Genomic DNA, 57,671 nt, shown 5'->3' with positions numbered 1-57,671 from the left:
CAGGGCCTTGCTCCAGGATACGTACCAGTTCTTTTTGCGTATTTTTATCTACATCAAAGAAATAAGACAGGACAATATCTGCTTTGATTTTATCCTGTCGCTTAACATTATATTGAAGTTCATCAATTAAATGTTTGGGATTTATTTCTGTCATTAATCAAGTCCCCTTTTTGTCGTTTGACTATCAGTTGGAGTTTATTCTTGGAATAAGATCTAAAAGGAGCGTGCTTAAAATGCTGTTTGCCTTCTTTGCCTGAGACAGGATTTCCTCATGTGAAGTTTCAGCCATACAGTCGGGCAGGTTTTTATTGGTCAGGCAGGAAAGGCCCAGGATGCGCATGCCCATATGCTTGGCTACAATGGCTTCCATAACCGTGGACATACCAATGGCATCTGCTCCTAAAAATCTAAAGGCCCTGGTTTCAGCGGGGGTTTCCAGGCTTGGACCGGGAATACAGAGATAGACACCCTTTTCCAGGCGGATTTGCAATTTCTTGGCAGTGTCCAGGGCAAGTTGCTGGAGTTCAGGAGAATAAACTTGACTCATGTCGGGAAAGCGAGGTCCCCACTCATCCACATTTGGACCTGTCAAGGGGTTGTTGCCGGTCATATTGATGTGGTCGGTAATGAGCATCAGTGAGCCGACGTCAAATTGGGGGTTTAATGCCCCGGCAGCATTGGTTAAAATGATGTTTTTCACCCCCAGAACTCCAAGAACGCGTGTGGCAAAGGCTACTTCAAAAGGAGAGTAACCTTCATAGAGATGTACCCGACCGGATAAGATAGCGAGGTTGACCTGCTCTAGTTGACAAAGATAGAAGACACCCTGGTGACCTTTTATGGTTGACTGGGGAAAATGGGGGATTTGGCTGTAAGGAAGCTCCAGCATCGGGTTTAGGGACTGGATAAAGTCGCCCAGACCACTGCCTAGCACCAGGGCTACGCCAACGTGTTCAACCGGAAGATTTTCTTTAAAAAATTTACAGGTTTGATAGACGTTATTTTCTTTTTGCATAATTTTAAGATAATCGTTATTAGGGTTTTGTTTGGCTAAACTGGCAATGTATCTGTAAAAATAAGGTTTTAGTTGAAAGAAAAGGCGAAGTCAGAAGATTGGTTTTGTGTAAAATTATTCGAAGCATTATCTTGGACTTTTTGTTGTGTAGTGGCGTAAAATTGATAAATCGATCGTACCCTTAAATCTCTATTTAAAGCGGAATTATGGATATTGCAACTTTTTTTGGGATCATTGTAGGGTTTTCCCTGGTTATCGGGGCCATATTTTGGGGTGGTGCCGTTGATGTGTTTGTTAATATACCGGGAATGATGATTGTCCTGGGCGGGACTTTTGCAGCAACCTGTATTAATTTTCCCGTGGAGGATATTTTCAAGGCTTTTCGGGCGGCCTTTTATATTTTTGGAAGTAAAAAAGTGACTTCCAACGAAGTGGTAAACACTATGGTCAGGGTGGCGGAGATAAGTCGGAGGGATGGTCTTGTGGCCTTAGAGAATGTCAAGACCGATAATATGGTGTTGAAAAAGGCCTGTCAGTTAATTGCTGATAATGCTGAACCGCAAATGATTACCGAGACGTTGCGTATAGAAATTTCATCCATGCGTAAGCGCCATGCCATAGTTCAGGATGTCTTTAAAAAAATGGCGGCTTTTGCCCCTGGCTTTGGTATGATCGGGACTCTAATCGGTTTGGTTCAGATGTTGACAAGGTTAGAAGATCCTAAGGTTATCGGACCGGCTATGGCTGTGGCCATTTTGACGACTTTTTATGGGGCCCTGTTGTCCACTCTTGTATTTCTGCCTATTGCCGGAAAGCTTAAAAGCCGTAGTCTGCAGGAAATCATGCATTTGGAAATTATTTTTCATGGGGCGAAATCTATTTTGGAAAACAATAACCCCGTGTTTGTCTACGAAAAGCTTTCTTCCTTTGTCGCTCCAGGAGATCGAAAATATGAACGAAGATAATTGGGATATAGAAGAACTAGAAGAAGACGAAAGTACGGCTTGGATAACCACTTTTGCGGATATATCCATGTTGTTGCTGGTTTTTTTTATTCTTCTCTTTTCCATGTCTTCCTTAAACGATGAGAAATTTTTGAAGTCTATCCATTCTGTGCGTCAGGCACTTGGTGGCAAGAGTGTTATTCCAAGCAGTGTAAAGATAGAGACAGGCAACGAAGGCGTGTTAGTAAATGAAGTAACAAAATTTCGGCAACTGATTAAAGCACAACAAAAAGTTTTTGCTGATCTCCAATATTACTATACCCAAAAGGGACTAGAAGGAATTGTAGGTGCCTATTTGGAATCGGGCAAAATTACTCTACGTCTTCCTGCCTCGGTCCTTTTTGATTCTGGAAAGGTGGAACTTAAGCCAGAGGGGAAAAAGGTGTTGCAGGAGATGAAAGATTTTTTTATCCGTCATCCGGACCAGAAGATCAATATCCGTGGTTATACAGATAATCTCCCACCAAGAGCGGGGTCCAGGTTTAAGGATAACTGGGAGATATCAGCTTTGCGGGCTATTAATGTGCTGCGCTATTTAATTTCCATTGGTATTGAACCTGAAAGACTAACTGCTACTGGCTTTGCTGATCTTAACCCTCTTTACCCTAACAATAGTGATGAAAATAGAGCTAGGAATAGGCGTGTGGAATTTGTCCTGGAAAAGATGATAGGAGGCTAACGGGCAATGCCTGATGATTTTTTAACCGATTATTCTTTGGAGTACCCTGGAGGACAAAATCAAAGGCGCCAAGCATATAGAGTTAGAGTGCCCGGGCTGAAGGTCTCTATTGGGGAAAAAGATGAAGAACTTTTTTTCCCCGTTCTTGATCTTAGTGTAAAAGGAGTCGCTTTTGACCCTGTTGAATATGTGAGAGAGTTTGTTGAAGGCACGGAAATTGAGCTTAGCTTATGGTTGAGGAACAAATTATATTTGTCCTTGCTTAAGGCTAAGGTAGTCCGAGTGGGAAATGGAATTGTAGCTTGTCGGTTTCAAAATTTGGATTACCGGCAAGAGTTGTGTTTGGATAAACTTGTTTTAGAAGTTCAGAAAAAAAATATCAGCCTTATAAAAAAGAGGAGAAATGCAAAAAATAAGTAATTTGCGAAGAAGGCATAAGGTTCTGATTGCTAATAGAGGCGAAATAGCTATCCGTATTCTCCAGGCCTGTAGAAGTTTAGGCCTGGATTTTGTTTGTGTGTACACAAAAGAGGATAGGGAATCGGAACATTGTACCCTGGCCTTGAAATATGGCGGAAAAAAGGCTTTGTACCGGATTAGCTCCTATCTTGATGCCAATGAGATTTTTGCAGTGGCTGATGATGCTGGAGCAACGGCTATTCATCCCGGCTATGGTTTTTTTGCAGAAGACTTTCGCTTTGCCCGCCGCGTGGTGCAAAGAAGTCGTAAGTTGATTTTTATTGGCCCTTCCTGGCGGGTAATCAAGGAGCTGGGAGATAAGATTAACACTAAAAGATTGGCCAGGAGACTGGATGTTCCAACTGTACCTGGATCGGATAAACCTATTTTTAATGATTTAGAAGCAGAAGAACTGGCTCGTTCCCTATTCGAGTTTCAGGAAAAGCAGGGTATTGAAAATCCTGTTATTTTGGTCAAGGCCTCTGCCGGAGGCGGGGGAATGGGCATTGAAGAGGTAAATGATCTGGACAGATTCCGTACGGTCTTGCGTCGGATAAAAAGCTACGCCAAGCGACAGTTCCGTGACGAAGGCGTACTCATTGAGCAGAGAATTTTTGATTTTAATCATCTGGAAGTGCAGATTGTAGCTGATCGTAATGGGAACGTCGTTCATTTCGGAACCCGGAATTGCACGATCCAAAGTATAGGTCGCCAAAAGCGCATAGAGGTCGCACCGGGATTTTATCCGGAGAAAATTCGCTATGCTTTTGACGCCAAGAAGGTTCTTGATGATATTGTTAAATATTCTCTGCGTATGGCGAAAGAAGTGGGGTATGACAATGTAGGCACGTGGGAGTGGATTATCAGCCCCACTGGCCATCCTTTTTTAATGGAAGTAAATACCCGGATTCAGGTGGAAAATGGGGTATCGGCCATTATCTCTAAAGTCAGAGATAAGGAAGTGGATTTGATCCGGGAGCAGATTCGTTTAGCCTTGGGAGAGCCTTTGCGATATACTCAAAAAGATATTAATTTTGATGGAGTGGGGATAGAATACAGGATTCTAGCCGAAGACCCTGAAGACAGGTTTACTCCCTGGGTGGGACGCATTGAAAAATTTTCATGGACAGAGGCTCCATGGGTCAAGGTGTATACTCAAGTCCCAACCAACAGACCTTATGAGATACCCACAGAATTTGACCCCAACCTGGCTCTAGCCATTATCTGGGGTAAAGATCTGGATCAGGCCATTGAGCGAGGAAAAAGGTTTTTAAACGACTTGATTTTAGAAGGAAAAGATAAGAATGGACAGCCATTGAAGTCAAATATAAAATTTTTGCTGTCCAAAACAGATGATTTGCTCAAGTTTTAGTGTTTGAGGATATAGGGGTTAGAGTCTGTGATGTAGGCACAGGTTAACTCGACAAACCTAATAGACTCGACCCCGCCTATGGCGGGGCAGGTAACTTAATAATAAACCCAATAAACGCAGACTACTATGATCGATATTGAAAAACAAATTCAGGAATTACAAGAAAGATTAAAATATATTGAAGATATATTTGGTTCAAAAGAAAATGCCAATATTGCCCTTTTGCGTTCAAAATTAAGTGATTTTATAAAACGTTATCCTAAATTAGAACTCAAAGATTGTAAGCGTCAAATTGCTTCGCTGTTGGATTTGTTCTCTTTTTTGGAAAAGAAGCTGGAAAAACAGCTTACGCCTATGGACAAGGTGCGTATTGTCCGGCATCCTCAGCGTATCTGTCTTAAAGATATTTTGGAGAATGTTTACGATAATTATACTGAGATTGGCGGCCAGGACGAATATAGCATAGACCCGGCTATGATTATTGCCCGTGCCTACATAACCCGTAAAGTAGGCAATAAAGTCTATAATCAGCCGGTTATGGTCATTGGTCAGGAAAAGGGGCATGGGCAGGAATTTAGAAATGGTGGGTCAGTAAAACCTTGGGGTAATGCCAAGGCTTTGCAATATATGAAAGTTGCGGAGACAGAAAATATCCCTATTCATACCTATATTTTTACACCTGGTTCCTATCCGATTGAAGATTATCCGGGGGCTGCCCAGCAAATAGCCCGTAATCTATATGAAATGGCCGGAATTACTGTTCCTATTATTACGGTTATTTCTGAAGGAGGATCAGGCGGGGCCGAGGCTATTGGCCTGGCGGACATGCGATTGATGCTTTCTCATGGTTATTATTCAGTCATTTCTCCTGAAGGAGCAGCGGCCATAGAGGGACGCATTAAGCCCGGGATGAGCACTACGCCGGAACTGGTGGAAAAGTGTGCTGCCCAGCTAAAGATTACTGCGGAAGATAATCTGCGAATGGGCTATATTGACCGCATTATCAAAGAGCCACCTTTAGGCGCTAGACCTGAAGATTATGATTTTTTTAAGCGGTTGCGTCAGGAAGTGATTCGTGCCACGGACGAGGTGGTGTTGAATGTGCGGGGAATAAAGTTTTTCCGTACTTTTGCTTTAAGAAAGTTAAAGAATCCAAATATTTATGTACGTTGGACTCTGGGTGCAAAATCTAAAGAACGACTCATCTGGAGACGGTATCGAAAATTTCGGGGGTTGAGCCAGCATGCATATATAGATAATCGACCTGCGTGGAAAAAGGTTCTCTCCAAGGGCATGGATTTAGCCTGGGCTATTTATTCATTCTTTCGTTATGATATCCTGGGACGTCATCAGCGCAAAATTTCTCAAGTTGTCGAAGATGTCCAGGGAGAGCTCCATGCTGCGTTGGGGAAAACTATACAGCAGGTTTCAAGGATATTACGTGAACTGCCTTTCTTTAAAAAGGAAAAGGGTGAAACCAGCGAGTTAACCAGTTTGTCAACCTGGGAGAAGGGCAGTGCCTCTCACACGGATTGGACATACATCAGTCCTCAGGCCAGGCAAGATCGGGCCATTAGCTGCCCCAACTCTGAGAAGTACGGTTGTTTGGACCTTTGGGCTCCGGATCTATTTGGTGACTTTGCAGGTGTGTGCAGTTATTGCGGCCATCACTTTCCCATGGAGTATGAATGGTACTTATACAATGTCTTTGATCCCCGTTCTATTCACGAGTTTAATGAGGAAATAGAAGCTACGAATCCTTTAGATTATGAAGGATTTGAGCACAAGCTGGAGCAGGCCAAAAAAATGACCGGGCATAAAAGCGGATGCATGACTTTCGAGGCATCTATAAAAGGCCTCAAGGTGGTTGTGGCCCTGCTTATGGCTAAGTTCCGTGGGGGTAGTGTGGGAGCTGCTGAAGGAGAGAAATTTATCCGGGCTGTGGAACGGGCGAGGCTAAAACACATGCCTTTCCTGGCTTATGTACATGGAACAGCGGGAATTAGAATCCAGGAGGGAACAAACGGAGTAATCCAGATGCCCAGATGTACCATGGCTGTGCGTAGATATCTGGAGGCCGGTGGACTGTATGTGGTCCTTTATGATACCAACTCTTATGCCGGACCGGTAGCCAGCTTCTTAGGTTGTTCACCTTATCAATTTGCAGTACGTTCGGCCAATATAGGGTTTGCCGGTCCGGGTGTAATTAAAGAGACAACAGGATTAGATATCCCCCCGGACTATCACCGGGCCTATCGGGCCTTATCCCGTGGACACATTCAAGGCATCTGGGATCGCCGCGAGGTAAGGAATAACTTATTTCAGGCCCTGGTAACTATGGGTGGAAGAAATCTTTATTATCGGCTAGGCTAAGTTCCTGCTATGATTTGGCGACGTGGAAGTAATGGTTCGTGGATGCCATTAAATTATGTCTTACAAGTTAACAGCTTGAATTAGAAGGAGCAAGATTCATTGCTTAATATAAAGACACTATTAGAAGATATTAAAAAGGCCCCTTATAGAGAAATTACTATATATTCTCCTCATTCGGGGAACATCGAGTTTGTGCTCAAAGATGTGGGGACAAAGGTAAAAGGGGTTTCAGGAACATGGAACGAAAAGCCAGGGACCTTACTGGCTTATTTAGTACGTGAAGGAAATAAAAAGCCCCTTTATGCGCCGGAAAAAGGCGAGGTGGTTGAATTTTGCGGCTTAAGAGATGGGCAATTTGTACAGGCAGGTACCCCGCTTTTAAAGATCAGACATTTTCTAACCAAGCAAGAAGTCATAGACATTATTTTACAAAAAGCCTTATCCTTGTTTTTGGCCCCGGAAAAAGGAAAGTATTATTTTGTGTCTGAAGTTGATAGAAAGATAAAGTCGAAGGGGTGCCAGGCGGTCAATGTTAAAGAAGGAGATGAGATCCTGATTTTGTCCAGAATGAAAAGAGAAACAATTATCCCATATCAGGGCCCGGAAGGTATTATCTATGCTCTTTATTTTAAGCCGGGTGAAAGTGTGGATGCGGGCAAGCCTCTGATTGGTGTCTGTCCCAGAGAGCAATTGGGACAGATTAAGGATGTTGTCGCTCGTATCCAAAGTGAATGGGAAGAAAGAGAGTAAATATGGGTCGAGTATTGCAAATTCGGGTTATGGCTTATACCTTTAGCGAAAAAGAAGTGGAAGAGGCCTGGCCAGGACTTTATAAGATAGCCTTTGGACAAGAAAAACTGTCAGGAATCGCGAGAGTTAGAGGAGTATTAGAACTAGTTGATACTTTGCATGATAGGGTTCGTTTTGAAGACCTGGATAAAAAAATGATAGATACTTTGAGCCCGCGTCTGAACAAGATTTTATCCATCAAAAAACAATTAGAGGAGGCTCTAGCTGACTGGCAACCTCAGATAGCCAATAAACTGTCGTATTCTTTGGAAGATGAACTGGATCAATTGGAAAAAGAAATCAGACAGTTGTAATAAAAATAGAGTTTAGAGTTTGAATTCAGCTTTGGTTCAGGACAAGAAAAGGAATTTGGTTCAAAGTTTTCCAGTTTAGAATAACCTAAAAATTAACTCTAAACTCTACTCTTCAAACTTATAACCTTTAAATGGGGGGATAAATGGCTGCGAGCTTGAATAAAGTGTTTTTGATTGGCCGACTTGGCCAGGATCCTCGACTTGCTTATACAGCTAGTGGAATGCCGGTGGTTAACTTTTCCATGGCAACGGATGAGGGGTATACGGACAGGGAAGGAAATAGAGTAGAGCGTACTGAATGGCACAGGATTGTTGTTTTTAATAAGCAAGCTGAATTTTGTGCCAACTATTTGACTAAAGGCAGGTTGGTTTTTGTGGAGGGTCGTTTGCAGACCAGAAAATGGCAGGATCAGCAAGGACAGGACAAATATACCACAGAAATTGTGGCTTCCAGAGTACAGGCTTTAGATCCAAAAGGACAGCAGGGCGAAACATATGCTACTGCCCCTGATCCAGTTCAAGAGAAAGCTAAAGAAAATAATGTAGAAGAAGAACTAGGCCCGGCATTTCCTTCTGAAGCCGGGGGCATGGATGACGCTCCGTTTTAATCTGGTTAAAGGGGCTAATGGGTGAATGTGCTTATTGGGTTAATGACCACCCATTTACTCATCCACCCATTCCTCCCAACTTCACATCTACCATTTATACTTCAAAAAGCATTTCTAAATCGTCTCTGGTTAGTGACTTCCAGGCACTCTGGCCGGGAATTATTGCTTCGGCTACACCTCTTTTTTGTTCTTGCAGTTTGAGGATCTTTTCTTCCACTGTATTTTCACAGATCATCTTGTAGGCAAATACTTGCTTAGTCTGGCCAATGCGGTGTGTGCGGTCTGTGGCCTGGTTTTCTACAGCAGGGTTCCACCATGGATCGTAGTGGATAACATAATCGGCTGAAGTCAGGTTAAGCCCGGTACCACCAGCTTTTAGTGAAATGAGGAAAATAGGTATATTTGGGTTATTATTGAACCTATCTACTTGTTCGAAGCGATCCTTGCTCGAGCCGTCCAGATAAGCAAAGGGGATTTTATTCATATTCAGCCATGAGCGGATTATGTGCAGCATCTGAACGAATTGGGAAAAGACCAGAACTTTATGTCCGTCTTCAATGATATTGGTGACCAGATCTTTAAAGGCCTCGAATTTACCTGATGGAATATTGGTGTTCACTCCTGGCATATCCAATTTGAGCAATCTTGGATGACAGCAGATCTGTCTAAGTTTAAGTAAGGCATCGAGAATAGACATTTGACTGCCAGCAATGCCTTTTTCGTCCACTCTTTGCATGACCTGTTCTTTGAGTTTTTTGGCCAGAGCGGCATAAAGTTCCATTTGTTCGTCAAGCAGAGCGCTGTAGTAGACATTTTCCACCTTGGGAGGCAGATCTTTGGCCACTTCGGATTTGGTTCGGCGCAAGATAAATGGTTTGACCCTGGCCCGTAAATATTCCAGAGTTTCCTGATCGCCGTCTTTGATAGGTTTGACAAATCCTTTTTGAAAGGCGTGTTGTGAACCCAAAAAGCCCGGCATTAAGAATTCAAAAAGAGACCATAGTTCCAGCAGATTATTTTCAATAGGTGTTCCAGATAGACAGAGACGGAATTTGGCTTCTAACTTACGCACGGATCGGGCAGTGATAGTGTTGGGATTCTTGATGTTTTGAGCTTCATCCAGGATAATGGAATTGTATTCATGCTTGATTAACTCATCCAGATCGCGGCGAAGAAGAGCATAGGTAGTCATAACCAACTCTGAATCCTTGATCTTTTTGAACATATTTTCTCGCCGCGCTCCATAGATGACCAGCCTTTTCATGTCCGGAACGAATTTTTGGGCTTCCCGCTCCCAGTTGGGTAGAACCGAGGTAGGAACAATAATTAGATTGGGACCCTTGAGCCCTTTTTCTTTCATATATTGGAGGAAAGACAGGGTTTGGATGGTTTTACCTAAGCCCATCTCGTCTGCCAGGATCCCGCCGAACTTGTATTCCCTGAGAAAATTTAAGTAGCTAAGACCTTGTAATTGATAGGGGCGAAGAGTCGCGTTAAGGCCTTTAGGTGGGGAGACTTGTTTGATCTCGGTAAATGAATGGATTTTTTCCCTGAGTTCTGTCCAGAAGCTATCAGCCTGAACATCATCGATGTCCTCAATGATTTTATCCAGGATAGGTGCTTCATGATTATGGAATTTTTTCTTGGGCGGCTTTTCAGGATCAAAACCCATGGCCTGGAGTTTGTGCCCCAGTTTTTTCAGCCAGGATTCGGGCAAACTGGTATAAGAACCATCCTTTAATTGGACATAACGTTTGCCCTGGGTCCATGCTTTCCAGATTTTTTCGATGGGGACTTGGATGTCCTCATATTCAACCACGATGTCCAGGTTGAACCATTTGTCTTCTTCTTTGGTCTCTACTTTGGCCACTACATTGGGCGGAGAGAGACGCACTTTATATCTGGTCAGGTTTTGTTCTCCAAAGACGCGGTACTCCTTGATAAGTTGTGGATAGTGGTCAAGGAGAAAGTTAATGGCCTCTTCAGGCTCTAAAAACCACATGGAGTTGCTTCGGGCTTGGAAACCTATATCCACTAGTTTAGATAACAGCTCGCCTTCTTTGGCCTGGTCACGGCGAATAAGAAAGGATTTACCTTCGAATTGGTAACTGCCGGTTTGCAGGTCTTGGTCAGGGCCGCTTAAAGTAATTTCGCCGTGTTCTGTTTCATATATGTTTTGAATTTGTAAAGTTAAAAGACTTCCTTCTTCATCCAGGAACAATTTAGGATTGTATTTGGCCTGAACAAAGATAGGCGACATGCGTTCGAGGAATTCTTCCTGACCAAAGAGGTCTGAGGCGTGGATTTTAGTCCAGACCCGGTCCAGAAATTCAGAAATTTCACTGTGAGGGACTATTGGTGGCTCTACTGCCAACTCCTGGATCAGGCTTGGGGGAAGACCTGTCTGGACGGGATAAAAACAATGTTTCCAGTAAACCCATAATGGTAGCTGACCATAGAAAAAGACTTTTTCTCCGGTTATAGAGAAAGGGAGTTTTCCTTCCCGGCCAAGCATGATTTCAAAACTTAAACCATCTTCGGAAAGAGTAGGTCTCAGCTGTAAGCGCATAGGGGTGCTGAGAACGCGAACAGGTTGTTCTGTCTCCTCAAAAAAGAGATAGTATTCATCACGAATGGTCCAGAAAAACCAGGTTAAGAGTCCATAGGGAATTTCAACGCGATGACCATAATAGTCCAGATATTGCCCAATTTGTTCGGCAACTTTGGGAAGAGAGGGAGAGACTTCACACCAATTAGGGTTACGTATTATTTGTTCTAAAGTAATTGGGTTAAGGACGGTAGACAATCCTGACTTATTTTGCCTGGCTCGAAAAAATTCTACTTGGAGTCTTCCGTATTCCGGGAAGAATCGATAGACTAAGTAGTGTTGACCAGGTTCAGGTTCGAGTTCAGTGGCAAAAAAATGATGGAAATTATGCCGCCAATCAGTGCGGGCTTTGGGGATTGCGTCCTGGCTGTCTTCGCTTAAAGAAGATAAAAATTTTAGGACAGTAGCTCCAATATGTTTGCATATCCCGGAAAATGATTCTGGACAATTACAATAGAAGTTTACAGATTCTCCTTCCAGGTTCAGGCCTATTTCAGAATTGTACATCTGAAAATCGTCACCCTGGACATGACCCTCAATATCCCAATACTGGTCCCTTTTTTTTAAAGTGACTTTTTGTACTCCGTTTTGGGCAATCAACTCTTCCGATATTTCTAAAATATACTCAGGAATATTTTCTTTGACAAAGTTTTGAAGAATTTCTTTGACTTTCTTTTCTTCATTACTAAGCATCTCTTTCAAAGCTCCCTAAAAATCTTTAATTTTTTCGATTGAATCCAGTTTGATCTATCGAACTTCTCTAATGCGTTGCCTTTATTGATTTTTTTTCTCTTTAAGGCAAAATTATAAGTTGGTATTAGTTTTTAGGTGCAACACCGCAAAAAGAACAACATACCCATTTAATCAAAGTTTTTGGATTTTGCAAGAGGGAATTTGATTTTTGTTGCTTGCTCAAATAAATTATTCTTGTTAATAAAATTAGTAGGTTAAGGAAGGCTGTATGTTAAAAAATTTTTTTTTAGTCGTTTTTTGCTTTATTTTTTTGGTGCTTGGATGTTCTGAAAGCAAAATGGACCGAGACGAAGAAAATAATAAAGTTTACCTCCCCAAAAAAGAGCAGAAGCATATTCCGGTAACTCCAGAATTTGGAGGCAGAATTATTTTGGGTATAAGTGGTGAACCAAGCAATCTTATTCCACCCTTGGCCACGGATAGTGCCTCTCATGAGGTTGCTGATCTAATTTATGTAGCCCCTTTGAAATATGATAAAAATATCCAACTTAAACCATGGGCAGCTCAGGAGTTTAAGGTACTTGAACAAGGTAAAAAACTTTACTTTAAACTCCGGCCCGGTATTAAATGGTTTGATGGTTATGAGCTGACTGCCGAAGACGTCTACTTTACCTACCGTTTAATGATTGATCCAAAAACTCCTACAGCCTATGCTGAAGACTATAAAGCCATAAAAGAATTTAGGTTGATAGATAAATATGCCTTTGAAGTGGTTTATGACAAGCCTTTTGCCCGTTCTCTGGTCACATGGGCCAATTCTATTTTGCCCAAACATATTCTGGAAAAGGAAGATTTATTAAAAACCAGATATAGTCGTGAGCCTATGGGGGCAGGACCTTTTAGGTTGGCTGCGTGGGAACCCGGACGCAAGTTGGTTTTAAAGGCCAATGAGGATTATTTTGAAGGCCGTCCCTATTTAGATGAGGTTGTTTATAGGATAATTCCGGATAGCGCGACAATGCTTTTAGAACTTAAAGCTCTAAACCTGGATATGATGGGCCTTACTCCTCAGCAGTTTTTGTTTCAGACCAAGGGGCGGTTCTGGGAAAATAATTTCAAGAAATACAAGTATCTATCTTTTAGTTACACTTATCTTGGTTATAACCTGGAGCATCCGCTTTTCAAAGATGTGAAGGTCCGACAGGCTTTGGCCCACGCCATAAATAAAGAAGAGATTGTTAAAGGTGTTCTTCTGGGCCAGGGCGTGCCTACGATTGGGCCGTATAAACCCGGGACATGGGTCTATAATGATAAAATAAAAGACTATGTTTTTGATCAGGCTTTAGCCAGAAAAATGTTGGCTGAAGAGGGATGGACTGACCATGATGGGGATGGAATTATTGATAAAAATGGCCGGCCCTTTTCTTTCACTATTTTGACCAATCAGGGTAATGACTTGCGGGTTAAAGCTGCAACAATTATTCAGCAACGGCTCAAACAGGTAGGGATCAAGGTTAAAATCAGGACTGTGGAGTGGGCTACTTTTATTCAAGAGTTCGTGCACAAAAGGCGTTTTGAGGCCTTGATTCTAGGTTGGAATATTGTTCAGGATCCGGATATTTATGATGTCTGGCATTCTTCGCGTACAGCTTCTGGAGGTTTAAACTTTATTGGTTACAAAAACAAAGAAGTGGATGAGCTTTTGGAAAAGGGACGCAGGACATTTGATCAGGAAAAGAGAAAGGCAATTTATGATCGCTTACAAGAGATTTTGCATCGCGACCAGCCATATTGTTTCTTGTATGTCCCTATGTCACTCCCAATTGTCCACCGCTGTTTTCAGGGAGTTGAGGCGGCCCCGGCCGGTATTACCCATAATTTTATCCGCTGGTGGGTACCAAAGCCCTCGGCAACGACGACCATCCTTAATTGATAATGATTAGGGACCCGGATGCACTCAAGTCTCAGGGCATTAAATTTAACCCAAGAGAGTTTTGCATCTTTTGTTGGCACCTGTGATTTTGAAGAGCATTATGAAAAATTTTATGTTGGGCTAATTATTAGGCGATTCAAATATCTAAAAATTGAACTTTAATAAAATATCTAGTTATCTTGATCTATTTCATACACACACGCCTTACTTCTTTCATATCGGTATACCCTAGAAAAATTTTAGCAATGCCGTCCTGCTTCAGGGTGGTCATACCATCGGCTATGGCTTTGGTTCTAATTTCCTCGGCAGGGGCTTTTTTTTTGATTAAGTTTTTAATGTCGTCATTATTAACGAGTAACTCATGAAAACCTATCCTTCCTTTGTATCCGGTGCCAGCACAAACCGGACATCCTTTGGGGCGATATAAAATTAACTCTTTAGTATGTTTAATTTCTAGACGATCAAAGTATTCTTTGCCATATTCATTAACAATTTCTTCAAACTCCTTTTCATCCGGATGATATGCTTCCTTGCATTCCTCGCACAGCCTTCTTCCTAATCTCTGTGACAAGACCCCTAAGAGGGAATCAGCAAAATTATGAGGATCTATATCCATTTCTAAAAGCCGCGATACAGTTTCAGGAGCACTATTGGTATGCAAAGTTGATAATACTAAATGTCCTGTTAAAGAGGCTTCCACTCCAGTAGATGCTGTCTCCTCATCACGCATTTCCCCGATCATAATTACGTCAGGATCAGCTCTTAGAAAAGAGCGTAATACTTTGGCAAAAGTTAAACCTATTTTTGAGTTTATTTCAACCTGACGTAGTCCTTCTTGACTGATTTCAATAGGGTCCTCCGCGGTCCAAATTTTTCTTTCGGGAGTGTTGATGTATCCTAGCGCAGAATGCAAAGTAGTAGTTTTGCCAGAGCCAGTTGGTCCAACAACTAGAATTAAACCGTACGGTTGAGATATTATCTCTCTAAATTTAATCAAATTTTCCTCAGACATCCCTAGTTCGTGAAGTTTTAAAGGCTTTCCACTTTGGAGTAGACGCATAACAACATCTTCATACTTTCCTGAAGTGGGCAAGGTGGCCACACGAAGCTCAAGTTGCTTTTTGTCACTTTGTTTAAATTTAATTTTTCCATCCAAGGGCAATCTTTTTTCGGCAATATCTAGGTTGGCCATGATTTTTATTCTTGAAATCACAATCCTGGAAAAGGAATTTGGGATTTGAACATAAGGCTGACAAACGCCATCGATACGAAATCTTATATTTGTAATATTGTTTGAAGGAGAAGGCTCAATATGAATATCAGATGCATTTCTTTGCCATGCATCAATTATCATTTGATTAACAAAATGTACAACTTTGCTATCCTGGACCGTGGTTTCATTTGCAATAATTTCTTCATTCTTTTCTTCAAATTCTAAGTTTAACTCATCTATTATTTTTTTTATATATTCATTTTTTTGATTGTTTTGCTTAAAGTAAAAATCTATAAAATTTTCAATATCTTCTTTGATGGCAACTAAAAAGTTGATTTCGTTATTGGGATATAATTTTTTGATTAAGTCTTCACGTAATAAGTCATAAGGGTTATCAATAACAATTGTAATCTGATTGTCATTTTTTTTAATAGGAAGCCAATGGTTGTGCTTCAGGTAATCATATTTTAAATTTTTAAATAACTCGGATGGAATAGAAATATTATGATCAAAAGAATAAAAAGGACAACCATAATATAGAGATAATGACTCTGCTAAATCATTTTTTAAAACTCCGAATTTTTTTAGCAATACGTATTCAATACTCTTGTTTTCTCTTTTTGAAAAAGAATAAGCTTCTTGTAGTTTGGCTTTTGTGATTATATTTTGTTGTAAAAGATAATCAAATTTTGTTCCGCCTTTGGCTCTTAATGAAATTGATTTTATCTTGATGTTTAAATCTTTAAAGTTAGATTTGTTTGTGATGTCCTGAAGGAAGAATAAAGATTTTGCATAGGATCCTGATTCTTCGTATAGTTTTGATAATCTATATTTTATGAAATCCTTTTGTTGTAAAGTAAAGTTATTTTTATTTAGTATTTGTTCTAGAAAGTTTATGGCCTTTACTCTTTGGCCCTGAGATTTGTAACAATCTATAATTCCATTGACTACATCTTCAAAGTTGAAATTTTCATTTAAAATGTTTTTATACTCATTTAAAGCTTCTTTAAATAGACCTAAATCCTTAAAAGCTAAAGCCTTTTCGTAAATTTCATCTACGGTAAATTTGTCGTTTACATTTTTATTTTGACCAAAATGATCTTTATTGTCTTTTATGTTTAGTTTATTATAAACTTCTATTAGATATTTTTTTTGAATTTCAACTTCTTTAGTGGCGGGCATTTGTTCTATCTCAGCCAGTAAAGAGGAATAGATCGTTTTAGCCTCATCCAGTAAGCCATGTTGAGAATAAATCTCTGCTTCTTTTAATTTTAAAGAGAATAAGGTTTGGTCTAAAACATTATTAGTTTTCATTTCTACACCTTACTCTACTGGCAGGGATTTATTAAAAAAGCTTTTTTTGTTCCTTCAATTACAACATGCCCCATAATGTCATTTTCGTCTTTTTGTTCTATGCTGATCGGTAAATAAGCTTTTGAGCTCAACTCTTTGCCTACAAAAAAGATATTGTATTTATCACCGCACTCGACAAGTAACGCATTGGAATAGTGAGTGTTTTCAGTAGCTAAGCTTATATTTTTAGAAAAAACTACAAGCTCCTTAAGTTCCTTTTCCTTTTTTCTGCGCAAACTACCTCGCATATTTTTCTTTAATTTTTTCATAAATCCTTTAAGATTTTTTAATTTAAATTGCTCTAGACTCAGTAATTTTTTTGCTTTCTCATTTGAAATGGAGTAGATATTTAAAACAGCTTCATAAGGAAAAGCTACAAGTTTATCGTCTAAGTGAAAAACGTATACGTATGGAATGATATCGTCCTCCTTGAATTCACTGCCATCATTTTCTGTGTCTTTTATTAACTCTTCTCCAATACGATTATCATCCTCATCATCAGTTGTAATTTGGGCCTCATAGTCAATTTTATCAATGTCGTTTTCATCATATTCTTCTTCAATGTTTGTTTTAATATCTGTTGCAAATGAATTGTTGTTATTAAGTTTGTGTATAAATGATAGTATTGTATCGATCTTTTCTTCTAAATTCTCAAGACGAGAAAAAATTTCTCTGTTAAATTCTAAATCTGATATTTTTTTATTAATATCATTAATGTTTTTCTCCAACTTTTTCATGTAGTCTTTAAAGATGTTTTTATCAAATGCTAATGCTGTTTCTTGTGAATAGTCAAAGAGTTCTTTTTTGTTTTCTAATTTATTTTCTGTTATTTCTTTTTTATATGCTTTACCTTGAATGCTTGCTTTATTTTCTTCTTTTGCTTTTGCAATTATATCATTTTTAAATTGTGTAAAAAACTTATATATTTTGCCTAGCTTTTCCTTTTTTTGGGTTGCATTTAAATTGTTAAAATTTATTTCCTTAAATCCTTTTGCAATTTGAGCTAATACGACAAGAGAATTTGATGGAGATTTTTCTTTAGCAGTCATTACAAATTTTGCTATATTATCCATCATAGTTAGTAGTGTTCTATTTATATCGTCGGTATATGTTTGTTTTAATGAATTTAAAATTTCACGTAGCTCAAAAAAATCGTTTTCAGAAAATTCCCAGTCCAGAGCTAAAATTTTTTCTTCTAGACGTACAACATTGTCGTCTTTTTTTTCTTCTTCAGAGAATATTTCATCTATAGCATTAAAAGCGGCTTCTTCCAAGTTTTGAAGATTAATTTTGTTGTCCATTGATAAACCTCATACCATTAGTTGTCTTCGTATAAGTTATTTATAAAAACCTTTTACCTCTAATTTGTTAATAACTTCAAAAAGTTTTAAATCTTTATTAAGCATTTTGTCTTTAATTCTCTTCATTTCACTTTTTAAATTTTTTTTGGGGATATGACATCTCTTACAATCTGATGTTGGAACGTCTGCTTTAGAGTATTCCTCCTTTAATCTTTTATGACAACCCCAGCACTTCATATGATATGCATTAATAAGTTCAGCTTTACTACTTCCATGGCATTGAGAACATTCATGTACTTCTTGATCAGGTGTCCAAACATTTTTTCTATTTTTGTATATATGATGACAAGTTGGGCACTTTATTTTATATTCATCAACATGAGTATCATGAGAAAAAAACACAGGAGGCTTTTTATACTTTCCTAATTTGGCAAAGCCAGGATCGTTAATTTTTAGCAAATCGATACTTTGAGAAAATCCAATTGTAGATAAAAAGAAGAATGTGATAAAGCTTGCAACAAACAATTTGAATAATTTATACATATTTATTCCCTCTTAGATACCTTTTCTTCGTCTTTGTAATCTCTGAACAGCTTTTCGTAAGCTTGCTTGCATTCTTCTTAAAGCATCAGCTAAGTCTCCGATTTCATCAGTCGATGTAATTTCAATTGGTGCTTTTAGGTCACCTAAGCTAATCTTTTCTGCAACCTCGGTTAGGTGAACAATAGGTCGGACTAATCTTATAGCAAATAAAATCGCAACTAAGAATACAATCATACCGGTTGCAATTCCTCCAATATTATATTGAATTAAAAAATCTTTTTGCTTATCCAGAAATGTTTTATTGAGATTTCTTACAGGCTCTTCAACTTCTTTTGTTGAAATTTGAGCTACAACAAAAAATGATGTGTTCGGGACTGGCGTAATAACCATGAAAATATTTTCTTCTTTACCGTTATTAAATATTTTGAAATATCCTTTTTCAGATTTTTGCTTTAATTTAACGTTTTTAATTGTTCTAATAAAGTCAATACTGTTTGGTATTGATTTTATATCATTGCCAATATACTTTGGGTTTGGATGTAAAAAAACTGTAAAATTATCGTTGTCGTGAAAAATTAAATATGTATACCCGGTTTTACCTATTGTCTGAATAGTTAATGAGCTAAAGTCAGGGTCATATTGTAATTCTTCAATCTCGATGTTGTCGTCATTTTCTTGCATGAAGCGCCTAACTAAAAACTCTACATTTTTAGATACATCATTAGATTTTTGTTCTACTAATAACTCTGCCATTTCTTTTAGACTTTTACTAGTCTGCGAAATAGATAACTTACTAATCTCATTAATATGATAATAACCGGCTCCTCCTGCAATAATCAAAGGAAGCAATGAAATTAAAAGGAAAATTATAACAAATTTAATTTTTAAGCTCATGTGATTAATCCTCCTCCTTGTTACAATCTTTTTAGAACTTCGAGCATCTTCTTCTGAAATACCATTCTTTGTGATGCGTTATCAATCTCTAGGGAAATTTTTTCAATGAAACCAGCTGCTTTTTGATAAGTAAAAGTTCCCTTATTTTCGTTTATTTCTTCTAATTCTTCCTCGATAAGTGTACTTGCTATAGGGCCAATTATAGTAGACAGCTCGGTTTGTAATGCCTTCCAAAATAGGGTAGGCAATTTTTTAGAACCTTCACTTATTTCGGCTTCTTTTGAGCTTATTTTTATAACCCCCCTTTTTTCTAAGGACTTTAGAATTTCTGTTAGCTCAGTTATGTCGAAATTGATGTTTTTTAAAATATCATTAATTGACTTAAACCTTTGGCTTAATGCAATAACCATCCATTCTTTTCCGTTTAGACTGATATTAACTTCCCTTGGAAGAAGGACAATATTTTTTTCTAGCTCATCTCTACCGTAATCTTTTCTCATATGAACCTCATTATTGTTTATGAATTTAGATGCTTACCATAATTTTATTTTTCTAACAAAATCAAAACTTTTTTTTGATATTTTTTCCTGTACTAAAATATCGATTTCCATTTTTAAATATGAGAATGGATTATTTTTATTTGCCCATACTATTATCCAGTAACCTTTATAATTTTGACAAATTAAATAGTCGTTATCAAAAATACCTCCGACCGATTTGTAATTGTAATATTTCTCTATTAACTTTTTTAACTCTTTTCGAACTTTATCTTTTGTATTTAAATCGATAGGTATTTCAAACTTTTCTAAATAAGTTTTTTTGTTAATAATCCAAGCAGCCTTAACCTGTTCTATTTTAACGATATCTTTTAGGATTTTTTTCATAGTTAATCCGCTTGTTTCAATATGTTACCAGTTCTTTTAAATTCATTTTATCTATAATATGTTGATACTTAGAAGCTATCTTTTTGATTTTATCGTTCTTTGTTTTGCTAAAGTCATAATCTTTATTTATGTCCAAGCACAATTCTTTTAGTCCGCCTGTCAATTCGTTGATTTCAACTCCATTCCAAACCCTGATTTTCCCGGAACTATATTCAAATTCATCAGCAAATGGGTCTAGAAATTTATATTTATCTGCTTTTTTTAGTGCCTTTTCTCTCCACAAAACAGAAAATTTATTTGTACCAATATTTTCTTCTAAAGATGACATGTATTCTTCAAAGAAGTTTATAATGTTCTTGAATAATTCCTCATCATTGTGACTTGTTTTCAAATTTTTAATTTTATAGACATAAAATACACCATTCTCAATATTATTGATTATTTCATTTAATGCTTTTTCAGTATCATTAAATTTCCACTTATTCCATGATGTAGATGTGCCAATTATTCTCCCTTTGTTAAAATAAACATAGCTTGATCCTTTTATTTTCTTTTTAATATCTGTTTTTAGCCATCCGGTGTGATTTTCTTTTTTTAATTTGTCCAGTAGATTGTTAACATTAATAAATTCTGTAGTTAAGTTTTCGTACAATGCTTCAGAGAAGAATACCTTGACAAAAAAATTTAGCTGTTCGTCTGTTAACGAATAAGTATTAAGAAAATTGTTGTTGTTTATATTTTTAAAAATGCTATAAATTTGTATTGGATTTGCTTTGTTATTACTTATTTGGAAGCAATTAAGCACTTCTCCCATTGTGAGAAAAATAAAATATTTGTTATTTTCAGAAATAATTTGAATATATCCATTAAAAAGTTCAATTTTCAAAAATTCCATGTAACTTTCTAGATTTAGATAATATAAGTTTAAATTTTCATGATACGTTCTGAAGCGCGGCAGAATCATTTACACCTCCTTTAACAACTTTTTTATCTCGTAAAAGGTATCTTCTATTATTGTTTGATTTTTAAAGTCAAACTCAATAAAGTCTTTTTCGTTTGTCTTTTTTACAATCATTTTTATTTCGTCATCATCCTGAAGCCATGCGCAGGCTAGATTTCCTGACTCCAGTTCATCTCCAATTGTGCTTAAACTGGATATTAAATCGTAATTATCGGGTACTAAATGAATCTCTTTAACATCATATTTTTCATTAAGTTTGTAAAAAAGATTTTCTTTAATCTTTTTTTCTTCATCTTGTTTACTCATTGCTTCAAGTAGTAAAAACTCGCAGCTAACTTCTATTTCAGGTTTTATATCAAAATTTTTTATTAGGAAAACAAAATCTCCTTCTTTTAAATTAAAAATTTTTTTAAACGCTTCAATGCTTTTTAATTCCCCAATACGAGCAGCAATTATTTCTCCATTCTTAAAATAAATTTCTCCTATTTTGTTTTCTTTTTTCGAAATTTGTAGAATCCCATTTTTTTTGTCTTGGTTGCACAACTGAATTATGCTTGCTATAGAAACTGACTCTATTTTTCCTCTAAGCATATTATATTATTTCTCCTTTTAATCGATTTTTTTCCCATGCTTTTCCAATGTCAAAAAGTTGATATTCTCCATCCAATGTATCAACAGAGTTTCCTATAATTTCACCCCGTATTGGTTTGTCTGAATAAACACTATCTACAAAAATTACTCCTAGTTTGTCTTTATCCGGTAATTTAAGAAGAACTGCTTTATTATAGGTATGGTTACTATCAGTAGTAGCGAATAAGGGATCTAAAACATGCAAAAACAACTTGCTTAATTCTTTTTTATTTTTTTCAATTAGTTCTTTTTTTAGTCCTTTAGTTATCGAAGAAAATAAGCTACCTAGCTGGCTAAAGCGAATTATTGATTTTTGGGCCAATTTTTTTGCTTTTTTGGGAGATATTTTATAAATATTCAATACGCTTTCTTTAGGCAAAGCAAACTTATTGTCGCCTACTTTACAGACATAAAACTCGCCAGAAATTTCGTCTGCCCCTTCAACTAATTCTGATTCTGTATTTTTGCCTTGATTAAAGCTTCCTAAAGCCAGTTGATGTAAAGTACGCTGATTTTCTTCGATCTTTATGTTTATTTCATGTAGTTTGCTTTCTAAAACTTGAGTAATCTTGTTGATAATTATCTGATGACTATCATTTTTAATCGTTACGTTATGTTTGGATTTGGGTGTTAAATCTAAATACTTTTTATAGATTTCATCGACTACTTTTTTTTTCTCACTTATATTTGAGCTTTCTAAGAAAAGTGATAAATAGTCTGTCATTTGAACGCCCAGTTTTTTTATCGGATCAATTTTTAAAGTAGCTTTAACTAAATTTTGCAATATATTTAAAAAAATCTTTGTTTCATCATCTTGTGCTACAAGCTTATTTATTTTTTCTAATATTTCAGGACCAGAACTTTTTTCCATTTCATGGAATAATCTCTTTAATTGCGAGTTCAGATCATCTGTATTTTCGTACTCGGCTTCAGGTGTATCCTCATCCTCTACAATTTTTTCTAAAAAAGAAAGTCCTTCATTTATTTCCTTTTCCCATTCTTCCAAAGAAATGTCTTCAATCTCAATTTTTTGCATTTTATCCTCCAATGGCCATTTTCTCGTCCCCATTAGACCCCAATAGTTTGCGAATTACAGACTTAACTGTTATTTTGGCTGCAATATTTAATGTTTTAAAAACGTTATCTCCATGTAAGGCACTTGCAGGAAACGAGGGAAGATTTAGTTCTGAATTTAAGTCTTTCTCAAGCACCTCTATATCTAATATGGGAATTCCTTCTTCAGCCAAGTCTCTTTTATTCCATTGAAAAACCATCGCAACATCAGATAAAGAAAGATTATAGTAAGATAAATTCTCTTGTAAATTTTTAAATGATTCGATATTAGCTTCTCTTCTAGATGAAAGCGAATCTGCAACAAACACTATCCCGTCAACACCTTTTAAAACTAACTTGCGAGTAGAATTATAAATAATCTGACCTGGAGTAGTATACAGTTGTAACTTTAAATCTAGTCCTTTTATCTTTCCCAGTCCAATTGGAAAGAAATCAAAAAATAATGTCCTTTCTCCTTTTGTGTTGATTGTAATTAACTTGCTAGACAACTTATTCTTTATTCTCTCTTTTAATTTGTTATATGTGTATATCAGGTTTGTTGTTTTTCCACTTCTACCTGGTCCATAGTATACAATTTTTACTTGTATAATGCCTTCCCGTAGATTTATAATTGCCATCGTTAAGCCTTTAAAATATCTTTGATTTCTTTTTTTACACTATTTACTTTCAACCTTAATAAACCCAATGACAAATATGGTTTAAATAAGACAATCAAGAGAATATCCGGAGCTACTCTTGTAAAATGAATATTTTCTGTTTGTCCCCGATGAAATAGAAGGGAAAATTCTTTTTCCCCAATCAGCGACGCAATTTCTTTTGTCGCGGCATAATTAGCTGCAGATAGGACAGCCAAGGAAGTTCCGTCAATTGAGTTCTCACCTACCTTACAAAGTAAGTTTCCTCCGGTATCGGTTAATAGGGCATAGGTCGCTCCTCCATCATCAATAATTTTGTTTAAAATTTTTTCTAGATTTTCCACCTGTTCTTCCTTTAAAACAAAACTCATCTATATTGTCCTCCTAATATTTTTTTAGCTTACTTTACTCAACTAAAATGCCTTTGTAAAGATATTCTAAAAAACAAGTTAAAAGATTTTCAAAAAAATAAGATGTTTTTTTCAGCATTTTTTTAAAAACTTTATTTCTTTTAGAGTTAAATCGACTCTTTTTGAGCTAGATAACCTCTCGACATAAAATATTTTTTTCAAGTCATTAGAACCCATTAGTTAGAGTCTATCGCAAACCACATAGATTACGTTGAGCCAAATGAAGAATAACTATAAAAATTATATATTGTTTTTTTTTAAATCCTTATCTTTTATAGGTTTTGATAAAGGTAAGCTTTTGATTTTGACTTTGATATGCCTTATACTAGGTAGGTTTGGCGACAGATTAAGTTAAATATTTTAGGTTATTTATTGAAGATGCAAAAAAAAATTACAGTTGAATTTCAAATAGGCCAATAGGTACGTATAGATTCAGGCCACCATTTTTTTTGTTCGATAGTATAGTCTGCTTTGCTTGGTCGAAATATGTCCTTCCTGCTGTTTACAACGACGAAATGGATTCGATAGCTATTCTGTTTTAATCGCCCCTTACACTAGTAGCGCGACGAATGGGCGTGAGATAACAAGTGTTCATCTGATAGCTGCACTTTGGTTGAGTTGGTGAGTAGGGTATTGGTTGAGTGGGGAGCATCTGATAACAAATAACAAAAGAGCCACTTGAACAATCTTTGTACCTAAATTTGGTGTGCTCAAAGAACAGAAAAATCGGCAGACGCTAGCCTTCTCCGGTTTAGAGAAACTGGTAGTCGCCGGAGAGTAGTTTGTCCGCTGCTTCTAATCGCACTTGTCAACGCTTGCTTTTATTTTGCTTGTTGGTATGTTTTTTCAGTATATCCTCTACCTTTTTGGTAATATTTCCTCTTTTTTGTTTTCTTTAAATCTTTCTTTATATAGACTTAAACATTACCCAATAGTTGATTTTTATGTATAAAAATACGCTCGATTAAGATTATTAGCTATTTAGGAAGCGACGACTAACTAATAAAAAATAACCTTTAACTATTTAGTTTTGGATGTTAAAAATTAAGTTAGAAAGTTATTTAAACCAAATAAAATAAATCCATGAAGTATAATCGCCTACAGGATTTGCCCCCTAAATGGGCTCATTTTTGCTTGAATATTCAAAATTTTATTCAGCACAAGCTGAAGATAGACCTCCACAAGAAGACTCTTTTAGTGGCCTTTTCTGCTGGCCCTGATTCCATGGCCCTGCTTAGAGTCATGCATTTTTTAAGATCAAGACTAAAATATAACTTAATTGCTGCTCACTTAAATCATGGTTTGAGAGCTGAAGCCAGGGATGACGAACAAGTGGCCAAAATAACCTGTCAGAAATTGGGGATTCCAATATACATTGGGCGAAGTCTTGTTGGAGTCTATGCTCAAAAAATGGGGTTGGGTATTGAGGAAGGAGGCCGAAAGATACGCTACAGGTTTTTGCAAGGGTTAGCCCGGAAACTTGAAGCAGACTTTATCCTCACCGCCCATCAGTTGGATGATTTGGCCGAAGATGTACTTATGCGTCTTATGCGGGGGGCAGGATGGCCAGGACTTTCTGGTATGAAAGCCTTTGATCCAGAGAGCAAAGTTCTAAGGCCACTTCTTCTTACTCCAAAGACAAAGTTACTTGAGTTTTTAAGAGAGTTGGACCAGGAGTATGTCGAGGACAAGTCTAACCGGGACATGACTTTTTTACGCAACAGAGTCCGTTTAAAAATTATACCTTTACTTAGGCAGGAAAACAAAAATATTTTTCAAACAATCGCCCGGCTTTGGGAGATGGGAAGGATTGATCGGGGCTTTTGGAATGAGCAATTAGATAAGATAAAGGTTGAGGCTAATGGACGGGAGATTATAGTTTCAAATGCAGAGTTAGCCGGGATGCATAAAGCTTTGAGATATAGACTTTATAAAAAGATTCTGGACCAGCTGGGGCCTGGTCAAGTTTTAGGGGACAATCTTTTTCAACTGGATGACGCTTTTGAGAGTAGAAGAATAGGCAAGAGGTTTCAGTTTCCGGGAAACAAAATAGCCCTGATAGCATCTCAGGGAATAGTTTTTTATAGAGAGCCAAAGGCTAAAAGGTTGGGCGAGTCAATCGAGACGGACGAGTAGGAGGCCCAGAGGGTTAAATCTATTTTTATCGATTAACCTTATCTGATATTTCAACCCAGTAAACTCGACCCCCCCCTTATGGCGGGGCGGGGTAATAAGTTCGATGAGCATAATAAATTCAACAAACGCTTGGGTGCACGGGGTATTTCCCCAAAAAATAAGTTTTGTCCATTTGATGGATAATTTGCCCATAGGCGTCGTTCTCTTATCCAGAGAGAGGCGTGTTGTGTATATTAATTCGGCCATGGAAGGCCTGACAGGCTTTGAACGTTCACAGGTTTTGGGTAAAAAATGTGCACATTTTTTGCGTGGTAATCAGTGTATGATTGGCTGTCCTTTGGCTCAATTGGAAAATGAACGGGAAAGCCTTGTTTTCGAAGGGAATATCATTGACCATAATCGTCAGAAAATCGAAACCAGGCATACTTTGGCCCGTCTTGTGGATGCCTCTGGTGAAACTCAAGGTTATATTGAAGTCGTAGAAGATTTAAGGACCATCAAGCGAGCAGGAAGGCAGGAGATACGTACTGAATTTTTGGGTAATATCCTGGGTAACTGTCCGGAAATGCAGAAGGTTTTCAGTCTTGTCCCTGTAATTGGCCAGACAGATTCCTCTGTGCTTATCACCGGTGAGACCGGTACTGGAAAGGACCTTTTGGCAGAAGCCATTCATCAGCATTCGCCTCGGGCCAAGGGGCCTTTTATTAAGGTTAATTGTGGGGCCCTGCCTGAAACATTGTTAGAATCCGAACTCTTCGGACATAAGAAAGGGGCGTTTACCGGAGCTACCCAGGATAAGCCTGGGTGGTTCAAGCTGGCCAATAACGGGACTTTGTTCCTGACCGAAATAGGAGATTTACCCCTTTCTCTGCAGGTCAAACTGTTAACCTTTTTAGATGATAAGGTCATTTATCCCTTGGGCAGTACCAAGGGCGTGCAGGTTAACGTGCGGGTTATTGCGGCTACCCATAGAAATTTGGAGGAGATGGTAAGACTTGGGACATTCAGGCAGGATCTGCTGTTCAGATTGAATGTGATCAGGGTTCATCTGCCTCCGCTCAGGGAACGAGGTGATGATGTCCGCCTTCTTTTGTACCATTTTCTGAATCAGTTTAGTGAAGAACTTAAAAAAGATGTGCATACATTTTCACCCCAGGCTTTAAATGTTCTGTTAAATTATACCTATCCGGGTAATGTGCGTGAGCTTAGAAATATTGTAGAATATGCTTTGGCTATTTGTGATGGCAATCAGATAGGCCTTGAGCACCTGCCTGCATACTTGCGCACATCCAGTGAACCGGCTCTTAGTCCGCTTAACAACTTAAACCACCCTTCGTTAGTGGATTCTGGTACGGACTCTGGCACAGAAGCAAAACCAAAGACCTGGTCTGACATGGAAAAGGAGATGATCTTGAAGGCCCTGGTTGAAGCTGGAGGGAAGAAGGCTTTGGCGGCCAAAAGGCTGGGCTGGGGCAGAAGTACTTTGTGGCGAAAAATGAAAAAATATAATTTGGATTAAAAGCATGGACAAGATTTTAATGCCCATATTTGAGCACGATATTGCTCCACGTTTTGACCTGGCTACAGAAGTGATTATTGTTGAACTGGATGAACACAAGAAGATTAAAAACCAAAAGACAATCGTCATGCCTCATGCTTCAGCAGAAGAGTTGTGTGCCCTGATCCTAAAGGAAGATATCAATGTAGTGTTGTGTAATGGGATTGAAGATGAGTATTATCAGTACTTGCGCTGGAAAAAGATCAAGGTTTATGACTCAATTATGGATAGCTATAATAACGCCTTGAATGCCTATATTTTGGGTGAAAAGCTTGGTGGGTGATTGGTATTAGGTATACTTACTCTATTTTCTGAGTTAATTTGTGAGCGCATTTTCTTCAATGCTAACAAAGACTTGGACACATCTGCCCCGGTTGAATACTGGCAAAGCCAGCCCAGCTTCGCTGGATTCAACGGGGTAAAAGGCTTGCTTGCGGGCTGTGCATAATGGGGTTAGTCAATAGAATATTAATTTAATGCCTTTTCTGTTGTTATGATGGGTTTCGATGGAATAACCTCCCTATGCACAGCACTTCCGCAATCTTCGCCAAGATGTGTTACCCAACCCGTTTGTAATGCATTTCAGAAAATGCACTCTTCAATTGTGTAGTAATTTGAGGATGTTAATCATGTCAGAAAGTTGAGTACACTTATTTTTTACGCGACTACTCAACCAATTAACCTCTCAACTAGCTCTCTAAACTAACTACGGATTACGAACCCATGCTTGGCCAGGAACTTGAAAGTATAAATATTCTCAAAGAGACAGGCTTGTTTAGGCCCATTGATCTTCAGCTAGCCGGGTTTTTACTGGATTTAACAGGTAAAGATGATCTTCATCTGGCCTTGGCCGCTGTTATGGTCAATAAGGCATTGGAACAAGGCCATGTTTGTCTGGATCTCTCCAGGATTGCGGGCCAGTCATTATATATGTTGGGGGAGTTTTTCCCAGATTTTGAGCTGCGGGTCCCTGCTTTTGCAGGACCTATGGAGGGACTACGAGCGCCTGAACTAAATACCTGGCTTGAGAAACTTAAAGATTGGGATGTTGTTGGTGAAAGCGGGCAGTTTAAACCTCTCATTCTTAATGACACTCTTTTGTACTGGCAAAGATATTTTTCTTATGAGCAGGAGTTGTTCAGTGCCCTGGAACGACGGGGGCAGGGAAAATCTCCGCATATTGATTTTAACAGGTTAAAACAGAGCCTGGACAGGTATTTCCCACCAACTTCAGATATTGATTGGCAGAGGCTGGCATGTTTTATTTCTGTGTATAAAAGCCTTTGTGTGATCACAGGGGGACCCGGAACAGGGAAAACAACTACTGTGGTCAAGATTTTAGCCGTGCTTGCCGAGCAATATGGCCCGGGTTTAAAAGTGGCCGTGTGTGCGCCAACAGGCAAGGCAGCGCAGAGGCTTAGCCAGGCCTTAAGTGAGTTAAAACAAAACCTGGGTTTGGCTCAAAACCTAAAGCAGGCCCTGCCGGATGAAGCCCAAACTATCCATCGCCTTCTGGGTTATAAAAGGTTTTCACCCTATTTCAGACACAATAGAGATAACCCTCTTCCTGTAGATGTTTTGGTAGTGGACGAGGTCTCCATGGTAGATTTGCCCCTGATGACCAAATTGGTTCAAGCCTTGAGGGACGAGGCACGTCTGATTTTACTGGGGGATAAAGACCAGTTGTCTCCTGTTGGGGCTGGGGCAGTAATGGGTGATATTTGCGCACTGGGCGAGATAAATTCTTTTTCCAGTGAATTTAAAGATGACTATAATCGGATAGACCATGTTAGGCTTAAGTCAAACGGGCATGACAGGAGTTTTTTAGGAGACTGCTTGATTGAGCTCCGTCAGAATTTTCGCTTTGGAGATGAGTCCCATATTGCCCGGATTAGCCGTGCCATACGTTCAGGGCAGACCTGTGAACTTTACTTTCAGGACAGCACCCAGTGGCAGTGGATAGAAGTTGAGGATGAGCAGAAACTCAATCAGGTTTTGCCAAAAATTTTAGAGAAGTGTTTTCATTCGTATCTCCAGAGTAGTGAACCGGAAGAAGGCTTTGCACATTTTAACCGGGCCAGAATACTGTGTCCTTTAAAAAACGGCATGTGGGGAGTGGAAGGTCTGAATTTTCTGGCGGAAAAGATTTTTGAAGCCAAGGGCTGGTTAAAGCCGATGGCCCGCTGGTATGATCGCCGGCCGGTAATGATCACCCAAAATGACTATGGACTTAGGTTGTTTAATGGAGATATTGGTTTGACCTGGAAAATAGGGCAAGAGACAAAAGTCTATTTTCAAGATGAGAGTGGTGCGCATTTAAGGGCCATAAGCCCGGTACGTATTGTTGGCGCTCAAACAGCCTTTGCCATGACCGTGCACAAGAGTCAGGGGTCAGAGTTTGAAACCGTAATTTTGATCCTGCCTCCCAAGGATATACCTCTTTTGACCAGGGAACTGGTCTATACTGCAGTGACCAGGGCAAAAAAGAAGATAGTGGTTTTAGGGCGAAAAGAAATTTGGCTCAAGGCAGTATCCAAGACGTAGTGACCTAACATAACATTCTTAAATTGAAAAAAAATCGTACAATTTAGGACTAAAACAGATTGTTTATGTTTGTTGTAAATGTAAGTAAGCTCCAGATGCCAATAGAAGAATAGGTTCTCAGAACTATCAGACATAAGATTAAGGGAACATAAAAAAATGAAAGGAGGATATGTCGTGAAAACAACTAAACTTTTTATCTTAATCACAGGACTTGCTTTTTCCATCTGTCTTTTGTTCCCTCCGATAATTACTGATGCAAGAATGCATGGTGCTGGTGGAATGCGTGGTGGAGAGCTAGGTTTGTCAACAATTGTTGACGACTTACCCTACCAGAAACTTAGTAAGGAGGAAAAAGCAGGTCTAATTAAAATGCGTGAGGAAGAAAAGTTGGCTCGTGATGTTTATAAGAATATGTCTGAACACTGGAACCTGCGTATTTTCACTCAGATTGCTTTCAGTGAACAGCGCCATATGGATGCAATTAAGTCCTTGCTAGACAAGTATGGCCTGGCTGACCCTGCTCTTGCGACCGTAGGTCTTTTCACCTCGCCTGAGATTCAGGAGCTATATAACACACTGATAAAACAAGGCAGCAAGTCTTTAATTGATGCGCTCAAGGTCGGGGCAACTATTGAAGACCTTGATATTAAAGATTTACAGGACCTTCTCAAGCAAACAGACAATACTGATATCAAAATAGTTTATCAAAATCTTGCTAAAGGCTCCAGAAACCACTTGCGAGCTTTTACATCACAGTTATCTATGAACCGTGCCAGATACAAGGCTCAATATTTGTCTCCTGCTGAAGTTGAATCTATTATTAATTCTCCGCGGGAACGCGGAATGGTAGATGAAAATGGAAAGCCAATTCCACTAAAAAGAGGTCAAGGTCGAAGCTGGTAGAGCTTTTTAGGGTGCATTCGCAGTCTGCACCGCCACCAAATTTTCTCCCACATGAGCCTTATTATTTTCTGTTAGATGAGCCCGGATTACCTTTTTGAGCTTGTAGCCAACCCTTTTTATAAACTTAATTTCCATGGTTTATTCTAGTCTTGATTTCTTTCATGCTGGTACAAAGACTTGGACCCAACTAAAACTTGCTTGCGGACAGAGCATAATGGGAAATTTTAGGTAACAAATATTCTTTTTATTATCGATAGTTATGGTCAATATCGCAAAATATTTAGCCCATTCATCCCGATGCTCTGTTTTCCCGCAAGCTTCGTTAAGATTGGGTTACCCAAGCCGTTTGTAATGCATTTCAGAAACCAAGACTTTCAATCAGCGGTTAAAATGGGGTTTGGCCACAGACTCTTTTATGCTAAAATTTTATCATATTATTTCACAATTTTCCCACATTTGAGTGGTAGGTGCAGCTAGCGAATGCGCCCCTCTAATTACGTCATTCTGAGCGAAGCGAAGAATCTGGTTCGCAACGTTGGAGATTCTTCGGTCGTTTCGCTCCCTCAGAATGACGAGTAGTGAAAAATATTTTTGGATTGGAGTAGTTAGCAGAAAAAAATATCCCAAGTTTTCAATATTATCGATAATTATGGCAAATTTCGCAAGATATTTAATTGTCGCCCCGATGCTCTGCTTCGCCAGTTCAGCGGGTAGGCGTATTTACTCCGAAATTGTTTCGGCCCCGACCTCTATCCCTTTGCCGATAATATCGGCCCGAAGACCTTGAGACTTGTCTCTACGAATTCTTTATCAAACAGTTCTTCTTCCCGGAAAAAAAGCCGGTAGTACTCATCATTACTGAACTCCCCCGCATGGTATTTATTGCCCAGGGCCTTGCGTTTGGCAGAGGCCAAAGCTTCTTCTTCAGGTTTCTCTTTTATCAAAATCTCTTGAGCCAGTTGAAAAGATATTTCCGGGATAAATTTTAATGGTTGGCTTTGGCCGGTCTTATAAAAGTCAACAAGTCCTTTAAGTACATTTTCCGGCTCTTTCACCTGGCCGAAAGTCAGGCTCTTGTCCCTGCCCATAACCAGGCACTGCCCAGGGTAGTCTTCAAGAGACAGGCTCAGGAAGAGATGCTCTGTCCAGGCTGATAGCAAATCTCTGGCTTTGAGGGATGCATAGCGGTAAAAGACAAGCCCTTTGGAGTGCAAAGATGTAACTTTGCCGCTTAAAGAGACGTTGTCGAGAGTTAGGCTTAAGAATCGCGGGGCTAACCTGGGATTATCGGCTAAGATCCTTTTGAGCTGATAAAGAAAAAACTTCAGCTCTTGAAAAAAGTTATCCCGGACGAGTTTTCCTTGTTTTTTTTGAGGGAAAATTCCTCTGGCGGCCAACACCGGCCAGAGGTCCTGCACTGTTTTTTTCTCGTCTTCAAGAAGCCTGGCAATGACTTTCTGGGCCAGGTTGTACTTGTCCAGACCATTTAATTCAAAGATTGGTTCTGTATCCGTATTTAAGCCATCATCAATTTCCAGGTGCTGGCCGAGTCTTTGCCGGGCCAAAAATTTAACCGGATGTTTCCAGAACCGGATAAGCTCATGAAGGTCGATCCGGGTAGGGTTCTCCTCGTCCGGAACATATGATGTAAAAAATCGGTGTTTATTTTTGGGCTGAGTCAGGGCAGTGGCAGCGGCCAGATTTTCTTCGGAAAAGCTGAAATAATCGTTTTTAGCAGGATGAGATGAAAAGTAGCAAGGATGGAAAGGCTGAAGTCTGTCCTTGATCACCAGGTTTTTGCTTTCGTCTGTAGTACAATCCCGCGCGTCCTGCCTCTCAAACTTATAGTATTTCTGCACGTAGTCCAGGAGTTCACTGACCAGGACGGATGGTGGAATTTCAGAATTATCTTCCAGGCTCTGGCCAACAAAGGAGATAAAGAGATACTCGCGGGCAGAGAGTAGAGCTTCTAAAAATAAATAGCGGTCATCATTGCGGATAGACCGGTCTCCTTTTTGGGGTCTGGCAAAGATAAGATCAAAATTGGGCCGTTTGTCCTCACGGGGAAAGGCAGAGTCATTCAACCCCAGCATGCAGATAACCTTTTTGGGTATAGAACGCATAGCCAGCATGGAACAAAAAGTGATCGAGCCGTTGAAATAGCCGTATTCAATGTTTTTTGGGCTTAAATGTTGTTTTAAAATGTGGATGAGACCGGGTAGGCTGATTTCGCCCTTAAAGTCAGCTGTTTTTGCAGCCTTGGAAAATAAGGAAAGGACCTGTTCCCGCAAATTCAAGACCTGTATGGAAAAATCTTCGTTCTCCATGCTTTCGCTATCCTGGGCCAGAAAGTTATCCAGGATGTGTAGCAAAATTTTCTCCCACTGCTGAATGTTATGCGGTTTTTTTATTTCTGTATATAAATCGTGCAGAAGGGATATAAATTGTGCCAGGCTGCTTAAAGCATGGGCTGTTTCTCCTTCTACTTCCGGGTAGGGAAGGATTGGCGGACCGGCCTTATCCGGTCGGTAAAACAGGGTCCAATTGTCACCGGGCAGGACAAGACCCAGAAAAAGTCTGTGCAGGCCGAACTCCCAGGTGTTTTGATAGTGCGGGGGGAGGTCGAGGTCTTTTTTGTGTTCGCTATTCAGGCCCCAGAAGATGTGCACCTGCCTGATCCAGTGGGTAATCAATTCCAGGTCTGAAGCTGTGAGGCCGAATTTTTTGTGAACTATGGGCTTTTCCAGGACAGAGAGTACCTTTGAAGCTTCAAACCTGGATTGGAGCAGTTCCAGGATGGCTATAAGGGCCTGGCTTGCTTCGGTATGGGCGAGTTTTTTTTCAGCAATGGTATAGGGAAGTTTTTGATTTGGGTCTTCTGTTTTATCAAATACGGCCTGTATATAGGGTGCATAGAGCTCGAGGTCGGGGGTCATAACCAGAATGTCATCCGGTTGGATATCGGGATTGTTTTCCAAAATATAGTAAATATAGTCTTTCAATACTTCTACTTCGCGCATAGGACTGTGACAGGAGCGGATCGTAATGCTTTTGTCCGGAGGCAGAAGCTGGTTATCAGGGCCTGGATTTTCATTAATCAAGATGTCGTCCTGGATGCAGTGTAAAAGGGTGTCCCGGCCATGACTTATAAACTCTTCCCATTCATTGATCTGCAAATCAAAGGTGTAAAAACTATCCAGGAAATCACGCCCCAGTTTTCCCCAGGAAACTAGCAAGTCATTGACCTGATAATCTTCTTTGAGTGCTGTCCTGGCCTTTGGTCCGGGGTTGTCTCCCCAGTAAAACTGACACGGGTTATGGATATAGACATGCACCGGACAAAAATGGGCCAGGGTATAAAAAATATCCAGGTAATAGAGTGGTAAAGAAGATATGCCAAAGATGGAAATTCGCTCCGGCAATTTTTGCGGGTTTTCTATAAGGGCCTGTTTAAGGCGTTCTTTTAAAGCGGCCCTGTGTTCTTGTTCCCGGCCCTGGCTTATATTTTGCCATAACCTGGCCTGCCACTCTTCGTGTTCTTGCTGATTCTTGAAATAGTTGCTTTTTCCCTGGTCCCAGTGAAGTACCATGTCCGGCCTGAAGATGACATATTGGTCAAAGAGATAGGCCAGATTTTCTGCTAGCTGGATGTGTCCCAGTTCCAGGTTGGATGGGGCATAATCTTTTAAGATCCTGGCTTCCGGCTGTTCTTTAAAGGAGGGGAGGATGTCCAGTATTTTCCAGAACAGAATTTCCTGGGCAAAGGGATAGTCTTCAGGAAGAGAAGGGAAGTAGTCTCGAAAAAGTTTGTATGTGAAGAGGACCGGGAAGGGGAATGTCACATGGGCGCAGATGCCGATTTTGCGGGCCAGAAGCAAGGAGATATACTCCTGCATGGCCTTGCTCTGGACGATAATGGTTTCCTGCTGCAGCGGGGGCAAAGGCCTGCGCCCAAGATTTTCCACCAGCTTATCGGCCAGGATTTCGAGCTTGTTGCTATGGTAGAGATAGAATCGAGGCACGACCGTAGTTAATGTTTTTGTCATTTGGTAGTCAGGTAATTCGGATATCAAATTTATGAAGATTGTGTGACTTTAGTTAAGGTAATGCTTAACGTCAAATACTAACCAAAGGCAAGTAAGGTGAGTCAATTTTCGTTACACTTGGCCGGAAAGTTCTGCAAAAATTCAACTTAACCTTGCTATATACTATATAATACAATACCCAACAATTTGGGAGAATTTTTACTCAATTCTTAAAAACTCAACTTCTGAGTTAATTTGCGAGCGCAGTTTCTTCAATGCTAACAAAGACTTGGACACATCTAAGGCTTGCTTGCGGGCTGTGCATAATGGGGTTAGTCAATAGAATATTATTTAATGCCTTTTCTGTTATTTTGATGGGTTTCGAAAGTTCGATGGAATAACCTCCCTATGCACAGCACTTCCGCAATCTTCGCCAAGTTGTGTTACCCAACCCGTTTGTAATGCATTTCAGAAAATGCACTCTTCAATTGTGTAGTAATTTGAGGATGTTAATCATGTCAGAAAGTTGAGTTAAAAATCTGGTCATCAGTGTCCGGTCGTTATTAATCGATGTGAACAATCAATTTTGTTCCATGAAAAAAATCGGAGGAATATGATGTTTGGGAAACGAATCACTCTTTTTAAGCTTTTTGGGTTTTCGGTGAGGATAGATATTAGTTGGATAATCATCGCAATCCTCATTACCTGGTCGCTTGCCCTGGGACTGTTCCCCCAATATTACAAGGATCTCTCTAAGACGACTTATTGGTTAATGGGCGCAATTGGTGCTCTGGGGCTGTTTGCCTCGATAGTCTTTCATGAGCTTTGCCATTCTCTCGTGGCAAGAAGATACGGCTTGCCCATGAAAGGAATAACTTTGTTCATTTTCGGTGGCGTGGCCGAGATGGAGGAAGCACCTCCGAGTGCGAAGGTCGAGTTTCTGATGGCTGTTGCCGGTCCTATCTCGAGTATCTTGCTGGGCGGTTTTTTCTATGGAGTTCTGATAGTGGGCAGGGGAATCGGGTTCCCGGATCCGGTTAAAGGCGTAGTTGGTTATCTCGCGGTGATAAACTTGATTCTGGCTGCCTTCAATCTTCTGCCCGCCTTTCCTCTGGACGGAGGACGCATGCTCCGTTCGGCCCTGTGGGGCTGGAAAGGAAATCTCCGATGGGCAACCCGCATTGCGTCCCGGATCGGGATTGGATTCGGTATGGTGCTGGTCTTCTTTGGCGTCTTACAGGTATTGCTCGGAAATTTTATCGGCGGAATATGGTGGTTCATGATCGGCATGTTTTTGCAGAATGCAGCGCGTGGCTCATATCAGCAGGTTCTAACGCGGCAAGCCTTCAAAGGCGAGAAGGTTGGACGATTCATGGAACCCAACCCCATTACAGTACCGCCCTCGCTCTCCATAAAGGAGCTCGTAGAGGACTTCTTTTACAAGTATTATTTTAAAATGTTTCCCGTTGTTGAAAACGGAAGGCTACTAGGGTGTATCTCTAGCCGGCAGGTAAAGGACATTACACGCCAGGAATGGGACCAGCATACCGTAAGAGAGCTTGTGTGGAAATGTTCGCCGCAGAATACCATTAGTCCTGAAGACGATGTCCTGAAGGCTCTTTCAATTATGAGTACAACAGGGAACAGCCGGCTCATGGTAGTCGAAGGCGATAGGTTGGTTGGTATAGTGGCGTTAAAAGATATGTTGACATTGCTCTCGCTTAAAATGGATCTTGAAGGTTATGAGGAATAGCTAAGGAAAGAAATCAATCCTGTAAAAGCATCTAAAGCAATGAAGTGTACCAGCTTTTCAGTGGTTTTAAGAGCCTGTGGCCGAACCTCTTTATCAACTTAATTTCTATAGTTTATTCTAGTCTTGGTTTCTTTTATGCTGGTACAAAGACTTGGACCTGTTCTCAAAACTTGCTTGCGGGCAGAGCATAATGGGATATTTTAGGTAAACAAGTATTCTTTTTATTATCGATAGTTATGGTCAATATCCAAAATATTTAGCCTGTTCATCCCGATGCTCTGCTTATCCGCAAGCTTCGTCAAGTTGGCTTACCCAAGCCGTTTGTAATGCATTGAAACCAAGACTTTCAATCAGCGGTTAAAATGGGGTTTGGCCACAGGCTCTTAATAGAATTTTACGGGATTAATCTGGTCTGGTGATTCTTTAGGTCTGTGCTTGTGATATTATGAGAGATTTGAACCATAATGTTTCGAGAATGTGCTCTCTGGATTAGTTATTTATTGGCATTCATTTGACAGTGGCGTTAGCCATAAACTATTTACAACTTAGTTTCACGCAGGTTGACAACTAACTTACTAACTTATCAATTTTATTAACTAATCCATGAACATCATAGATCTTGGCCTGATTGAGTATGACAGGGCCTTGCAGGTACAGCTTGAAACCCTGGAGCGTGTTATAGCAAAGGAAGAAAACAATACCCTTTTTTTGCTTGAACACTATCCGGTGATTACCCTGGGCCGTAACGGTGGCCTGGAAAATCTTTTGGTTGACAGGGCCATGCTTGCCCAGAAAGGTGTCCGGGTTGTTAAGGCATCTCGTGGAGGAAATATTACCTGTCATTTTCCGGGACAGCTGGTTTTTTACCCCATTTTTAAACTGGAGCGCAAAAAAGGGGGAATCAAAAGGTTTTTTTACGAGTTGGAAGAAGTTGTTATTCAGGTATTAAAGAAGTATGAGATTTCAGCAGAGCGGATAGAGAACAAGGCCGGTGTTTTTGTCGCAGGGAAAAAAATTGCTTCCATGGGCATTGCAGTGCGTAAATGGGTCAGTTACCATGGAGTGGCCTTAAATCTCGTTAATGACTTGAGTTTATTTGAATTTATCAACCCCTGTGGGCTTAATGGCATCGAAATGACCTCCATACACAGGGAACGGGGGGATTTTTATCCTGATATGTCTAAACTAAAGGAAGATATTGTTCATGAGTTCAGAAAAACCATTGCGTCTGCCTGATTGGCTCAAGGTTCGTCTGCCCCAGGATGAACATTTTGTTCAGACCAGAAAACTGGTTCGTGATTTACACCTAAACACTGTGTGCCAGGAAGCACGGTGTCCAAATATCTTTGAATGCTTTTCCAAAAAAGTGGCTACTTTCCTGATTTTGGGGCCAAATTGCACGCGTAATTGTCGTTTTTGCAATATTTACAAAGGGAGCCCCTTGCCGGTGGATAAAGACGAGCCACAAAGAATTTCCCAGGCTGTTCGCAAACTCAAGTTGAAGCATGTGGTCATTACTTCAGTGACCAGGGATGACCTGGCTGATGGCGGAGCCTCACATTTTGCAGCGGTAATCAGAAGGCTTAAAGAAGATTTCTCGGCTGTAACTATCGAGGTCTTGATCCCTGATTTTCAGGGTCAAAAAAGGGCCCTGGAGGTTGTCCTGGAAGCTGGTCCGCATATTTTAAATCATAATGTAGAGACTGTTCCCCGTCTCTATGGTGAGATAAGGCCTGAGGCCAACTATAATCAGAGCCTGAACATACTTGCCTGCAGTAAGGAAATGGCCCCGGATATAATGACCAAAAGCGGCCTTATGGTTGGGCTTGGCGAGCAGGATGATGAGGTTTTGGACGTTATTACAGATCTTTCCCGCGTAAAATGTGATATTGTGACCATTGGTCAGTATATGCAGCCATCCCGCAACCATCCCCGGGTCAAGCGCTATGTCCATCCGGACAGGTTTGCCGCTTTTACCCGTTTTGGAGAAGAGATAGGAATTAAATATATGTATTGCAGCCCCCTGGTTCGCAGCAGCTACAATGCCAGGTTGTTTGTGGGGAAAGAAGTGGAAGTATGAGTCTTGGACCCGGTGAGATGTTAGTTTTCTATATCTCTAAGCTTCAGATTTTACTTGGATGATATAGTTAACGAAATTTAAAACAATCTCTTTTACCCTTTCTTTAGTTTCCTGGTGCGTGGGCAAGAGATGGCCGCTGGTAATTCTTTCTTCAATAGGCAATAGTTCAAGCCTGCGGATTGGCGAATTGACTTTTGTGATGATTTCCCAAGCATTATCGACTATGCATGTTTTATCCTGGGGCGAGTGCAAAACCAGAAGAGGGCATTTAATTTTGGGTAGTCCCTGGCGGACTTTTTTTATTCCTTTGACTAAGCTGGTCAAAGGATGGAGGGCCATAGCCCCTTCGTATCCTTGCCAGGGTGCGATTTGACGGGACTGCGGGCTGGCCGGGTCAATGGGCCAATATTTGCGAAAATAACGCAAGATAGGAACCAGTGGGAGTTTCCAGTCCGGAGCCTTAAAGGGGAAAATGCGATATAAAAATACTGGAGCTGCAATGCTGACCAGGCCTGGCAACTCATATTTTTGGGCCAGATAGAGCCCAAGACTTCCTCCCATGGAAAAGCCAATTACAAAGACCTGGGAGAACTCCTTTTTTAATCTTAAATATTCCTGTTCTACGAAAATAACCCAGTCATTAAAGCCCGTTTGATGAAAAGCATTCAAGTCTTGGCCATGCCCGGGAAGGAGGGGAAGCCTGGTAAAATAGCCGGCTTGAGACAAGGTGCTGGCTAAGTCTTGTAGCTCAAAAGGTGAACCTCCAAACCCGTGAATCAACAGACAAGCAATGTTTTTCTTAGTCATAATTTGTAAAAAATATTAGAAATCCTTGAGTCTGTCCAGAAAGGTAAACGTAACTAGTCATGGGGTTTGGGACTTTGGTTATGATGGGTTACGATACCATGTGTTTGGATACGGGTAAACTGGCTAGGTAGGTTTACTACATTACCTGGAATGACCTTACCCGTCGGTCAGAATTCAGGGAAGAAGGAGAAGAGCGTGCCTTGTATAACCTTTAATGCTTTTGGTTTTTTGCAAAAGAAATTAAGGGAAAGAAACCTGGACTGCTGCAATGTGAGCCTAGAGATAAAGGAGCAGGAAACAGCAGGTGATTTAATGACCAGGCTAGGTCTGAGTGATAATGATGTGGAGGCGGTGTTTATCAACGGAGGGGTAAGTTCTTTTCAGACTACGCTGAAAGATGGTGACAGGGTTGCCTTTGTTCCTCCGGGAACACCGGGTCCGTATAGGGTGTTGCTGGGTATAAGGGATTCTAAAAAAAGGAGGAATTAGACTTGCCATACATTAAAAAAGAACGGCGAAAGGTTTTTGATGATTTATTAGAAAAATTGGCTTTAGAGGTGCAAAATGAAGGAGAGTTAAACTATTGTATCTACAAATTGGCCAGTTTGGTCATTGACCGTATAGGACAAAGCTACAGCAATCTAAGCATGTGTTCCTCTGCCATGGAACACGCCAAGCTGGAATGGTATAGGCGAAAACTTGCTCCCTATGAGGATAAAAAAATAGAGGAAAATGGGGATATTTAACTCAACTTCTGAGTTAATTTGCGAGCGCATTTTCTTCAATGCTAACAAAGACTTGGACACATCTAAGGCTTGCTTGCGGGCTGTGCATAATGGGGTTAGTCAATAGAATATTATTTAATGCCTTTTCTGTTATTTTGATGGGTGTCGAAAGTTCGATGGAATAACCTCCCTATGCACAGCACTTCCGCAATCTTCGCCAAGATGTGTTACCCAACCCGTTTGTAATGCATTTCAGAAAATGCACTCTTCAATTGTGTAGTAATTTGAGGATGTTAATCGTGTCAGAAAGTTGAGATATTTAATTTGAAGCCCTCGCAGGGCTTTAAAAAGTTCGAAACAAATCCAAATTGTCTAATTACCGAATGACAAAGACATTAACTCTGGTTGACCTTCAGCCACTTAATCATACGTCATTCTGAGGGCGACGCCCGAAGAATCTCATTGGGTTGAGATGCATCGCTGCGCTCAACATGACAGGAGGTCAGATTGTATCCTGGCCATAGGTAGAGATTCAACTGTTGTGGTTTCTTTTCAGGTTTTTAGGCTTGATTTCTTCAATGCTAACAAAGAGTTGAATACATCTAGTGTATTTCAGAAAACAATCCTGAAAACCACATGTTAGCTGGCCCCAAAAGTTGAGTTTGTAAGTTATTGGATAAAGTTCGAATGGGATAGGATTAACTTCGTGATACCTGGAAAAATTCACTTAACACGGCAATAAATTGTTCTTCCGGTCTATCAAAAAACACCCCGTATCCGGGAGAATTTTCATTCGCTTCCGCTATTCCGCGTAAGAATACATAAAATATTCCGCCAAATTGGTCATAAGTAAAGCCTGGCATGCGGAATTTAAGATGTTTAATTAGGGCTACAGTGTACAGATGATACTGGAGAAAATAATAGTGCTTTTTTATCACTCGGGCCAGGTTTTTTGGGGCATAGTCTTCTAATTCAGCGCCCAGGAAATTTGATTTCCAGTCTAAAAGATAAAACTTATTCTCATGGGTAAAGACCAGGTCGATATAACCTTTTAGAAATCCATGCGTGGCCTGAAAATCAAGGTCTTTAACAGACTGAAAAAAGTCATGGGGAAAACTGAATGCCCATTGCTTATAGAGCTGCTGCAAGGTTTCGGCCTCAAGTCCCTTTAATGGGAGATAAAATTCCATCTCCGTTATCCGTTCATTTAAGCCAACATCTTTTAAATTCAGGTCAGGCTTTAGCTGCAGTGTGGCCACCCGCTGCATTAAATCCAGTATGACCTTTTCCCATTCTCTGGCAAAACCAAATTTATCAAGTTGCCCAGGGATTACATCTTTGATGTCTTTCGGGTGTTTAAAATCCAGTTGCTCAAGGAGTTCATGAAGCAGGTTGCCTGTTTTTGGGCCGGGTTCCAGGGTAAAGATATTTTTTTCGTCTGGTGTGACTACTTGGGGCAAAAAGCCAGGGGAAAAGGGTTCATCAAACTCTGTTTTTTGGACATAAATGGATTTGGTCAGAGAGGTAAAGCTGGTGATGGACCAGGTTTTATCCAGGTGGCGGGTGAAATCAAGGGCGGACAATTCTTCAGCTTCATCCTCAAATCCGGAATAGCGGCAGCGGGGGGCAAGTTCATGCTCGCCCAGGGATGCAATCTCTATACAGCCCTGGCTTGCATGGGCTAATTCTTCCAAGTCTTTTTTTATGTCCTCGAAATTTAATTTTTTAAAACGCTCTTCTGCCTGGCTCAGGACAGAATGGCTGTCGTCAGCTTGAGGTAGATGGAAAATATAGGCCGGGGCAGAGGTGTCTGCACCCTTAACTTTACCCCAGGCAAGATAACATCTGTGCCTGGCCCGGGTCAGGGCAACATACATGAGGCGCAAATTTTCTCCTAAAATTTCTTTTTCCGCTACAGGCTTTTTGGTTTTTAATTCTTTTGAGCCCAGGTCCAGGACGAGGTGAGCATCATCACCATGATAAAATATCTGTTCGTCTTTTATTCTGGAACCGGCATGTAAAAAGGGGCAGAAAACAATGGGAAATTCCAGCCCCTTGCTTTTGTGAATAGTAATAATTTTAATGGCCTGCCTGTCGCTTTCCAGTCTTAAAGGGTGCTCCTCCCTGTCGCTACCGCTATTATTCTGCATCATATTCCTAAGCCACATCAGAAGGCCAGCCATTCTGACAGAATTCTCGCGCTCGTACTGGTGCAAAAGTTCTATAAGCTGCATATAGTTGGTCAGCTTCCTTTCCCCCAGTGACAGGCTCAGAACTCTCTGCCTGGTGTTTTCGCTCAACATAAGGTGATTCAAGGCGGCAATTATTCCTTTGTTTTGCCATTTTTGATGCAGTGTATAAAATTTTTGCACCCATGCTTCCCACTGTTCGCTATCTTGTTCGAGTTTTTTTAGGTCCGCACTTGTCAGGCCCAAAAAAGGCGTGGCCAAAGCAGTGAGGATATAGTTGTCATTGGTCCAATTGGAGATGGCTCTTAGCAGGAGATAGATTTCTCTGGCCTCATCTGTGGTAAAGATATTGCCAGTATTGTAGATAACACAGGGGATGTGCAGTCTTTTAAGTTCTTCTAAAACAGTCTGGGCCTGGTGGTGGGTACGAACAAGAATCGCAATATCTTCGGGCTGGATCGGTTTTTGCCCGATAAGGGCTTTATTTTTTTGGCCGGCCAAAAGAAGCCGCAGTATTTCACAAGCTGTGTGCCGGGCCAGAACCGGCTCAAGGTTGCTCGCTGCCAACTCTTCTTTTGTCTGGTCCAGGTCTTTGGGGGAGGCGAGATAAACAACTAGATTGGCGTTGTATTTTTCTTCGGTGAATTTTTCATGTTTTTTGGGAGCAGGTTTTACTTCCGTGTATTTGATTCGCGCATCAGCAAAAGGGTTTTTGTGTCTTTTAAAAACAGTGTTTATGGCCTGAACAAGGCCGGGCTCTGAGCGCCAGTTGGTATCCAAGGTGTAGGTATGCGTACACTTCTCTCGTGCCTTGAGATAGGCAAAGACATCGGCTCCGCGAAAACTGTAAATGGCCTGTTTAGGGTCGCCAATGAGAAACAGGATATGTCCCGGGCAGTTAAAAAGCGTGGAAAAGATAGCGTATTGCAGGGGGTCAGTATCCTGGAATTCATCAATAAGCACGGCCCGGTATTTTTGGCGCAGACAGGAAGTTAGCCTGAGGCCTGCCGGTCCGCTCAAAGCCGCGTGCACATGTGTTAGAAGATCTCCAAAACCCAGGACATTTTTTTTGGCTTTTCTGCTTTCAAGTTCTTGAAAGACAAAGCGCAGAAATTTTTGTTTCAGGCTGCGCCTGGCCAGGGTATAATTTTTTATAAGCTTTTCATTTATATCTTTTAGGCGGTCACAAGAATCAAAAAAAATGTCTTGTGGAGGCTCATGTTTTTTTTTGGTCTTGGCAGTGATATGCGAGGTGGTAAAGAGGTGAAATTTATCCGGGAGCTGAGCGTCCGGCCACTTTTTGTGCAGGAAAGCACTCAATTTGTCCAGGTAATCTGTCAATTTGTCAGGGCGATAGATATTTTTGGGCAGGGCTTTGGTGTTTAGAAAAAGGTCTCTGATGTTCTCTTCTCTTTCATCCCAGAGCCTCTTTAGTTCACTGAAGACCTGCACATATTCCTGTTCAATGGACTCAAGATCAGGAGCAGGTTCATCAGGAACAATTTTCAGGTTTGGGTGATTTAGGGACTGCTTTGCCAGGGCACATAAACTGTGCGGGGTAATGGGTTTTAATCCCTTGCCCGGATTTTGTAAAAAATGAAGATAGACGGGGGAAAGCCCCAGAATATTTTGCCGCCAGAAATCATAGACTATTTCCTGGATTAAGGGATCTTCATCAGTAATGATTTTGGCCTGGAACAAGGCATTACTTACAAAGGAAAAGTCTGTTAGCACCCGCTGACAAAAGCCGTGGATAGTATAAATAGCAGCCAGGTCAAAATCATGCACGGCACTGGTGAGTTTTTGAATGGTCTTTTCTCTGTTTCCCTGGTGTTCCGCGAATAGTTTTTTGAGGAGAGTGTCTTCCGGGGGGCTGTTTTGGATGAACATGTGCAAGGCCTGGCTTAAGCGGGAGCGCACTCGGTCTCTTAGCTCTTCGGTAGCAGCTACTGTATAGGTGATGACCAGAATCTGATCTACACGCAGGTCCTTTTCCAGGATGAGGCGCAAAAAAAGACTTTCAATGGTGTAGGTTTTGCCTGTGCCGGCAGCAGCTTCAATGAGATTTATGCCTGAAAGTTCAGGCCAGAGGATAGGTTCTGACATGGTTCGTTAAAACCTGCGTAGATATTCACCTAATTTGTCCATGGCTTTGGCTATGTTTTCCATGGAATTGGCATAGGAAAAGCGCAAGTAGCCTTCAGCTCCGGGGCCAAAATCAATGCCGGGGGTGACTCCCACTCCGGCTTTATACAGGATATCCAGGGCCAGTTTTAATGAACTTCCGCCGAATTTTTGGGCTAGGTGCCGGGCATTAACCAGGATATAAAAAGCACCAGACGGTTCGCAAATTATTTTAAAGCCTAAGCTTCGCAAGGCACCGAGCATAAACTTTCTCCGTTTATCAAATGTCTGGCGCATCTTTTCCACATCTTCACCTGCCTTGTTCAAGGCCGCAATCCCTGCCCATTGGGCCATGGAATTGGCGGAAATAAAGAAGTTCTGACACAGCTTGCGCAGCGGCACAATGTATTCATGTGGGGCAATTATATAACCCAGCCTCCAACCGGTCATGGCGTATAGTTTTGAAAAGCCATTGAGCACGAAACACTGGTCTGTATATTCCAGGGCAGAGTGCTCCTGGCCGGCATAGACCAGGCCGTGGTAGATTTCATCAGAGATAATCCAGAGCCCCTTTTCCCGGCAAAAGGCTGCTATGTCCTGCAAATTTTGCGCGGAAAGCAGAGTGCCCGTAGGGTTAGATGGGGAATTAATAACTATGGCTTTGACCTGGCTGTCCACATAATCTGCCAGGATTTCGGCTTTTAATTGAAAACCATCTTCTTCTCTGATGGGCACGCGCACTGTGCTTGCGCCTGAAAAATGAATAAAGTTGGGATAGCAGGCATAAGCAGGATCAGAAATGATTACCTTATCGCCTTCATTTAGGAGCAGAGAAAAGACCAGCAGCATGCCTGGCGAGGTCCCCTGGGTAACAAAAATCTGCTCCGGGTCTAAAGAAACCTGATATTTTTCCTGGTAGGACCTGCATATGGCCTCGCGCAGCTCAATGATCCCCTGGCTGTGCGTGTAATGAGTCTGGTCGTTTTTTAAGGCCAGGTTGGCTGCCTCTTTTATGCACGCAGGAGTGGCAAAATCAGGCTCGCCCACCTCCAGATGGATAATTTCTTTACCTTCCTTTTCCAGAGCATGAGCCTTTTCCAGAATGTCCATAACCAGGAAAGAGGTGATTTTGTTTAAATTCGTCGGGTTCATAATAATGTTGAATTTTTAATGTTAAATGTTTAATTATTTTAGATGGTTATGTTGTATAATTTTGTTCAGATCAATGACTATGTCCAGTACGCCTGGTCATTGAATCTTGAAGAATATATCTTGCCTGAGTTGTTTGAAGTTTTTGTTATTGCTGAATACATATTATTTATTTAAATTACCGTAGAAAAACAATGAACGCAATGGGTGGAGATACAGGATGAAAGCTTTGGTTTATTTGCTGCTTATTATTTACGGCTCACTTTATTTGTCTTACGCTCATGCCTTAGAGGTTAAGGTCCCGGGTGTAGTGGATCAGGGCAGCCCTTTTTGGGCCGAGATCAGAGTCAATAAAGACGTTCAGAGTATAAAAATAACCTGGCTTAAAAAGAGCTTTTTTTTGCCTACGAGATATAAAAAACAGCAGGTTCTTTTGGGAGCTGGCTTAAAGTGTAGCGGCAAAAATTTACTTTTGGTGGATACTGGCAATGGCGGTAAACTGGAAAAGTGGATTTTTGTGCGTAGAAAGGATTTCCCCGTCCAGCATCTACGTCTGCCCAAAAAGATGGTTACTCCTGATAAAAAGGCCTTGAGCCGCATATTTGCCGAAAAGGAATTAATAAACGGTACGTTACAAAAAATTACGCCAACCAAGTATTTAAAACTTCCTTTTGTTTGGCCTGTCAGGAGCCGCATTTTATCAACATTTGGTTTGCGCAGATTCCTGAACAATCAACCTCGTTCCTCCCATCGGGGCATAGATCTACGTGCCGGACTAAATTCTCCTGTCAGGGCATTTAATTCCGGGCATGTGGCCCTGACCGGTGATTTTTACTTTGGCGGTAAGACTGTAATTATTGATCATGGCCTGGGAGTCTATTCCATTTATATGCATCTAAATAAAATCAAGGTAAAAAAAGGTCAGGTGGTGGCCAGGGCACAGGTAATTGGTTTGGCCGGGAAAACCGGCCGGGCAACTGGACCTCACCTCCATTTTGGTTTATCCGTTCTGGGCGAGTTGGTTGATCCTAAACCTCTTTTAAGTTTCAAAAAATCATAATTAAAAAATAGAGGAGAAAATATGCCAGTTATCATGGGCACTGCTGGCCATATTGATCATGGCAAAACAACCTTGATCAAGGCCTTGACTGGTATTGATTGTGACCGGTTATCTGAAGAGAAAAAGCGAGGGATTACCATTGAGCTTGGTTTTGCCTTTATGGATCTGGATAAAGACCTGCGTTTAGGGATTATTGATGTGCCCGGTCATGAGCGCTTTGTGAAGAATATGGTTTCTGGTGCGGCTGGTATTGATTTTGTTCTTCTGGTTATCGCTGCTGATGAAGGGATGATGCCCCAGACAAGAGAGCATTTAGAGATATGTACATTACTCGGCATTGAAACAGGAATAGTGGCTTTGACCAAAGTGGACATGGTCGATGAAGAGTGGCTGGAGCTGGTCAAAGAAGATGTTTCCGAGTTTTTAAAGAATACTTTTTTAAAGGACGCAAAGGTGATTCCTGTCTCTGCCCATACAGGCGCAGGGCTTGAACAACTTACCGCAGCTATAAAAGACCTGGCCAATTCCTTTAAGCCAAAGAGGAGATCAGATCTTTTTCGCCTGCCCATTGACCGGGTATTTACCATGCGCGGCCATGGTACGGTTATTACCGGGACTACTATTTCGGGCAAGCTCAAAGTGGGCGATGAGATCATGGTCTATCCTGAAATGTTGCAGTCCCGTGTAAAATCCATCCAGGTGCATGGAGAGCAGAGGCAGGAGAGTCTGGCCGGGATGCGAACGGCAGTCAACTTGCACAGCCTGGAAGTTGATGAGTTGGAGAGGGGTTTTGTTCTGGCCCATGCTCATACCTTATTTCCAAGCAAAGTTTGGGACCTGGAGTTAATTTATCTCCCTTCCGCAACCAGACCTTTGAAGCACAGGACAGAAGTACATTTTCATCATGGGGCCAAGGAAGTCATGGCCAGGATCTATCTGTTGGATAGGGATAAGGTGGAGCCGGGGGAAAAGTGTATTTGCCAGGTGCGCTTTGAGCGCCCCATGTGCGGAGTTTACGGGGATAGGTGTGTGCTGCGCTCGTTTTCTCCCCTAAGGACAATTGCAGGGGCCAGGATTATCAATCCTTTGGCTGGGAAGGTTAAGCGCCGTTCAGAAGAAATAAGGGTCCTGGAAAAATTGGCTGCAAGTGAGGGGCAGGAGCTTTTGGCTGTTCAACTTGATCGGGCTGGAATAGAGGGCTTGAGTTTTGCCTGTTTGCGCATTCTGACTGATATGGAAAGCAAGGATTTGGAAAAGGCCCTGCAAGTCATGGGCGGGCGCCAGGAAGTGTTTTTAGTGGATAAAGAAAAGCGCATTTATGTGGGGGGAAGAATAGTCAAGGGCCTGGAGGAGGATTTATTAAATTTTGTACAGGAGTTTCATCGTGCAAATCCTCTGCGTCAGGGTATATCCCGGGGCGAACTGGCCTCCCAGTGGGGAAAAAATTTATCCGACAGGCTGTTCCATTTCCTCGTGGAGCGCTTGATCAGACAGAAAAAAATTGTCAGTGAACAGGAGACTCTAAGACTGCCAGGGCACAAGGTTTCTCTGGCCAAGGATCAGGAAAAACTAAAACAAAAGATTGTAGATATTTATAAAAAGGCAGGTCTCAAGCCTCCAACAGTAAAAAAACTCCTGGAAGAGCTCAAGCTTACTTTTAAAGAGGCCGGGTCTGTTCTTAACCTTCTGCAAAAAGAGAATATTCTGGTCAAAGTCAACGAAGACTTTTATTTTGCCAAGTCTGCTGTTGACGATTTGAAGAGTAAAATCATTGCTTATTTTGAGAAAAATGAAGAGATGGGGCCGGTGGACTTTAAAAATTTAACCGGATTGTCCAGAAAATTCGCCATTCCGCTTCTTGAATTTATGGACAAAGAAAAGCTGACCATTCGCGTTGGGGACAAGAGAAGGCTCAGAAAGGCAGGAAAATAAGAAGTTGAGAAGATAAGAAGATGGGAAGTTAGGAGATTGGGGGGGGTGGTAGGGGCAGGCCTCCCACCTGCCTCTACTACTCACCACTCACTAAACAATATCCCAAACCGGCCCGGCAGGGGTGTCTTTAACCTCTATGCCCATGTTAGTAAGTTCTTCTCTGACCTTATCCGCCAGGGCGAAATCTTTGGCTTTTCTGGCTTCTTGTCTTTTCTGAACCAGTTCGTTGACCTGGTCCGGATCAATGTTTTTGCGTCTTAACTTGATGTCCCTTAAATCCTTTAGGAACGTTGCGCTCTCCTGAGTGAACAGGCCTAGGATATTGCCCCATTTGTCCAGGATATTTAAAATTTGCTGGCAAAGTTCTTTGGTTTGCTCGCTTTTGCGCCAGGATTTGTTTTCCAAAACTCTGCCTGCCAGGCGGATGGTATTAAAGATATATCCCAAAGCCTTGGCCGTGTTTAAATCATCATCCATGGCCTCTTGCCATTTTTGTTCCAGACTTTTTAGCTCGGCAAAGATTTCTTCCGGAAGTTTGGTTTTACTCCACTTGGAACTTTCGAGCTTGTTTTCTAGCAATTCTTTGGCAACATAAATCCTCTTCAACGCCTTTTCTGCTTCATCCAGGGCGTCTGCAGAGTAGTCCAGTGGACTGCGATAGTGTTTGGTTAAAAGAAAGAATCTGAGCACTTCAGGCAGGTAATTGTTCAGTATATCGCGGATTGTCACAAAATTGCCCAGGGATTTAGACATCTTCTGAGCGCTTATTTGAACGAAGCCGTTGTGTACCCAATAGCGAACAAATTCTTGTTCATAGGCAGCTTCACTCTGGGCCCGTTCATTTTCGTGATGCGGAAAGGCGAGATCCTGACCGCCGCCATGGATATCAAAGGGTTGGCTTAGATATTTTGCGCTCATGGCAGAACATTCCAGGTGCCAGCCTGGACGTCCTTCTCCCCAAGGACTATTCCATTTAGGCTCGCCTGGTTTGGCTGCTTTCCACAGGGCGAAGTCCAGAGGATCTTCCTTTTCTTCGCCGGGATTTATGCGTGCTCCAGCCTGTAGCTCTTCTATGTTGCGACCGGATAGGCGACCATAGTCTTTAAACTTGCGCACTCGAAAATAGACATCTCCGGATTTTGTTCTATAGGCGTAACCTTTTTCCTCCAGCACCTGAATCAAGTCTATCATTTCCTGAATATGCTCTGTGGCCCTGGGTTCAATATCCGGTCTCAAGATATTTAATTTATCCATGTCCTCATAAAAGGCCTGGATATATTTCTCGGCAACTTGCTCCGTTGTCAGTCCTTCTTTTTGGGCCCTTTTAATTATTTTATCGTCTATGTCTGTAAAGTTGCGTACAAATTTAACTTTATATCCTAGAGATCTTAAATAGCGAACCAGAACATCGAAGACTACTGCGGAGCGAGCATGGCCAATATGACAATAATCATAGGCTGTAATCCCGCAGACATACATGTGCACGGTGTTGTTGTTCAGAGGCACAAACTCTTGTTTTTTTCTAGCGATTGTATTGTATAGATACATTTTTAAGTGTTGGTGTTAGTGTTGGTGATGGTTATAAGGATCTTTTCCTATGGTTTCCTAACTTTCTGTCTCTCCAACTTCCTCTTTAATTGCTGTAACCACAGCAATGGCTTTTATGCCTTTTTTAGAGCCGGTAAAACCAAGTCCTTCTTCGGTAGTGGCTTTGACATTGATTTGATCAGACCTAAGCCCTGTTAGACCGGCAATATTTTTTTTAATCTGTTTTTTGTAAGGAGCAAGTTTGGGTACCTGAGCAACTATGGTCAAGTCAATATGCATAAGCCTAAGATTTTGTTTCTGGGCCATGTGCAGGGCTTCAGTCAGGAAAACAGAACTGCTTTGCCCTTCATGCTGTGGATCAGAGTCAGGAAAATGTTCGCCAATATCGCCTGCACCTAAACAGCCCAGGATGGCGTCTGTTAAGGCATGGTAGAGGACATCACCGTCAGAGTGGGCAAAAACAGTTGGTCCGCCAGGGATGGGAACTCCGGCCAGAATCATTGGCCTGGGGCCGCCATAGCGATGCACATCATAACCAAATCCAACACAAGGAACAGGAGTAGGGGTGTTTTCCGTGAGCATATTCAGATCTTCTTTGGTAGTAATTTTTATATTTTTTTCTTCCCCCGGGATGACCCGTATGGATAATCCCAGGTTTTCGACCATGCTTGCATCATCAGTAGCAGTAAAATTTTCTTCCTGGGCCTTTTCATGAGCTTTGATTAGAGTATCTTTAGGGAAGAATTGGGGGGTCTGCACTGCCATCAACTGTTTTCGAGCCAAAGTTTTCAGGACCAGGTTTTGCGAAACTTTTTTTATAGTATCTTTGCAGGCAAGTCCCGGGATTACTCCGCCTAAGTCCTGAGTAAAGGCCTCGATCAAATTGACTACAAGTTTTGCTGAAAAAAAGGGGCGGGCAGCATCATGAACCAGTACATAGTCACATTCTTGGGGTAGATTTTTCAGACCATTATAAACAGAATCTTGTCTGAGTTCCCCACCTGGTACTGGATAAAAGGGAATGCCCAGAGGTTTTTTCTTCTTTAATTCTTTAGTGAGATTTTGGGCATAACTGACGTCTTCAGGGGGAAAAGTGCATATTATCCCTTTAATTTCCGGGATCTTAGCAAATTTTAACGCACTATGCCAGAAAAGGGGATACCCTTTCCAGGAGAGAAATTGTTTTTTTTGTGCAATTCCTTGTTTTTGCAGGCGGGAACTTTGACCAGCAGCAAGGAGGATAACCCAGATCGAGTTCATTTAGAGTTTAGTGTTTTTTTGCTGTATTGCTATATTTTTTTGTGTAACCAAGACAGAAATGACGCAACAGCAAAAAGTTCTACTTTTTGCTGTTGCGTCAGAAATAACTTTACACTTTGTATTTTTTATAATGGAGTCGGACGATAAGCCGGGTTCTGTCTCTGGCTTACCTGAAAACTCAGGTTAACCAGATGGCTATCATTCCTCTAGGGCAGAGATTGCTCTCTGCCTCAAGCGACCTACCCGAAGGCATCGACCGGGCCAGTCTCAAGCGCCTTCCTATTTGGTCTTGCTCCGGACGGGGTTTGCCTAGCTTACTGCGTCACCGCAGTAACTGGTGGGCTCTTACCCCACCTTTTCACCCTTACCCTGCACCCACTTTGTACGCGGTAAATTGGATTGCTCTAAAAAACTTTTAGTTCTTCGTTACTGTTCTTACTTCAATTTACCGTTCACAAAGTGGGTGCAGGGCGGTCTGTTTCTGTGGCACTTTCCTGGGGTCACCCCCACTGGGCGTTACCCAGCGTCCTGCCCTGTGGAGCCCGGACTTTCCTCCCCGCACCCACTTTGTACGCGGTAAATTGAGTTGCTTTAAGGAATCCCAATCAACTTTTTTTCATATCATAAAGTTACCGTGTACAAAGTGGGTGCGGGGCGATAGCCTGTCCAACTCCTGAAATTATATAATAATCATTTTTTTACTTATGGCAAGATATTAAGGGCAACTAGATGATAGGCGAGATAACCTTTTTAGCCAGTAGGCACTAATCTTCATTTTTTTTAGGGGAAAAGTGCTCTTCCCAATATATAAGGCGCTGGCAGTTTGGGCAGCTTAGGATCTGTTCGCCTTTTTGTAATTCAATAAAAGTTTGAGGAGGTATACTGATAAAACAACCGTTGCACACTCCGTTGGTTACAGAGACTATTACCGGATTGCTCAGGCGTTCGCGAATGAAATTGTATCTGGACAGGATAGGAGCTGGCACTTTGGTGCAGGCCTTTTTTCTGCTTTCTTCCAATTCCTGGATGCGAGCATTAATTTTTTTCAGTTCACTATCCAAAGATGATTGTTGTTCAACGATTTCTTCATCCAAAGAGGTCATTTCTTCTGTAAGATGGTCGTACACAGATTGTTGGGCCTGGAGATCTTCCAAAAGATTGCTTAATTCTTCTTCCCTGAGGCGATTTAATTTTTCCAGGTTGTCCAATTCGCGCATCATGGCATGATATTCTCTAGCGTTTTCGACCATCATTAATTTATTTTTGCTTTTTCGAATCCTATTTGCATCTTCTTCAATATCGTGCTCCAGCTTGCCTTTTTGTTCTTTTAAAATGCTCAGCTTTTCTTTAATCTGGCTCTTTTGTTCTTTGAGTGTGTTGAATTTATCTCTTAACTCTTCAAGATGTTTTGGTGCCTCAACTAGTTGCTCTTTGAGTACAAGGAGCTCGGAGTCTAGTCCCTGTAACTCAACCAATTTTTTAATTTGTTCAATGTACATGCGTATATGCCTCCTCACTAATTTTGTAGTTTGCTTTAGCTATAAAAAGGATCTTTACCTGGAATAAAGAAGATTTCCAGGTCAAGTTTATTTTTTAGTTCTTTGTACCAGTAGTACATCATTTTTTCTTCCAAAATAAAGTGTCCTACATCAATGGCGAAACCTTGTTCGGTAATTTCCAGGGCTTGATGATATTTAATATCCCCGGTTATAAAAATGTCAGCCCCCAGAGAGAACGCTCTGCTAGCCAATTCAGCTCCTGAACCAGGACAATAAGCTATTTTTTCAACTTGTTGTGGTTTGTTTCCGATTAAACGCCACTTTTGTTCAGGGAGTATCGTTTGTAAGCCGATCAGGAAAGTTTGGGTTGATACAGCCTCTGGGAGGGAACCAATACAGCCAAAACCAACGGGTTTTTGCGTTGTATCCACTGACATTGGGGCGAGCACTGTCATTTCTTTGAGCGCCAATTTCGCGCCTAGCCAGTTGACTGGACCATCCGGGTTGGCATCCAGAGAGGTATGCGCAGAATAAAGCCAGCTTTCTGCCTTTAAAAGCTTACTTAAAATGGAGTGAAAGGAGTCTAAGCGATTGGGAAGCCGCGGTTTTAATGTCAGAGGATGATGACAGAGAATAAAATCAGCATCCTGTTCCAGAGCTGTGTTTATAATCTCCAAGTTTGGCTCAAGGGCAAGGACAAGTTTTTTTATATTCTTTTTTTTCCCTGCTATTTGCACACCGCTATTATCCCAATCCGCGGCCAGGGAAAGAGGAGCTGTTTGTTCAATCAGATTAATAAGATGTTGGTAATGCATTGTTCAGAATAAAAAAAGGTGCTCCCATTGGTTTTAAGGAAGCACCTTTCAGTATAACTCGCCTCAAAATAGGCTGTGCTGATTGCTGGAATGATTTGAACAGCAAATTATCTCCTTTAGTGGTGGGCCTACCAGGATTCGAACCTGGGACCATCCGGTTATGAGCCGGGGGCTCTGCCAACTGAGCTATAGGCCCAAGATAAGCAAAAGAAGGCTGTTAGTTTTTTTAGTGCTTGTTGTCAATATTTTTTTTATAAGTCGAATTTTTTAATTCGTGTTTGGGCAAAAAGTTAGTGGCGGATTACACCATCTTTTTTTCATAGCCTATAACAAACTAGGAATTACGATCTAATCCCTTGACATAATTAATGGCTGAACGGGCGGCTATAGCTCCTTCCCCGACAGCTACACTAATCTGTAAAAAGCGGCCCACACAGTCTCCAGCAGCAAATACACCAGGCACATTTGTTTTTTGTTCGGCATCAGCTTCAATAAATACTCCCCTGCGGGTGATACCCAGGGTGTAAGCGAAATCCAGAGAGGAAGCTTCTCCCATAGCAACAAACAAACCATCTACTTCTTCTTTTTCTCCATCGCTATAAACTACGCGTTCTAAAAAATCCTTTCCTTCGAGATAGTCAATTTTTTTCTCAATGACGGGAATATCTAATTTTTTTAACCTCTCCTTAAATTCTTCAGTCATGGTTATTTTTTTATTTTGGGTACAAATTTTTACATGTGGTGTGTATTCTTTGAGTTCAATGGCTTGGTTGGCCGCAAAAATACCTTCGCCCAGGACCATGACCTTTTTGTTCCGGTAAAAGAAGCCATCGCAGCTGACACAATAAGATACCCCTTTGCCTTCATAGTCAGAAAGGTTTTTGATTCCTGGTTTGATTCTGGATACGCCTGTTGCCAGGATTATTGCTTTGGCCAGAATTTCTCCTTTTTCAGTCTTGACTTTAAATAGCCCATCCTCTTGCTGATAAATGCTAAGAACCTTTTCACAGCGGATTTTGGCTCCAAATTTTTGGGCCTGCTTCTGGCCTAATTCGATTAATTCCTTGCCTGAAATCGTTTCCGGAAAACCAAAATAATTGTCTATATCATAATCGCCCGCTACTTTCGGGGCGCACCCCAGGATCAAGGTATTCAATCCTGCCCTGGAAGTGTAAATGGCCGCAGAAAGGCCAGCCGGACCTTTACCAACGATGAGTACGTCAACTATTTCCATACCAGACTCCTTTGTTCCGTCAGAAGTCTTGAGTCACGCTTGACTTCTGAATGTTTGATCATTGAAACTAGGTAAGACACAATATTTGAGAGAACAACAATAATGTTTCTTGAACAATAGTCAATGCCTGCTTAAACTCTTACTGTGGTGTGATGCTGAGCGGGTGTTTTTTTAAAAAAGAGTTGATTATGCTCACTATTAGATGTTCAGCTTGTAAACAAAAACTTTGGAAGTATAAAAAAGTAGGGCCTGGAGAAGTTTTGCGTTGCCATAAGACCAGGATAACCAGGATTTATGCTTATAAATTAGATGGGGAGAAAGTTAAGTGTCCCTGCGGACAGGTCATTGGCATTGATAAAGGCAGATACTTTAAAATGATCAGAAAAGCCTTTACTTATACCGGGACCAAAGACCACAAATTGTAAGGCAGGTTACGAGCTACTTGGTTGAAAACATACGGCCAATGAACATCTCCCAAAATCCGGGTTCATAGAAGCTGGCCTCATCCACAACAGGGACATGAGGAAAGCGCTGCATGAACATCCTGGCCCAGAGACCTGCGCCCAGGCCAATAGGCTGACTGTGGTCACCATAGATTTTAATTCTGGTTAGTCCACAACTCGGTGATTTGCTTTTAAAGATATAAGCACAAACATTTTGTTTTGCCAACACCTTTAGTTTTTTCCTGGCCCAGTCGTTCATTTTTTGGGTATGATCGGTTCTGGTTGTAATAGTCATTAGCCGTGGATTGTTGGGCTTACCCATTAGTCGCATAGGTTCTCTAGGTATTGGCAAACCGCATTCCACTTCCGGACAAATAGGAATAAAATCTACAAATGGACCAAGTTTTTCGCGGATGATGGGTTCCAGCTTATGCCCGCCGTCGTAGCGCACATTTTCCCCCAGTAGGCAAGCACTCACTGCTAATTTAATCTTACTTGACATAGTTGTTTTTGTCCCCGGCTTTTGTTATTTAATAAGCTAGAGAGTTTCAAGATTTAAGAACGAACGGAAGTCTGAATCCTTTCTGAGCAGATAATCATCTAACAATCAAGTAGCAATCAAACACTAAATGATTTTACGAAAAAAAACAAAGGAAGTAAAAATCGGCTCTGTAGGTGTTGGCGGTGATAACCCTGTTCGGGTTCAAAGCATGACCAACACGGATACGAGAGATGTAGCTGCCACCCTGAGTCAAATTAATGCCCTGGCAGGTGCCGGATGTGAAATAGTCCGTCTGGCAGTACTAAATGAACAGGCAGCAAATGTTTTGCCTGAAATTAGAGCCAAATCCCCTGTCCCTTTGATAGCGGACATCCATTTTGATCATCGCCTGGCCATTAGGGCAATTGAGGCTGGGATGGATGGGTTGCGTATTAATCCTGGTAATATCGGGGGAGAGGACAAGGTTGACCTGGTGGTTAGTGCAGCGAAAATGCATAATGTTCCTATTCGTATTGGTGTGAATAGCGGGTCTATTGAAAAGGATCTTCTAAAGAAATGGAGCGGCCCAACCCCAGAGGCTATGGTTGAAAGTGCTCTTAGGCATGTTGGGATGCTGGAAAAAAGGCATTTTGAGTTAATAAAAATTTCTTTAAAGTCTTCCTCTGTTTTAAATACAATCAGGGCATATGAGCTTTTAGCACAAAAAGTCGATTACCCTTTACATATTGGCGTGACCGAAGCCGGGACATTGATGCGTGGAACTGTAAAATCTGCAGTAGGTCTTGGTATTTTGCTCTTTAAAGGTATTGGAGATACCTTAAGGGTATCTTTAACTGCTGATCCGGTTCAGGAAGTTGGGGTAGCTTGGGAGATCTTGCGTTCCTTAGGTCTTAGGGCCAGGGGGCCGGAAATAATCTCGTGCCCCACTTGCGGACGAACAGAGATAAATCTCATTGATCTTGCCCAGGCAGTGGAAGATAAGTTAAAAAATATAGACCAGGTTTTTACCGTTGCGGTTATGGGGTGTGTAGTCAATGGACCCGGAGAGGCCAAAGAGGCCGATATTGGTATAGCTGGGGGTCGCGACTGTGGAATTATTTTTGCGAAAGGCAAAGTAGTCAAAAAAGTACGTGGCCAGGAGAACCTTATCCCCGCCTTTATGCAGGAACTGGATAATTTTTTATATAGAAGGTGAATGGTTAAGATGTCAAAAGTAACCTAGAGTCTGGGAGTCGTGACTCCAGGAGTTGTGAGCCAGGACTCTCAGAACAGAAGGGTAAACTCAACTTTCTGACACGATTAACATCCTCAAATTACTACACAAATGAAGAGTGCATTTTCTGAAACGCATTACAAACGGGTTGGGTAACACATCTTGGCGAAGATTGCGGAGGTGCTGTGCATAGGGAGGTTGTTCCATCGAACTTTCGAAACCCATCATAACAACAGAAAAGGCATAAAGTAACATTCTATTGACTAACCCCATTATGCACAGCCCGCAAGCAAGCCTTAGATGTGTCCAAGTTTTTGTTAGCATTGAAGAAAATGCGCACGCAAATTAACTCAGCAACTGTGTTTTTTGTCAATAGTTAATGGTTAAAATTTATTGGTTAGTTTATTTTGTTTTCAAGAACAATTTT

General features: G+C 41.0%; 48 protein-coding genes, 1 tRNA gene and 1 other RNA gene (1 of these 50 running past the window's edge). 24 read left to right on the top strand and 26 right to left on the bottom strand.

Features of this window, described 5'->3' with window-relative positions:
- Positions 1 to 154 carry the 5' end (the start) of a HEAT repeat domain-containing protein gene (locus tag KFV02_RS07395; RefSeq protein WP_252380905.1) on the bottom strand. 1,481 nt of this gene lie to the left of the window's left edge, so the window shows 154 of its 1,635 coding nt (coding positions 1-154); its start codon is at positions 152 to 154; its stop codon lies beyond the left edge, outside the window.
- 30 nt (positions 155 to 184) lie between these two features.
- On the bottom strand, positions 185 to 1,015 hold the full coding sequence (locus KFV02_RS07390) for a purine-nucleoside phosphorylase (RefSeq protein WP_252380904.1): 831 nt from the start codon (positions 1,013 to 1,015) through the stop codon (positions 185 to 187).
- Positions 1,016 to 1,221: 206 nt separating this feature from the next.
- Between KFV02_RS07390 and KFV02_RS07385 the strand changes: the two genes are divergently transcribed.
- The 8 genes from KFV02_RS07385 (at position 1,222) to KFV02_RS07350 (ending at position 8,613) form a co-directional block, all read left to right on the top strand.
- On the top strand, positions 1,222 to 1,980 hold the full coding sequence (locus KFV02_RS07385) for a motility protein A (protein WP_252380903.1): 759 nt from the start codon (positions 1,222 to 1,224) through the stop codon (positions 1,978 to 1,980).
- Positions 1,967 to 2,698, top strand: a complete 732-nt coding sequence (locus KFV02_RS07380; RefSeq protein ID WP_252380902.1) for an OmpA/MotB family protein — start codon at positions 1,967 to 1,969, stop codon at positions 2,696 to 2,698. The genes KFV02_RS07385 and KFV02_RS07380 overlap by 14 nt, the downstream gene beginning before the upstream one ends.
- A gap of 6 nt (positions 2,699 to 2,704) precedes the next feature.
- On the top strand, positions 2,705 to 3,118 hold the full coding sequence (locus KFV02_RS07375) for a PilZ domain-containing protein (RefSeq protein WP_252380901.1): 414 nt from the start codon (positions 2,705 to 2,707) through the stop codon (positions 3,116 to 3,118).
- On the top strand, positions 3,102 to 4,529 hold the full coding sequence (locus tag KFV02_RS07370) for an ATP-binding protein (protein WP_252380900.1): 1,428 nt from the start codon (positions 3,102 to 3,104) through the stop codon (positions 4,527 to 4,529). Before KFV02_RS07375 ends, KFV02_RS07370 begins: the two co-directional genes overlap by 17 nt.
- Before the next feature lie 129 nt (positions 4,530 to 4,658).
- Positions 4,659 to 6,902 (top strand): carboxyl transferase domain-containing protein, encoded by a 2,244-nt coding sequence (locus KFV02_RS07365; RefSeq protein ID WP_252380911.1) that lies wholly within the window; start codon positions 4,659 to 4,661, stop codon positions 6,900 to 6,902.
- Positions 6,903 to 7,001: 99 nt separating this feature from the next.
- A complete protein-coding gene (locus tag KFV02_RS07360; protein WP_252380899.1) occupies positions 7,002 to 7,652 on the top strand; it encodes a biotin/lipoyl-containing protein in 651 nt (216 codons plus the stop codon).
- A gap of 2 nt (positions 7,653 to 7,654) precedes the next feature.
- Positions 7,655 to 8,005, top strand: coding sequence for a hypothetical protein (locus KFV02_RS07355; protein ID WP_252380898.1), 351 nt, complete (start codon positions 7,655 to 7,657; stop codon positions 8,003 to 8,005).
- A gap of 143 nt (positions 8,006 to 8,148) precedes the next feature.
- Positions 8,149 to 8,613 (top strand): single-stranded DNA-binding protein, encoded by a 465-nt coding sequence (locus tag KFV02_RS07350; protein ID WP_252380897.1) that lies wholly within the window; start codon positions 8,149 to 8,151, stop codon positions 8,611 to 8,613.
- Between the two features lie 94 nt (positions 8,614 to 8,707).
- On the opposite strand, the gene KFV02_RS07345 is transcribed toward KFV02_RS07350, so the two are convergent.
- Positions 8,708 to 11,914: a DEAD/DEAH box helicase gene (locus KFV02_RS07345; RefSeq protein WP_252380896.1), complete on the bottom strand. Its 3,207-nt coding sequence runs from the start codon at positions 11,912 to 11,914 to the stop codon at positions 8,708 to 8,710.
- A 268-nt stretch (positions 11,915 to 12,182) separates the two neighbouring features.
- Between KFV02_RS07345 and KFV02_RS07340 the strand changes: the two genes are divergently transcribed.
- Entirely contained in the window at positions 12,183 to 13,847 is a 1,665-nt protein-coding gene (locus KFV02_RS07340) for a peptide-binding protein (RefSeq protein ID WP_252380895.1), read from the top strand.
- 184 nt (positions 13,848 to 14,031) lie between these two features.
- On the opposite strand, the gene KFV02_RS07335 is transcribed toward KFV02_RS07340, so the two are convergent.
- The 11 genes from KFV02_RS07335 to KFV02_RS07285 are packed head-to-tail and all read right to left on the bottom strand — an operon-like array spanning position 14,032 to position 23,706.
- Positions 14,032 to 16,374: a GspE/PulE family protein gene (locus KFV02_RS07335; RefSeq protein ID WP_252380894.1), complete on the bottom strand. Its 2,343-nt coding sequence runs from the start codon at positions 16,372 to 16,374 to the stop codon at positions 14,032 to 14,034.
- Between the two features lie 14 nt (positions 16,375 to 16,388).
- Complete coding sequence (locus KFV02_RS07330) at positions 16,389 to 17,714, bottom strand: hypothetical protein (protein ID WP_252380893.1); 1,326 nt, start codon at positions 17,712 to 17,714, stop codon at positions 16,389 to 16,391.
- Between the two features lie 36 nt (positions 17,715 to 17,750).
- Positions 17,751 to 18,257, bottom strand: a complete 507-nt coding sequence (locus tag KFV02_RS07325) for a cytochrome c3 family protein (RefSeq protein WP_252380892.1) — start codon at positions 18,255 to 18,257, stop codon at positions 17,751 to 17,753.
- Between the two features lie 12 nt (positions 18,258 to 18,269).
- A complete protein-coding gene (locus KFV02_RS07320; RefSeq protein WP_252380891.1) occupies positions 18,270 to 19,151 on the bottom strand; it encodes a methyl-accepting chemotaxis protein in 882 nt (293 codons plus the stop codon).
- Positions 19,152 to 19,171: 20 nt separating this feature from the next.
- Complete coding sequence (locus tag KFV02_RS07315; protein ID WP_252380890.1) at positions 19,172 to 19,651, bottom strand: DUF8082 domain-containing protein; 480 nt, start codon at positions 19,649 to 19,651, stop codon at positions 19,172 to 19,174.
- 33 nt (positions 19,652 to 19,684) lie between these two features.
- Positions 19,685 to 20,035: a hypothetical protein gene (locus KFV02_RS07310; RefSeq protein ID WP_252380889.1), complete on the bottom strand. Its 351-nt coding sequence runs from the start codon at positions 20,033 to 20,035 to the stop codon at positions 19,685 to 19,687.
- A gap of 16 nt (positions 20,036 to 20,051) precedes the next feature.
- Complete coding sequence (locus KFV02_RS07305; RefSeq protein WP_252380888.1) at positions 20,052 to 20,999, bottom strand: DUF2226 domain-containing protein; 948 nt, start codon at positions 20,997 to 20,999, stop codon at positions 20,052 to 20,054.
- Complete coding sequence (locus KFV02_RS07300; RefSeq protein ID WP_252380887.1) at positions 21,000 to 21,587, bottom strand: DUF4388 domain-containing protein; 588 nt, start codon at positions 21,585 to 21,587, stop codon at positions 21,000 to 21,002.
- A 1-nt stretch (position 21,588) separates the two neighbouring features.
- Complete coding sequence (locus tag KFV02_RS07295) at positions 21,589 to 22,662, bottom strand: hypothetical protein (protein ID WP_252380886.1); 1,074 nt, start codon at positions 22,660 to 22,662, stop codon at positions 21,589 to 21,591.
- 1 nt (position 22,663) lies between these two features.
- Positions 22,664 to 23,317 (bottom strand): GTP-binding protein, encoded by a 654-nt coding sequence (locus KFV02_RS07290; protein WP_252380885.1) that lies wholly within the window; start codon positions 23,315 to 23,317, stop codon positions 22,664 to 22,666.
- 2 nt (positions 23,318 to 23,319) lie between these two features.
- The gene (locus KFV02_RS07285) at positions 23,320 to 23,706 is read right to left on the bottom strand and encodes a roadblock/LC7 domain-containing protein (RefSeq protein WP_252380884.1); all 387 of its coding nucleotides are present in this window, start codon (positions 23,704 to 23,706) and stop codon (positions 23,320 to 23,322) included.
- Between the two features lie 1,122 nt (positions 23,707 to 24,828).
- Here KFV02_RS07285 and tilS point away from each other — a divergent pair.
- From tilS to KFV02_RS07260, 5 genes are all read left to right on the top strand, one after another.
- Positions 24,829 to 25,881, top strand: coding sequence for a tRNA lysidine(34) synthetase TilS (gene tilS, locus KFV02_RS07280; RefSeq protein WP_252380883.1), 1,053 nt, complete (start codon positions 24,829 to 24,831; stop codon positions 25,879 to 25,881).
- Positions 25,882 to 25,984: 103 nt separating this feature from the next.
- Positions 25,985 to 27,400, top strand: coding sequence for a sigma-54 interaction domain-containing protein (locus tag KFV02_RS07275; protein ID WP_252380882.1), 1,416 nt, complete (start codon positions 25,985 to 25,987; stop codon positions 27,398 to 27,400).
- A 4-nt stretch (positions 27,401 to 27,404) separates the two neighbouring features.
- Positions 27,405 to 27,722 (top strand): NifB/NifX family molybdenum-iron cluster-binding protein, encoded by a 318-nt coding sequence (locus KFV02_RS07270; RefSeq protein WP_252380881.1) that lies wholly within the window; start codon positions 27,405 to 27,407, stop codon positions 27,720 to 27,722.
- Positions 27,723 to 28,162: 440 nt separating this feature from the next.
- Positions 28,163 to 29,983, top strand: a complete 1,821-nt coding sequence (gene recD / locus KFV02_RS07265) for an exodeoxyribonuclease V subunit alpha (RefSeq protein WP_252380880.1) — start codon at positions 28,163 to 28,165, stop codon at positions 29,981 to 29,983.
- A gap of 174 nt (positions 29,984 to 30,157) precedes the next feature.
- A complete protein-coding gene (locus KFV02_RS07260) occupies positions 30,158 to 30,886 on the top strand; it encodes a DUF2202 domain-containing protein (protein ID WP_252380879.1) in 729 nt (242 codons plus the stop codon).
- Between the two features lie 749 nt (positions 30,887 to 31,635).
- On the opposite strand, the gene recC is transcribed toward KFV02_RS07260, so the two are convergent.
- Positions 31,636 to 34,932 carry an exodeoxyribonuclease V subunit gamma gene (recC, locus tag KFV02_RS07255; protein WP_252380878.1) on the bottom strand — a complete coding sequence of 1,099 codons (3,297 nt, stop codon included), beginning with the start codon at positions 34,930 to 34,932 and terminating at the stop codon, positions 31,636 to 31,638.
- Positions 34,933 to 35,524: 592 nt separating this feature from the next.
- Between recC and KFV02_RS07250 the strand changes: the two genes are divergently transcribed.
- From KFV02_RS07250 to lipA, 3 genes are all read left to right on the top strand, one after another.
- Positions 35,525 to 36,664: a site-2 protease family protein gene (locus tag KFV02_RS07250; RefSeq protein ID WP_252380877.1), complete on the top strand. Its 1,140-nt coding sequence runs from the start codon at positions 35,525 to 35,527 to the stop codon at positions 36,662 to 36,664.
- A 603-nt stretch (positions 36,665 to 37,267) separates the two neighbouring features.
- Complete coding sequence (gene lipB / locus KFV02_RS07245; RefSeq protein ID WP_252380876.1) at positions 37,268 to 37,900, top strand: lipoyl(octanoyl) transferase LipB; 633 nt, start codon at positions 37,268 to 37,270, stop codon at positions 37,898 to 37,900.
- On the top strand, positions 37,869 to 38,744 hold the full coding sequence (gene lipA, locus KFV02_RS07240; protein ID WP_252380875.1) for a lipoyl synthase: 876 nt from the start codon (positions 37,869 to 37,871) through the stop codon (positions 38,742 to 38,744). Before lipB ends, lipA begins: the two co-directional genes overlap by 32 nt.
- 36 nt (positions 38,745 to 38,780) lie before the next feature.
- On the opposite strand, the gene KFV02_RS07235 is transcribed toward lipA, so the two are convergent.
- Complete coding sequence (locus KFV02_RS07235; RefSeq protein ID WP_252380874.1) at positions 38,781 to 39,551, bottom strand: alpha/beta hydrolase; 771 nt, start codon at positions 39,549 to 39,551, stop codon at positions 38,781 to 38,783.
- A gap of 195 nt (positions 39,552 to 39,746) precedes the next feature.
- Here KFV02_RS07235 and KFV02_RS07230 point away from each other — a divergent pair, with 195 nt between their 5' ends.
- Together KFV02_RS07230 and KFV02_RS07225 are read left to right on the top strand one after the other, a co-directional pair.
- Positions 39,747 to 40,040, top strand: coding sequence for a MoaD/ThiS family protein (locus tag KFV02_RS07230; protein WP_252380873.1), 294 nt, complete (start codon positions 39,747 to 39,749; stop codon positions 40,038 to 40,040).
- A 2-nt stretch (positions 40,041 to 40,042) separates the two neighbouring features.
- Positions 40,043 to 40,297, top strand: a complete 255-nt coding sequence (locus KFV02_RS07225) for a DUF6899 family protein (protein ID WP_252380872.1) — start codon at positions 40,043 to 40,045, stop codon at positions 40,295 to 40,297.
- A gap of 677 nt (positions 40,298 to 40,974) precedes the next feature.
- Here KFV02_RS07225 and recB read toward each other — a convergent pair.
- The gene (recB, locus tag KFV02_RS07220) at positions 40,975 to 44,571 is read right to left on the bottom strand and encodes an exodeoxyribonuclease V subunit beta (protein ID WP_252380871.1); all 3,597 of its coding nucleotides are present in this window, start codon (positions 44,569 to 44,571) and stop codon (positions 40,975 to 40,977) included.
- A 6-nt stretch (positions 44,572 to 44,577) separates the two neighbouring features.
- A complete protein-coding gene (locus KFV02_RS07215) occupies positions 44,578 to 45,741 on the bottom strand; it encodes a pyridoxal phosphate-dependent aminotransferase (RefSeq protein ID WP_252380870.1) in 1,164 nt (387 codons plus the stop codon).
- 48 nt (positions 45,742 to 45,789) lie between these two features.
- On the opposite strand from KFV02_RS07215, the gene KFV02_RS11450 reads away from it, so the two are divergent.
- Genes KFV02_RS11450 through selB form a run of 3 tightly spaced genes read left to right on the top strand, consistent with a single transcriptional unit; the run spans position 45,790 to position 48,730 of the window.
- A complete protein-coding gene (locus KFV02_RS11450; protein WP_289510112.1) occupies positions 45,790 to 45,915 on the top strand; it encodes a hypothetical protein in 126 nt (41 codons plus the stop codon).
- Positions 45,916 to 45,958: 43 nt separating this feature from the next.
- Positions 45,959 to 46,798 carry a M23 family metallopeptidase gene (locus KFV02_RS07210; RefSeq protein WP_252380869.1) on the top strand — a complete coding sequence of 280 codons (840 nt, stop codon included), beginning with the start codon at positions 45,959 to 45,961 and terminating at the stop codon, positions 46,796 to 46,798.
- Positions 46,799 to 46,819: 21 nt separating this feature from the next.
- Complete coding sequence (selB, locus tag KFV02_RS07205; protein ID WP_252380868.1) at positions 46,820 to 48,730, top strand: selenocysteine-specific translation elongation factor; 1,911 nt, start codon at positions 46,820 to 46,822, stop codon at positions 48,728 to 48,730.
- Between the two features lie 90 nt (positions 48,731 to 48,820).
- Here the strand turns inward: selB and cysS are convergent, their stop codons facing one another.
- The 7 genes from cysS to KFV02_RS07170 all read right to left on the bottom strand — a co-directional run bounded on the left by cysS (position 48,821) and on the right by KFV02_RS07170 (position 55,086).
- Positions 48,821 to 50,278: a cysteine--tRNA ligase gene (gene cysS, locus KFV02_RS07200; RefSeq protein WP_252380867.1), complete on the bottom strand. Its 1,458-nt coding sequence runs from the start codon at positions 50,276 to 50,278 to the stop codon at positions 48,821 to 48,823.
- Positions 50,279 to 50,335: 57 nt separating this feature from the next.
- A complete protein-coding gene (gene ispD, locus KFV02_RS07195) occupies positions 50,336 to 51,538 on the bottom strand; it encodes a 2-C-methyl-D-erythritol 4-phosphate cytidylyltransferase (protein ID WP_252380866.1) in 1,203 nt (400 codons plus the stop codon).
- A gap of 128 nt (positions 51,539 to 51,666) precedes the next feature.
- Positions 51,667 to 52,212, bottom strand: an RNA gene (rnpB, locus tag KFV02_RS07190) — RNase P RNA component class A.
- Positions 52,213 to 52,302: 90 nt separating this feature from the next.
- Positions 52,303 to 53,037 carry a zinc ribbon domain-containing protein gene (locus KFV02_RS07185; RefSeq protein ID WP_289510111.1) on the bottom strand — a complete coding sequence of 245 codons (735 nt, stop codon included), beginning with the start codon at positions 53,035 to 53,037 and terminating at the stop codon, positions 52,303 to 52,305.
- Positions 53,038 to 53,072: 35 nt separating this feature from the next.
- The gene (locus KFV02_RS07180) at positions 53,073 to 53,852 is read right to left on the bottom strand and encodes a Nif3-like dinuclear metal center hexameric protein (protein WP_252380865.1); all 780 of its coding nucleotides are present in this window, start codon (positions 53,850 to 53,852) and stop codon (positions 53,073 to 53,075) included.
- 120 nt (positions 53,853 to 53,972) lie between these two features.
- Positions 53,973 to 54,048: transfer RNA gene (locus KFV02_RS07175), tRNA-Ile, on the bottom strand.
- 138 nt (positions 54,049 to 54,186) lie between these two features.
- Positions 54,187 to 55,086 carry an NAD(P)/FAD-dependent oxidoreductase gene (locus KFV02_RS07170; protein WP_252380864.1) on the bottom strand — a complete coding sequence of 300 codons (900 nt, stop codon included), beginning with the start codon at positions 55,084 to 55,086 and terminating at the stop codon, positions 54,187 to 54,189.
- A 188-nt stretch (positions 55,087 to 55,274) separates the two neighbouring features.
- Between KFV02_RS07170 and KFV02_RS07165 the strand changes: the two genes are divergently transcribed.
- Complete coding sequence (locus KFV02_RS07165; protein ID WP_252380863.1) at positions 55,275 to 55,511, top strand: hypothetical protein; 237 nt, start codon at positions 55,275 to 55,277, stop codon at positions 55,509 to 55,511.
- A 13-nt stretch (positions 55,512 to 55,524) separates the two neighbouring features.
- On the opposite strand, the gene KFV02_RS07160 is transcribed toward KFV02_RS07165, so the two are convergent.
- A complete protein-coding gene (locus KFV02_RS07160) occupies positions 55,525 to 56,031 on the bottom strand; it encodes a 2-thiouracil desulfurase family protein (RefSeq protein WP_252380862.1) in 507 nt (168 codons plus the stop codon).
- A 127-nt stretch (positions 56,032 to 56,158) separates the two neighbouring features.
- Between KFV02_RS07160 and ispG the strand changes: the two genes are divergently transcribed.
- Positions 56,159 to 57,226, top strand: coding sequence for a flavodoxin-dependent (E)-4-hydroxy-3-methylbut-2-enyl-diphosphate synthase (gene ispG / locus KFV02_RS07155; RefSeq protein WP_252380861.1), 1,068 nt, complete (start codon positions 56,159 to 56,161; stop codon positions 57,224 to 57,226).
- The last annotated feature ends 445 nt before the right edge of the window (positions 57,227 to 57,671 follow it).

Origin of the sequence: Desulfovulcanus ferrireducens (genome assembly GCF_018704065.1) — a bacterium.
In the GTDB taxonomy this organism is placed as follows: Bacteria; Desulfobacterota; Desulfovibrionia; order Desulfovibrionales; family Desulfonatronovibrionaceae; genus Desulfovulcanus; species Desulfovulcanus ferrireducens.
This window is presented reverse-complemented; position numbering and strand designations above follow the sequence as displayed.

Bases quoted from the DNA above. Each gene is read 5' to 3' on its own strand.
- KFV02_RS07310 (WP_252380889.1), bottom strand. From the start codon at position 20,035: ATGAAAAAAATCCTAAAAGATATCGTTAAAATAGAACAGGTTAAGGCT.
- KFV02_RS07380 (WP_252380902.1), top strand. From the start codon at position 1,967: ATGAACGAAGATAATTGGGATATAGAAGAACTAGAAGAAGACGAAAGT.
- KFV02_RS07330 (WP_252380893.1), bottom strand. From the start codon at position 17,714: ATGGACAACAAAATTAATCTTCAAAACTTGGAAGAAGCCGCTTTTAAT.
- KFV02_RS07345 (WP_252380896.1), bottom strand. From the start codon at position 11,914: ATGCTTAGTAATGAAGAAAAGAAAGTCAAAGAAATTCTTCAAAACTTT.
- KFV02_RS07285 (WP_252380884.1), bottom strand. From the start codon at position 23,706: ATGAGTTTTGTTTTAAAGGAAGAACAGGTGGAAAATCTAGAAAAAATT.
- KFV02_RS07370 (WP_252380900.1), top strand. From the start codon at position 3,102: ATGCAAAAAATAAGTAATTTGCGAAGAAGGCATAAGGTTCTGATTGCT.
- selB (WP_252380868.1), top strand. From the start codon at position 46,820: ATGCCAGTTATCATGGGCACTGCTGGCCATATTGATCATGGCAAAACA.
- cysS (WP_252380867.1), bottom strand. From the start codon at position 50,278: ATGTATCTATACAATACAATCGCTAGAAAAAAACAAGAGTTTGTGCCT.
- KFV02_RS07315 (WP_252380890.1), bottom strand. From the start codon at position 19,651: ATGAGAAAAGATTACGGTAGAGATGAGCTAGAAAAAAATATTGTCCTT.
- KFV02_RS07320 (WP_252380891.1), bottom strand. From the start codon at position 19,151: ATGAGCTTAAAAATTAAATTTGTTATAATTTTCCTTTTAATTTCATTG.
- KFV02_RS07325 (WP_252380892.1), bottom strand. From the start codon at position 18,257: ATGTATAAATTATTCAAATTGTTTGTTGCAAGCTTTATCACATTCTTC.
- KFV02_RS07300 (WP_252380887.1), bottom strand. From the start codon at position 21,587: ATGCTTAGAGGAAAAATAGAGTCAGTTTCTATAGCAAGCATAATTCAG.
- KFV02_RS07350 (WP_252380897.1), top strand. From the start codon at position 8,149: ATGGCTGCGAGCTTGAATAAAGTGTTTTTGATTGGCCGACTTGGCCAG.
- KFV02_RS07390 (WP_252380904.1), bottom strand. From the start codon at position 1,015: ATGCAAAAAGAAAATAACGTCTATCAAACCTGTAAATTTTTTAAAGAA.
- KFV02_RS07160 (WP_252380862.1), bottom strand. From the start codon at position 56,031: ATGTCAAGTAAGATTAAATTAGCAGTGAGTGCTTGCCTACTGGGGGAA.
- ispD (WP_252380866.1), bottom strand. From the start codon at position 51,538: ATGAACTCGATCTGGGTTATCCTCCTTGCTGCTGGTCAAAGTTCCCGC.
- KFV02_RS07170 (WP_252380864.1), bottom strand. From the start codon at position 55,086: ATGGAAATAGTTGACGTACTCATCGTTGGTAAAGGTCCGGCTGGCCTT.
- KFV02_RS07270 (WP_252380881.1), top strand. From the start codon at position 27,405: ATGGACAAGATTTTAATGCCCATATTTGAGCACGATATTGCTCCACGT.
- KFV02_RS07305 (WP_252380888.1), bottom strand. From the start codon at position 20,999: ATGATTCTGCCGCGCTTCAGAACGTATCATGAAAATTTAAACTTATAT.
- recD (WP_252380880.1), top strand. From the start codon at position 28,163: ATGCTTGGCCAGGAACTTGAAAGTATAAATATTCTCAAAGAGACAGGC.
- KFV02_RS07235 (WP_252380874.1), bottom strand. From the start codon at position 39,551: ATGACTAAGAAAAACATTGCTTGTCTGTTGATTCACGGGTTTGGAGGT.
- KFV02_RS07275 (WP_252380882.1), top strand. From the start codon at position 25,985: ATGAGCATAATAAATTCAACAAACGCTTGGGTGCACGGGGTATTTCCC.
- recB (WP_252380871.1), bottom strand. From the start codon at position 44,571: ATGTCAGAACCTATCCTCTGGCCTGAACTTTCAGGCATAAATCTCATT.
- KFV02_RS07375 (WP_252380901.1), top strand. From the start codon at position 2,705: ATGCCTGATGATTTTTTAACCGATTATTCTTTGGAGTACCCTGGAGGA.
- KFV02_RS07215 (WP_252380870.1), bottom strand. From the start codon at position 45,741: ATGAACCCGACGAATTTAAACAAAATCACCTCTTTCCTGGTTATGGAC.
- KFV02_RS07355 (WP_252380898.1), top strand. From the start codon at position 7,655: ATGGGTCGAGTATTGCAAATTCGGGTTATGGCTTATACCTTTAGCGAA.
- KFV02_RS07185 (WP_289510111.1), bottom strand. From the start codon at position 53,037: ATGTACATTGAACAAATTAAAAAATTGGTTGAGTTACAGGGACTAGAC.
- KFV02_RS07290 (WP_252380885.1), bottom strand. From the start codon at position 23,317: ATGGCAATTATAAATCTACGGGAAGGCATTATACAAGTAAAAATTGTA.
- KFV02_RS11450 (WP_289510112.1), top strand. From the start codon at position 45,790: ATGTTGTATAATTTTGTTCAGATCAATGACTATGTCCAGTACGCCTGG.
- ispG (WP_252380861.1), top strand. From the start codon at position 56,159: ATGATTTTACGAAAAAAAACAAAGGAAGTAAAAATCGGCTCTGTAGGT.
- lipB (WP_252380876.1), top strand. From the start codon at position 37,268: ATGAACATCATAGATCTTGGCCTGATTGAGTATGACAGGGCCTTGCAG.
- KFV02_RS07210 (WP_252380869.1), top strand. From the start codon at position 45,959: ATGAAAGCTTTGGTTTATTTGCTGCTTATTATTTACGGCTCACTTTAT.
- tilS (WP_252380883.1), top strand. From the start codon at position 24,829: ATGAAGTATAATCGCCTACAGGATTTGCCCCCTAAATGGGCTCATTTT.
- KFV02_RS07340 (WP_252380895.1), top strand. From the start codon at position 12,183: ATGTTAAAAAATTTTTTTTTAGTCGTTTTTTGCTTTATTTTTTTGGTG.
- KFV02_RS07250 (WP_252380877.1), top strand. From the start codon at position 35,525: ATGATGTTTGGGAAACGAATCACTCTTTTTAAGCTTTTTGGGTTTTCG.
- KFV02_RS07335 (WP_252380894.1), bottom strand. From the start codon at position 16,374: ATGAAAACTAATAATGTTTTAGACCAAACCTTATTCTCTTTAAAATTA.
- lipA (WP_252380875.1), top strand. From the start codon at position 37,869: ATGAGTTCAGAAAAACCATTGCGTCTGCCTGATTGGCTCAAGGTTCGT.
- KFV02_RS07165 (WP_252380863.1), top strand. From the start codon at position 55,275: ATGCTCACTATTAGATGTTCAGCTTGTAAACAAAAACTTTGGAAGTAT.
- recC (WP_252380878.1), bottom strand. From the start codon at position 34,932: ATGACAAAAACATTAACTACGGTCGTGCCTCGATTCTATCTCTACCAT.
- KFV02_RS07180 (WP_252380865.1), bottom strand. From the start codon at position 53,852: ATGCATTACCAACATCTTATTAATCTGATTGAACAAACAGCTCCTCTT.
- KFV02_RS07385 (WP_252380903.1), top strand. From the start codon at position 1,222: ATGGATATTGCAACTTTTTTTGGGATCATTGTAGGGTTTTCCCTGGTT.
- KFV02_RS07295 (WP_252380886.1), bottom strand. From the start codon at position 22,662: ATGCAAAAAATTGAGATTGAAGACATTTCTTTGGAAGAATGGGAAAAG.